The following is a 57671-nucleotide window of genomic DNA, read 5'->3' as shown; positions in this document are numbered from 1 at the left end:
CAATGGTACCTTCAATAAATAGCTGGTTCATATCGCGAGCTGCTTCAGAGCTCAGTGCAAACAGCAATACGCCCGACGTAGGTCTATCGAGCCTATGTACTGGAAATACATGTTGCCCTAGCTGGTCACGCAACATTTGCATAGCAAACTGGGTTTCGTGTTTATCTAAAAACGAGCGATGCACTAATAAACCTGAAGGCTTATTTATAGCCACATAATTTTCATCTTGATACAAAATAGTCAGCTCGCCATATTCAATAGGCGCTGGACGCTCACTCATTTGGTTCTCCTAAAAAGGTATCAAGGGCTGTTAGTAATTCAATTATTTCATCACTCCCTGCTTTATTCACAAGTGTCATTTGCGCCATAGGCGCAATAGCAAAGTTACGTGGCAGTGGTTGTTTGTGCGTTATTAATTGTTGTATTTTATCAATAAATACAAATTGTAACCACTGCTCAAATGCCATTGTATCGTGACAAAAAGGAGTATTTGAAAGCAGTGCATCAGCGTCTATTGGCTCACTTTGCCAAAGCTGATGCTTTTTTAAAAGTGCCGTTAACTGCACTAAATAAGTTTGGGTTTGCTGGTACATAACCACCCTCTTTTATATATGTAATGCAATTATACCCTGTTCCCTCATAGGCGGCTATGGCGTATAATTGATGTAATTTTGCAGTAAAAACAGTTGAGAAAACAATGAGTGATCAAATAGCTACATTAGGTCAGCTTTTAGATGGTGCGGGTACTCAGTGGCGTGCTTTTGATATTGGCAGGCATATTACTAAGCTTGATAAAAAACAATTTTTAGCTATTGAACAAGCTCAAGTGCCTTACCCTTATCCTCTTGCTGGTCATGCTTGGCTAGCTATTCAATTTTGGGATACTAAAGCCAGTAAAGAACCTTATGTATGGTTTTTAAAGTTTCCACTAGACGAGCAAAGTATACTTGTAAGTGCTAGTCGCGATCATTTTGCTGATATGATTATTCAAGCCCTAGGCACTGAAATTACAGGTGAGCAAGCTGATGGAAAGCTTGATAATAACCCTTATGTTTTTACGCCAAACGCAAATAAATTAGCGGCATTTAATGCCCAAGTAAAAGTACTATTAAAACAGCCTGCGTCGCAGTATTACGAGCATGCACAATTATACTTTAGCGGTAAAATTGGTTTTGATAATTGGCAAAGTGTTGCACTGCAGGGTATTGCCGATTTTGCACTACGCTTAGACAGCGATACAAACTTAAGTAATCTTCAAAAAGCATGGGCGCATTTACCCATTGAAGTACTGCAACCACTCAGTGCCATGCTTGAACACGTTGAAATACCAACATCAATGAGTGTGTTACTTGTTAATTACACGCAGGCCGCAATTAGTAACAACGACACAGTGGCTATAACCGCAGCACTAAGATCTGCATCAAAAGGTCAAGCTCAAGGGCTATGCGCTCAATTGGTTGATAATGTATTAAGCTCACCGGTGGGACAAGACTCTGATGTATTATTAACAATAGCTGGACGGTGTTTTAAGCAATTAGAGAACCCTGAACGCTTACATGTATTTATGGATAATTGCGCACATCATCAAAAAATTGAAGAATTGTTTCCAAGTATTTTTGCTGACTTAGTTGCAATACCGACTATTCGCCCGCATTTATTAGGCTTATTACGTAAAGAAAATCGTAGCGAAACCCTCGCGCGTGCAATTGGAAGGTTATTCTCTTAAATGGCAAGTTTATGGACGTTCATACTTATTGGTAGTGTAATTTACTTATTTTGGCTTAACCGAAAGGTTGCTGAAGCGGCGAACGTTCATGCTAAACGTCAAAGTGAGCAACTGCAAGTGCAGTTGATGAGTGTTGCATGCACAAAACGCCGCTTTGGTTTTTTAAAGAACGGCAAGCCAGGCATCAAAAGCGAATTTATATTTGAGTTTTCAAGCGATGGTGAAAATGCTTATCAAGGTGTGTTAATTATGGAAAATGAGTTTTTGAAAAGTGTGGTTGTTCCGCCGCATAAAATATAAAGCTTATACCTTAAAGGAATTTGTTTTGATTTAATAAACTTAATTCAGCACAAAAAACTAAGGCGTAACTAAAGTTACGCCCCAATTGGACTGCATCCTGCTAGATATCCATTATCTTAAATCCGTATTATCATCCCCTGAACGAGTAAACAACCTTGTTTACCCTCACATTGCATCCTGCAATATCCATAGCCACCTTGGCAAACCCACGAAATCTATCGTTTGGCTACATACCGTAGCATCATCCTTGGTAATCCTTTTAAGTAGCTCCTGCCACTTATTGCATCCTGCAATATCCATAGCCATCTTGGCAAACCCACGAAACCTATCGTTTAGCTACATCCCGTAGCATCATCCTGGTAATCCTTTTAAGTAGCTCCTGCCACTTTTTGCATCCTGCAATGTCCACTTGCCATCTTGGCCGTCCTGCGTAAACTAACGCTCCTGCTACTTCCTGTAGCGCCATCCGTGATTATCCTAAAGTAACTCCTAGCTACTAAGTGCTTCATGCACTTCCTTATTCTTCCTTGTATCCGTTTTAGCTTGTCCTTTATGCTTCCTGCTAGCGTCTGCTATGTTGCCTATTCCGTATCCTTGGCAGTTACTCAATCATTGAGCTATGTCGTCTTGACAAAGAGAAGTTTAAAGCAATCAGGGGGGAGAAATAGGACTTAACATTAAATAAATAAACGTCACAAAAATGAAAAATAAAAATAGACTTTAAATAACAATAGCTTGAATGAAAAAAGGCTACTTATTAATAGCCTTTAACTGAGAATGCTCACGACAATGTAAGATATATCTCACGGCCTTATGTCCGTTTGGGCGCATTGGCTTACATTATAATTTTAAATAGTTGGCTCAATTATTGATTTAAATAGTAACTCGCCCTCTACTTGGTTAAAAGTAAGGTGTTTAAATGCTTCAAATTTTTCGGTTTTAAAAAATTCAATGTGTTCTTTGCGCGTTACAAATACAGCCATCCCCGTTGACTCAGTGTTACATTTAACTAAATCATCAAGCCCTCGTAGTAAGTAACGACCAAACCCTTGCCCATGAAAATGCGGATCTACGGCAATAAAAGCTAAAAAGTAGTAATTGCCTTTCTCTTTAAGGGCATCTCTAATTGTTTGTTCTTTATCTATTAATTGATTTGTTTGTAAGTAGCCCGCACTCAGCATTAATTTTAAACGCCAGTGCCAATAACGCTGCGCTTGTAATTGGCTATTAGATTCAAATACACACGCTACTGCTCTTAATTTATCGTTGCGGTATAAACCAATTAATGGCTGCTTTTCTTGCCAAAAACTACTGAGCTCTTCGCGAATTAATGAGCGTAATTTTTTTTCGTAAACTGATTTATTTTCGTCATTGTAGCTAAGCATGTTTAGTAATACAGGATCGTCATGGTAAGCCTGATAAATTAAGCTCGCTGCAGTGCTAATATCTTCTGCGGCTAAATACTGTACGCTGAACGTATCAGCTGGTGTGGTTACACTCATTGTATTTCCTTTATTATTTAGCTATAGACTGTTTAACTTTATACCTAACTATATACCTAAAATTATTAACCGTAAATTCAGCGAGAGTTTAACTAGCTAGGAGTAGAGTTAGTCCTTAGAATAAGTTTTCATTCATTTAAAGGAGCAATATCATGGATACGACTAAACACGACATCAATACACTATTTGCACAACTTGGATTACCTAATTCTGATGAACAAATAGATGCATTTATTGCCTCACATGAATTAGAAGACACAACGCTACTCCAAGAAGCTTCTTTTTGGGATGAAGCACAACAGCACTTTTTAGCTGAATCGCTTGCACAAGACGGTGATTGGTGTGAAGTAATTGACGAGTTAGATGTACGCATTCGTCAAAGTAAGTAACTTTATTTAATGTACCCTCCCTTATTTATTGCTAACATAGCATCTGCGCAGCATTTATATGCTGCGTATTTATTTTATTAAAGAGTTATATATCTAATGAATTCAGTTGTATTTGATGCAATTAAAGCCCTTCTTGATGAAGGCAAAACCCCTACTGTAGCACTAACTAAAAGCCGTTTGGCGCAACCGGTTCCTATGCCGATGATTATTGCAGCAGTAAGCCAATATAAAAACAATCCTGATTCAATTAATAACTTCATGAGAAACCCACAGCAGTCAGATAATACTGAGCTTAAAACAAGTCAATTAGATAGAATTGAGCAAAAACTCGATAAACTTCTTGCACTGCTAGAACAAAAATAATTTGAGACTATAAATGTTCGTTGTTGATTTAACTTTTGATTGCTACCAAGACACCACCTTAGAACAAGCCGAACAGGCAATAAATCGCTTAGTCAATGCACTGCGTTTTAATGGTCAAATAATGGGTGAAGAATTTCCAACCGTTTTAAAAGATGGATTTTTTATTACCCGCGTTATGTGCCCGACCGAAGATGCAATGCACCCGTTAAATAACAGCCCGTTTGTTAAGCACAGTATCGAAAAGTTACATAGTGCAGGGCTACTTGCGCCAAAAGTGAAAGTGATTGGACAAGATATTCATTCCAACGGCGCTGATTGCTGTAAAGAACCATCTAGTTATATTTTATACACAACCTATGTGCATACGTGTAGCCCGCTTTATTGTGGTGATGACTTTTTGCCCGTGCCGCTATTTCGTATTCCGGCAATTGCTAATGGTGATTACAAAACACTTATAAAATGGCAAGAAGATTGGCAAGCCTGCGATCAAATTCAAATTAACGGCGCAACCCGTTGTGAATTTCCGGCACTTGAAGAAATATCGAGTATTAAAAGCGACTTATATAGACGCGGAAAAGACATAACAAAGCGAATTAGTTTTTTAACTAAAAAGCCAACCTATTATTATTTATACCGTGTAGGCGGCGTAGATAAAGCGTCTGAACTTGAACGAAAATGCCCTAGTTGTAATGGCGACTGGAAATTACCTGAATCGTGGTTTGGGTTATTCGACTTTAGGTGTGAGCCATGTGGCTTAGTGTCTAATATATCGTGGGATTTTCAATAACCACTTTAATGAGTGCTTAAAATCAGCTTAGTGATGACACTAAGCTGATTTATTAAACACGTTTTAAACCTCTAATGCCTTTAAAAAAGCATTAATGTTAGGTGCAAGTACATGGTGTGTTTTTTTGCCTACGTGCTCTAAACATACTTCTCCAGTGTGCACCAAAACACTCACTAGTAAATCATCTTGATCTGTTAAACCAATAAATACTGTTTCTGGCTGCTTGAGCTTGCGTTTCATTAAAACGTGACCCGTTATATTTTGCTGTAACAAATTAAAGTCTTCTTCGTTCCATGCTTGTAGTAATTCAACCTGATGCCCATCAATACTTGCTGAAATGCTTCCACCGTACATATTCCCATATAGCTCGCTAAGCTCTTTTGGAAACTCAAGCTCAAGTGCACTGGCTAAATCATTAAGCGAAGCTGCAGGTTGCTGACGCGCGCCCTGCCATTGAATGTTACCTTGCTCGTCAACCTCACCAACTTCACATGGGCTTGGCCATTGATCGTCGTGTGTAATAAGTGGGTACTTTGCAGTGTTTTTAAGGGTATTTTCGCTAAATTTTTGATGAAGTTGTTCTATAAGCAATGCAACAGACATACTGTGAAACTCATTTAAATTAGATATAATGTTCCCATTGTAACTATTTAAGAGCAAACATGACAGATTACAGCAATTCTCCAGACCTTAAAGGTAGCGTATTAGGCCAATCTACTGAGTATGTAGATGTGTACACGCCAAGCTTGCTTTTCCCTATTGCGCGCAAATTAAATCGTGATGCTTTAAATATTGACGAAGCTGAGCTGCCATTTAAAGGCCAAGACATTTGGACAGGTTACGAGCTTTCATGGTTAAACATTAAAGGTAAACCCCAAGTTGCCGTGGCCTTATTTACCTTTGAGTGCCAGAGCAGCCATATTATTGAGTCAAAGTCGTTTAAACTTTATTTGAATAGCTTTAACCAAACCCGATTTGAAAGCATTGATGTAGTAAAACAGCATTTAATTGATGATTTATCAAACGCGGTTAACAGCTCTGTCAAAGTGACTTTATATAATCCTGATGATTACAATTGCTTACCCTGTACGGCGCTGCCAGGTGAATGTATTGATGATTTAGATATTGAAATTAATAATTACGATATTGATGCTAATTCACTTAAAGCAAAAAATGATGAAGTAGTTACTGAAACGCTCTACAGTCATTTACTCAAGTCAAACTGTTTAATTACCTCCCAGCCTGACTGGGCAAGTGTGATTATACGATACACAGGCGAGCAAATATGCCGCGAGTCGTTACTGCGTTATTTAATTTCGTTTAGAACGCATAACGAATTTCATGAGCAGTGTGTTGAGCGTATTTATAGCGATTTAACAACACAACTTAATATTAAAGAGTTAGAGGTTTACGCGCGTTATACTCGTCGCGGCGGGCTTGATATAAACCCGTATCGCTCTACGCACTATAACGATACGCCATTTGCCGTTAAAATTAATCGTCAGTAGGTTATTTTAAACTGGAATATTAGTATTAAAAAAGGAGCCTAGGCTCCTTTTCTATTTGTATATTTAATTAATACCAATTCGCTTAATTAAGTGAGCTATTTTGAGGCTGGGAAAACGTGTTGATAGCTAGGCAAAAAATTCGCTATTTAGTTGTTCTCGGCACTTGCTCCTGCATTGCTCTACCTTCTGCACCCATGCAGTCGTAAATGAGAATTTTTTAGCGCAGGTAACGACATGTTTAGCCCCGCAAAATGATTAAGTATTATTGCGGATTGGTATAACTTCGCGCTTAGTAGGTATGGGCATACCACACACATCAACGTAGTTATGTGCTTTAACAAACCAAGGTTCAACACGGTTTTTACGAGCACTGATTAAGTTTTTAAACACAGCTGAGTTTGTTTTCATCACTTTAAATATACTTTTATCGCTTTGGACATCGCCAAGGACTTGTATATTGGTAATTGGGTTAAATGCTTTTCCTTCAGTTGGTGTACGCGCTAAACGGTTAAAATGTTCTATACCTTCGAGCACTCGACCAAACACCGTAATGTTTTTATCAAGGTAGCGCGGGCCTTGCCCTATCGTTACAAAAAACTCCGTGCTCGCACTATTTATATAGTTATCGCGCGCCATTGCAAACACGCCACTACAATGCACTTGCCATATTTGCGTATGTGCTGAGTTTTGAGCCACTGCAAAGCCGTTTAAAAAGCCAGTAACTGGTGCATATCCGTCGCCATTTAGCTCAGTAATTAAAAGTGGCTTGTTTGTTGTTAAATAAAACTCAGCAGGAACTGTTTTATCCGCTGTTTTAATTAATTTTTTACCCGATCTGTCGCCACCTTGCGCTACAAAACCTTCAACAAACCGATAAACGCTGGTATTTTTATAAAACCCTTCTCGTGCTAACTTTTTAATGTTTTGAACGTGCTTTGGAGCAAGCTGTTCATTGAGCTCAATGTACGCATCGCCCGTTGGCAGCGTTATCTTTAAAATATTTTGAGCGCTCACTACTCGCCAGTCATTGTCTGTTGCACTAGCAATTACTTCACTCGCGCTCAATAAAGGTAGCTCTTGATTAACAACATCATTGCCAAATTGTTGAGCACAACCGCTTAATAAAACACTAAGCAGAGCTGGCAATATAATTTTTTTCATCACTCATATCCTTATAATTATTATAGTTTTGGTTATTCCCAGTCAAACTTATATAGCACATCAACATTTTGGTATAGGCCGCTCGTTATTTCTATGTATAACTGTGAAAGTAACTGATATCGCACAGCCACCTCACTGAGCGAATCAAATACACCCACGCTATATTTAACTTGTAAGCTGGGTGCTACGTAACCTGATATTTCTACTTTGGTGCTATCGCCACTACCAGATGAGCTTAAACTTACATCTGATAACCCAAAGGTTTCACCCACCTTAGAAACAACCCCTTCGCTGCGGCTAACCCCTTGAGAAAGTAATAACTGTGTGAGCATAGCATCGCTTGACGAACTTTCTCCATCGCCTAAAGGTTGGCCATTAAGTAAATATGCGAGTGCTTGAGCTTGATCCATCGCAGGCTCAGAAAATATTTTAAGCGTTGGTTGTTCAACATTACCCGTGAGCGTAACCCCTGCAATGACACCATTTGCAGTCGTATCGGGGTTACGTATTGCTTTAATATTTAAAAATGGTTGTTCAATTGAACCGCTAAAACCGACTTGCCCGGTGCTGATTATTAAATCTTGCCCAAAGGCTAAGTAAGTACCTTCAATTAAGTTAAGCTCACCAGTTGCAATAATGGGCGCACCTTGACTCATTTTTATCGCTAAATCACCCGCAACTTTTGATTCCAAGCCAAACGATTCTACTTTTACATCGTTTTTAACAATCACTTTTAAATCTATGTCGTAATCAAACGGGACTTTTTCGGTAGCTTCAGTTTTTTGATCAACAATAATTTCATCATCGCTAACTTGCACCGCCCCCTCAGGGAGCTCTTCAATCATTATGCGACCGTAAGGCACAACTACCTCACCAACAAGCTTGAGTGCATTATTAGCCAAACCTATTTTTAAGTCTGGCGATACTTTAAAAGTAACTCCCTGCTGCGCGCGAACATAAAACTGCTCGCCAACTACCGCAACATTTACAGCAGGCTGCGCACCTTGCCAATCAACATCACCTGTTAGGTTTATTTTACCGCCCTGATTGTCGTTTAAGTTGCCTTTTATTGTGGCTGTTGTTTTATCAAACAATACGTTTATGTTTGATTTTTGCAGCGCTATAGGTAGTTGCTCGCCCTCTAAACTAATATCGCTAACGTTAAGCTCGCCATTTAATAAAGGATCTTTTAACGTACCTGCTAACGCGACTTTCCCACTAATATCACCTTTTAATTGCTCGAGAGTTTCAAGAAATGGTTGTAAGTCTGAAAGGAGTATTTTATCTATATTAATGGTGCCATTAAGCGCTTGAGTATTTTGTATATCGTCGATATTAATTTGTGTATTTATTTTACCAAGTACACTTGATTCTAAGTTAGCTTCAAGCTTGCCAATTTGAGAATCCGAAAATGCACTGATACTTAACGTTTCGATAGGTAATTTGAAACGATCTTCATCAGAGATTAAAACCGCAGTTAAATCGCTAGAATCGATATTTGCACGTAATGTTTTAAGTGCACCGCCATGCCAATTAAGTGCGACATCGCCAGCAACATTACCGCGAGCCCGAATATTATCAGGCAAAAAGTGCTTGAGCTCTTCAAGTGCTAAGTTACTTAATTTTGCATTTAACTGACCAAGTTCTTTTGTTTGAGCTAGCGTGTCTATACATAATTCACTTTGCTCAGATGCCCAACAATGCGCGCTTACATTAAAGTCGCTGGTTTGAGTATTAACCATAATGGCAATATTTTTAGTGTTACTAAAGCTTAGCTTTTTATCACTAAGTGTTATATTGCTAAGCTCGCCATTCCAAGTGGTATTATTAATTTTGCCATTAACTTCCAGCTCTACACTGCCTTGCTCGGCATCTACTGATGCCGTAAGTTGGTGATCAGTTTTATCGCCGCTGGCATCAATTTTAACGCTATTAATTTTTTGGTCGGCCACAAGCGCCGAACCAACACTTACCGATATATCCGTTTGCCAATCGGCAGCGGTATCTAACTGCCCTTTTACTGATAATTTATTAATGTTTATTTCATCAAAAATAAAGCGATCTAGTATTAACGCTAAATCAACAGAGGGCGTTAATCGCTCACCTCTCACTTTTAAATTTGCGTTGCCATCAGCAGTAAATGGAATATTAGCTTTTTCATCACTTTTTAGCGTTACTTTGCCATCAACCTGCCAAGTATCATCAACTTGTCCGCTTAGTACTAACTTATTGGTGCCGCTACTTAAATAAAAGCTATCAATGTTCGCTTTTAACGTATTGTCGAGCTTAAAGTTTGAAGCAAATTCTAGTGGTACATCGTTAAGTAATCCGCTTAACTTTGTATTATCCATTTGTAGCTGCCACGCATCAGCTGCGGCATTATACGAGCCTTTAAACTGCCCCGAAATATCACTAGTGACAGCGTCAGTTAAGTACTGCGCTTTTAAGTTAGCAAGCGTGCCGTTAAAGCTAGCCTGTATTCCTTTTTGCCAATCAACATTGGCTTTTATAGTTGCACTGCTTTCGTTCGCTTTTATGCTTAGCGCTTGTAATGTTGCTTTGGTGAGACTGCCTTTTAATTGGGTCTTTAAGTCAACAGCTGGGTAAGCGCCTAGTTGGCTATTCGCCTGCAGGCTAAGCTGATAGTCGTCAGTATTACCTTGTGCGTTAAGGTTAACATTTCGTACTTTAAGCTCATTACTTTGTGCATCAATAAGCCACTGCTTAATTTTGCCATTTAACTCAAACGGGTAGTTTTTTTGCTTTAAATTTGCTGTTGCCGTTAAATTAAGTGGATATTGCCCCTGTGTTTCTAAATTTAAGTTTAGGTTTGATAAGTCGCCACCTAGCTCCAAGTTAGCTTGGTGTTCATCACTTTGTAAAACAACACTCCCTTTTAAAGGTAAGTTTCCTGCAAGCTCAGCGTTAAGATGTGTATTGAGCTGCCACTGTTCATACTTTGCTGAGAATGACTCTAAATTAACAGCCGCATCTTCTACATTTAACCGCAGCGCTATATTTTCAATAATATGCTGGGCTTCGCCTTGTTCTATCGTAACTTCAGCTATTTCAAAGTCCTCAACGACTAAATCAAGTGGCGAAGTAAATTCTATATTAGGCAAAGCAGGTAAATGCGTTAAAGGCGCTTGAGCATTTTGCGCAGTTTGTGTTTTCGCGTCTTGTTCTTGCTCTTTTAAAGCAACCAGTATGGTAGGGATATTCAGGCTTTTAACCGTGAGCTTAGAGCCCTCTGCTTTTGCTGAGAGTTTAAAGTTATCCACACTTACGTTTGCGCTTGGATGCTCTAGAGTAAATTTGTTTATCGCAATATTTTTTACAGCAATATTAAAAGGTAAGCTGATTTTTTCAAGCGGCTCTGTCGGGGCTTCTTCTTGTGATTCTGCAGTTTTTGGTAACGTTAAATCTATAGATTTAGCACTTAAGTTATCTATACAAATCCCATCGCATTGCCACCAAAACAAATCAATTTTCAATTGTTGAGCATTAAAATCCAAGCCATTGCTAGTAAAGCGTACATTAAAGGCATCATTATAAATAAAACGGCCATCTTTGATTTCAATATGTAGGCCATCTACGGCTTTGTTTGCACTATAGGCAATAAATTGATTACCGGGTGCGGTAAATAACAAACAAAATAGTGCAACAACTAACGTGACAAAAATAGCACTTACGGCGGCTGTTATCTTTTTTAATACTGACATTAAATTTCTGGCCCTATGGTAATACTTAAACGTGTGCTTTTACTTTCTTTTGTTAATCCCCAAGCGTGATCTATACGCACAGGGCCAACGGGTGTTAAATAACGAAAACCAAAACCAGCGCCTACTTCAAAGTCATCAGAAAAATCATTCGTCGCAGTACCACCGTCAACAAATAAAGCCGCGCGCCAGTTTTGAGCAAACTGATAGTTGTACTCTATTGTACTGGTTAGTAAGTATTTACCACCGATGAGGTCACCATCATCATTTTCTGGCGATATTGATTGGTACGCAAAACCACGAACACTTTGATCGCCACCTGCGTAAAAACGCAGTGAGTAAGGTACGTTTTCAATATCATCAACTAGCATTGCACCTACATTTGCTTTTAAAAACACTAAATGCTTATCTAAATAAGTACGTAACCATGCATGTTGCATTTGCACCCTAATCAAATTAGTACTCGAAAGTACATCATCTAAACCAAACTCAGCAGATATAAGCCACTGCTCTCCCCAATAAGGAGTCGTGCCGCCTTTTGATTTTTTGCGCGCGTAGCTAATGCCGGGCATTAACATTTCGGTGCTTTCTTCAGGCTCATCACCAATGCGATAAGTTTCTTGGTCACGGCGTAAAAATGCAGTACGCACCCACTTATTTTCGGTCAACCATTGTCGCTGAACTTGCCCCGTGAGTATTTCACTGTAAGTGTCGTTTGTTAGTTCATCTTCTAACTTGTAGCCAACAGAGAAACGCCATAAATCATCATTAGGATCATCAACTGGAATTGTATAGGCCATGGAAATATCTTGCTGTTTTTGTGCCACGTTTAGATTAGTTTCGAGGTAATGGCCGTCTTCTGTGATCCACGGTTTACTCCATTTAAAACGCACTTTGGGTCCTAAGTCAGTGCTATAGCCGCCACCAACTTCATAGCTATTAGCGGGCTTAGGGAGTACATCTACTTTAATAGGAACTTGGCTATTTTGACGTGCTGCAATATCAGCATAAACACGCACACTTGCGAAATAAGGGGTGCTTGATAGATCTAAATTATAATCAGCAATATGTGTTGATTTATAAGGTTGGCCCTGCGAGAAAGGCGCTATAGAGCGTATGTATTTTTCAGCGGGTGTATTAGTGGCAATTTGTATATTGCCAAACTGATACCTGACTCCGGTATCAATAACAAAAGTAATAACAGCACTATTTTTTTTAACCGACACTTCTAATTTACGTGCTGGCCACTTAGCATCAAAATAACCAAGTTCTAATAGCATTGATTCTATTTTTTTATGGGTTGAGTCGTATTTACCATGATTTAGAACATCGCCTTGTTTTAAGCTGATGTTGTTAATTAATGCCTGTAATTGGGTATCGCTTTGGCCATCCCCATTTAAAGTAATGTTAATTGCTTCTATACGAGTTGCAGGCCCTCGCTCAACTTTAACGATTAATTCACTGTCGTCTTTATCAAACTCAACTTCAACGGTTGGGCTGTAGTAACCAAGTGCTTTGATACTATTTTGTACTTGCTTTTGAGCATAGCGGCGAAGTGTACGGGTTGGCTTCTCACCAATTAATTGCTTGAGGTAAAGGGCTACGTTACTTTCTAAATCACCATTTAACCCTTTAATTTCGTAATCTTCTATGACTTTTTCTGCCGCATAGCTATTTGTCGCAATTAAAGCGATCACAACACACATGCAACGTAAAAACTTAATAAACAAGTAAATATCCTTACTTTTAATATCTTAAATACACAGTTAACGAATTAAGGGCATATTAGCATAGCCATAATGAGCAACACATTAACTTAATGACAATCTAAGGTGATAAATTATGTATTGTATAAAGGTTGATATAATGAAAATTAGTACGCGTTAGGACAATATTTTAGTTACAATAGTGCCTACGAATACAAAATTAATTTTAAATGAGTTTTTAATGCAATTCCCTGATGATGATAACGGCCAACTTTTAGCCGAAATAGCTGCTGCTGGCATTGATTTAAATAAAATGCACCAAGTCGATTTTTTTATCTTATTTGAACAAGAAGCCGATGCTGAAAAATTTGCTAAAGAAATAGTCTCTGATGCATTAGTTCAAAACACTGAGCTTGGAAAATGTAAAGACACTGGCGTTTGGGAAGTAATCACTCAAGTACAAATGGTGCCAGAGCACACCCTTCTTGGACAAGCCGAGCAATACATTGAAAGCATTGCTAACAGCTTTAATGGATACGGTGACGGTTGGGGATTGATGGATGATGACGAGGCTTGATTGCCTTTTAATCTAATGTACTCGATCAGTTAAGCTTATCGGCTTAACTGATTTGCTTTTCTAAAATTCCCTTTATAGTCAAATAACTTGTCTGCCACTTTCCAACCATACTTTTTACTTTTTCGTGCAATAACAAAATCCGGTGGTACTAATTCAAATTGTGCTTTTACTACTTGCTCTGCAGTTTTAAAGTCTATCGGTGTTTGCCCAAGCCCCACGCGTTGACCAAATTGCTTATTAAATATAAATTGCCCGCCTTTATTTGCCAGGTTATATACCTCATCGCAACTTGCACCATCTTCATCAAAATACGTTATTTTAAAGAGCTCATCTTTAATTTGAGTTACTGATAAACCACTACAACGAAGTACAAGTGCGTCTTTTAGGTTTAAGGCATTACGTAATTTATCATCAGGATCGGCCATTACCGCGCCGCAATCGTGGCATTTACGTGCAGCAATATCATTTTGGGCACCGCACTGCTCACACTCTTTAAACCTAAAACGATAATCGCACTGCTCTTTATGCCCATCATCATCTTCTAACAGCCCTTTACATCGCCTGCCAAAGTGCTCTATTACTTTTCCTGCGGAATCAGTTTTACCCCAAAATATATTTGCAAAACCACAGCCAGGACAAAGTACCTGCACAGGTTCATTATCACTATCGCCTTTTTTATCGCCTACTTCTGGGTGAAATAAATTAAAACCATTGCCGGCATAATCGATTACTAAGCAATCTGTTTTTGATTCAGATAACCTGAGACCTCGCCCCACAATTTGTTGATATAAACTAACTGATTCTGTAGGTCTTAAAATAGCTATAAAATCGACGTGTGGCGCATCAAAGCCGGTCGTTAGTACCGATATATTAACTAGATACTTTAATTGCTTAGCTTTAAATTGCTTAATGATTTTATCGCGCTCAGTGTTTGGCGTATCACCTGTTATAAGTGCGCTTTGATGAGCTGGCAAGTAGCTTAATATTTCCTGAGCATGCATTACCGTGGCGGCAAAAACCATAACACCTTCACGCTCTTCACTGTATTGAATAACTTGCTGTAATATAGCTTTCGTTGCGCGCTCACTGTTTTTTAAAAGCGCATTCATATCATCAGTCTTATATTGCCCAAATGCTTTGCTATCTAAGGACGAAAAATCATAATGGCTAATCGCTGCATCAACTTCGTTTGGCGGCGTTAAATAATTATGTTTGATCATATACCTGAGCGGCAATTCAAAAATACAACTTTTAAACGGACTTTCTTGAGTACCTTTAACAAAGCCATGATAATGATGATGGTATATCCACCCCGTTCCTAGCCGATAAGGTGTTGCTGTTAAACCCAATACTTTTAACTGAGGGTTATATTCTTTTAAACTGTTTATTACTTTACCGTACTGACTTTTTTTATCCCCATTTACCCTATGGCATTCATCAATAATAAGTAACGAATAATGCTCATTTAATTTATTTAAATTACGAGAAAGTGATTGCACACTAGCAAACGTTACTTGATGGTTTAATGACTTTTCTTTTAAACCTGCTGAAAATATACTCGCCTCTAAACCAAAACTTTTATATTTTTGCGAATTTTGCTCTACCAACTCTTTTACATGAGCAAGTACTAATATTTTTTGCTTAGCAATACGGGCAAGTTCAGCAATAACAAGGCTTTTACCTGCACCAGTTGGTAGCACAATAACGGCAGGATCATTACTCTTTCTAAAGTGTAAAACGGTGCGTTCTACGGCTTCTTGCTGGTAAGGTCTTAGTTTATAGCTCATGGGAAAACAAATAGGTTTGAGTAAGGAGATTTTAGCAAATAATAGCTGGGAGTTTTAAACTTAAATTATATTTTATTGAGGGTAAACAAAAAAGAGAAGCCGAAGCTTCTCTTATATTTAGCTTTAGGCTAAAAATTTCTCAAGCTCAACACCTTCAAACGCTTTAGGACGACGGCCACGGCCTGTCCATTCAATAGTCTCACCATTAAGTTCCATACGGTACTTAGGCTTAACTTTAGTACGCTTGTCAGATGCTCCATCTTGTAAATCTTCTAGCGTAAGTCCTTTTTCTTTTAAAAGATCCAAAACTTCCTGTTTCGCTTTTTGCTGCTGGGTATATTTTGAAATTGCATCATTGATAAGCTGTTGAGCTTTTTCAAGATCCGTTAATGATGCTGTTTTAATAAAAGATCGGACTTCTTTCATTTATATCTCGCTAAATTGTGTGATTAGATTTATTTAAATATTCTTTTTTAGTATAAGGGTATTTTTCAAAAATAACTACGACACATAATTTATTAATGTATATAAAATTTATTTATAAAAAAACCGCGATTAAAATCGCGGCTTTTATCATTTTATATAAATAACAATTAGAACTTAGTAGTAAAGCTTAACTGGAAATAACGACCAGTAACATCATAAGCTTCACCAACTGTGTTTATACCTGATGCTCCACTTACTGAACTTTGGTTTGCTACAGGAGGTTGCTTATCAAAAACATTTCGAACTGACAAAGTAACGTCTGTTCCATCAGTGATGTTATAAGTACCTGATAGATCATGATAAATAACAGTCGGAAAGCGATTAAACTTGTCTAAAGGAGCACCAGTTGAGAAATTTTGGTTTCCTTCAATATTACTATCATTTGAACTTGCCCAGTACTTCATGCGCCATGATACTGTAAAGTCATCAACTGCATAGCCTAAATTCAAATTTGCACGATTAGTAGGCGTTAATACTTCACCTCTGTAATCTATCTCTTCACCAGATTCAATTGATGTTTCAGCATACTCATACAAGTGATTCCAAATCAAGTCAGCTGATAATTGCCCGTAAGCAAATTCTTGTTTGTAGCTTAATTCAATATCCAAGCCTTTTGTGCTTAAATCATTTTCATTGCTAGTACCAGAGCTAACTTCTGTCAAAGCACCTCTTGTATCACGTATTGCCCCACCACATGTAGCATCAAAGTCAGATGGATCAACACCGTAGCATCGGTTTAATACAGTTGTTCTAGCAGTGGTAGCAATAGCGTTATCTACAGCAATATCGTAGTAGTCAAGCGTTAATGAAAATTCATCAGTCACTTGCCAAATAGCGCCAACACTAAATGAATCAGATGTTTCTTCTTTTACATCTTCATTACCACCAACATAACCGCCAGTGCTTTGACGTTCAATAGTTGTTAAATTGAATGCGCCTTCAGTGGCAACTCGATTAGCCACTTCAGCGATAGAAAGACAGTTAGCCGCTACATTACCTGTTGATGATGCAGTAATTGCATCACAAGGATCCGCAACACCTGAAAATGTTTCACCTCTACCACCGAATAAATCAGCAATATTTGGAGTTCTAATAGCTCGCGCTGCTGATGCTCTTAATTTTACTGTATCTGTAGGAGAGTATTGTACACCTGCATTCCATGTTGTTTGTCCACCAACAATTTCATGATCTGAATAACGAGCGGCTAAATCTAGTTCAACATTTTCGAGAACTGGTAATACAGTTTCAACAAAAACATCGTTAGTGTAGAAGCTACCATTCGTAGGCTCAGATTTATTTGTACTTGAAGCACCAGTTTGCGCTAAATCACCTGGAGAGTATGAACCTTTTTCAAGACGATGTTCTGCACCAACAGCAAGTCCAACCATACCACCTTCTAGCTCAATTGGTAATTCACCTGAAAGGGTTGTTGAAAAGATAAATTGCTCAACTTGACCTTGAGATTTTGCAGGTGATCTTACATATGCAACAGCTTCATCAGACAAAGTTCCTGCACCGAACAAATCTAAAGGCACACATCCTTGAAGTACTGCTAAATCATTAGAACATTGGACGTTACCTTCTGCGTTAGTGTATACATCCAATGCATTTGCAGCACGTTCAACATTTATTTGACCACCATTTTCTTGGCGTTGGTCAGTTTTACCCCATGAAATATAAGAGTTTAAAAGCCAGTTGTCATTAATTTCCCAATCTATACCTGTCGCAATACGGATAGTATCACGCTCTAAATCTGTTGAACGAGCACCAAACTCAACCATACGGCGAACTAACGTTGGAATATTATCATCCATTGTTAAATCAGGATTATCAGACATTAAATTTTGGCGTAAAAGGTCTGGAACTAAAGGGCTTCCCAGTTTAATCCCACCAACACCACCACGTGAAGGTAGATATACATCATCCGTAGTAAAAGGAGTTGGTTCAATAGTCGAGTTGTATGTTTTAGATGAATTCCAGTTTACTTCCGTGAAAGAGTGGACACTATCTGAAATATCTTGTTTAAAATTAACTGCTGCGTATTTACGTTCAAGCGGAGTCACTAACTGTCTGTAAGAAGCACGATTGAATGAGTTCTCATCACCTACATATGGTGTACCATCTGCATTATATCCGCCAACACGGCCTTGAGGTGGGTATGAAGAGTTTTGAACACCTACATATTCACCACCTTCATCATTCAAAAATATAGCTTCATCATATCTTGAGAAGTCTCGATCGGATGACTTCAGACCCTTATCATCATCATATCCAGCAGCAATTGTTACACTACCTGAATCCCAGCTATTACCAGCAGTAAGGTTTAAAGAATATTTTTCGCGATCAGATTCATCTGAAACACCTGTTTGAGCGTTAACTTCAACACCTTCAAAATCGCTTCGCGTAATTATGTTCACAACACCAGCAACAGCATCTGAACCATAAACTGCTGAAGAAGCACTTTTAAGAATATCAATACGTTCAATCATTGATGCTGGTATTGCATTTAAGTCAACCGCATAACCGCTTGAAGGAGAAACACCTGACACAAAGCGACGACCATTCACTAACACTAAAGTTCTTGAGGAACCTAAGTTGCGTAAAGACGTAGTGTTAAGACCAACGCCTGTAGTACCAAATGCACTATTTGATTGATTTGAACCAGCAATAGTGACCGGAGATTGATTCAAAACATCGGCTACATTCAATGCACCCATTTGAATAATATCACTTCGGCCAATTGATGTGATTGGCACGGTTGTTTCAATATCAGTGCGCTTTATGCGTGAACCCGTTACTTGAATACGCTCTACTTTTTCAACACCTTCGTTTGCAGCGATTGTGTTCATAGAAAAAACAGCTGTAGATGCTGCACCAAAAGCAATCGCTAAGCGAACAGCTTTCGAAACTTGATTATTTAACATTGGATTCTCCCTAGAATACTATTTTAATTATTTTGCCTTCAAAACAGTCTGCATTTAATTGCAGTACCTATTTTGATTCGAATAGTAGTCCTAACTTATACAAAAGGTCAACACTTACGCAATCAAATAAACCCCTTTATTTACAATGATTTAAAGAAACAAAAAACTTACATGATGCCATTTTTGCATTATTGCATCGCTTGCAAAAAACGGATTTTAAATATGTGTAACACTTAGAAGAAATCATACCTAAATATCATATTAGACAAGTTACTAACTTTCCTAGAACGCCAGACCATGTAGATGTAAAAGCATGCAAAGGAATAAAGGATTACTTCACTTTTTTAAAAAGAAAAGTCCATTAATCTGTACGTTTATTGATTTCTAAAACCCTGCATAGATTGCAAACTAACCAAAATAGCTAAGGTATTGTTGTAGCAACGACTGCTTAATATTTGAACGGCAAAGTAAGGTGAACGCTGTTATTACGTGTGATGTAATGTGGGGATACTGATAGCTTTAAAACTCAAAGATACTAAGGCACCACTCCATTAATATAGTAATAGGCGTATCAGATATCATCAAGGTTGAGGGCTGTACTACCCAAGAATATATCCAATCACCACATTTTCAGCTTAAGTAATGAAAAATAATCTTTCGTTGGTATCCATTATGTTTTTTAAACTTCTGAAGAACCTCTAAGTAAATCCAACAATTTCCTGTGTAAAGAAACGTAATATCAACTAGATGTAAAAATTTTTGCCTAGTTATAGCGCAATTTACTTATCGCTAAATAGACCCCATATATGAGCCGGTTGGTATAAACACATTTCAGGACGAGAAAAGGAAAACATAAAAAAAGCCTACTGAAATTTCAGTAGGCTTTAATATTAAACGCTTTCGTTTATAAACTTATTTACTAAAGATATTAGAAACGTAAGTTTAGTCCTAAGTTGAAACGTCTGCCGTATACGTCGAAAAACTCACCATCATCGTATGTGCCAGGATTTCTAGGAGGTGTAATATCAAATAAGTTTGAAACACCTAATCTTACTTCAAGCATTTCGCTAACAGTATAACGACCGTTTATTGACCACTCTGTATAAGAAGGAACATCATTATAGTTGTTATTTTCAGCAGTCCACTCTCTGTCTAATACTGTTGAATGACGGTATTTACCAATCATACCTACGTATAAATCATCGTAAGTATAGCCTACCGTTAGGTTACCCTGCCAACGAGGGTATCTTACTTCACCAACTGTAGGTGTTGGTTCATAGCCTTCGCTAGAAACATCTGTATTAAACTCTCTATGCTCAAGGTAACTTGCTAGTAAACGGAAGTTAAATGAACCGTAGCTCGTTTCATACTTGTATGTACCTTCTAAATCAACACCTTTAAGAGAGTAAGATGCTAAGTTATATGGTCCATTACGAACCTCAGAAATATCAAGAGTCGTAGGATCACGGTCAACTAAGTCACAAGCACTATTATCTAAACTAGACGCTTCGTAACAATCATCAATAACACGCTGTGCACCTAAAGAGTTAATTGCATCTTCAACGTCAAAACTCCAATAATCTGCAATTAACGTGATATTTTCAGTTGGGGTATAAATTACACCAAATAATGTATCGTCAGACGTTTCTTCTTGAAGATTTGCATTACCAGAATTTACACTTGGCGGAGTAACACTACGCCAATCATCAGATGGTCTCCAATCTCCAACTGTAGTACCTGGGTTTGGAATACCTGCTGCTTGACAGTTAGCAATTAAGTTTGCTTTTTTGCTATCACTCGCTGTAGATATATTAGTTTGGTCACATGGATCGCCGTAAGACGCAAATGACTGAGTACCAGCAGAATAAAGTTGAGATAATGATGGAGCACGAACCGACTTAGACTTTGTACCACGGAAACGAAGTTCATCGTTCATTGCGTAGTTAAAACCTACCTTCCAAGCTACATTATCGCCAACTGAAGAGTAATCCATGTAACGAGCGGCTAACTCAAGGCTTAATGAATCAACGAAAGGTGCATCCACTAATAGTGGAACTGACATTTCAACACCAATTTCATCAACTGTAAATTCACCATCCCATGCTTTTACAAAGTTACCAAACACTAGATTATTCTGCATTGCTGCACCAGGTTCATTAGAACCAGTTTCTTTACGATGCTCAGCACTTAAAGCAAAAGAAACACCACCAGCAGGCATATCAAAAGCATAACCTGAAATAACACCACCAATAACTTGCTGCTGTTTAACTTTAGAAATTGATGCTGAGGTAGTTACGTAATCTAAAGCTTCTTGAGACGCACCATTAAGACCAAATAGGCTTAATGCCTGACAACCATCTAACGCACCAACTAAAGAACCATCTGAATCACGGTCAGCACAACGAATTGCTCCGTCAATTTCTACCGCGTCAATAGCCTTATTAAAGTTCTCAGTAAGGAATTCACCGTTCCATGTTGTGTCGTTTTTATTACGGCCGTAACTAAAATATACTTCGTAATCGAACTCTTCTAGTAATAAACCTTGGAAAGAAAGAGTTGTATTAAGTGTTGTGCGATCATCTTCATAGGTACGATTACCAAAACCCGAAGCGAGCTTATAAATTGTAACTGAATCTCTACCAGCTTCATCTAATTGGGCTTTAGCAGCTGGGTCCAAAAATGCATTATCTGAACGAATCGATTCAGCAAGGAAAATTGGGCTACTTTCTGCATAAGCACTTGCTTTTGAGAAAGAAACTTCAAAATTCATTGAATGATCATCAGCATAATTATTTACTATGTTTGTAAAAACATTGAAACGATTAAGTGGTGTTGCAAGATCTTGATGCTCAATAAATTTGTAACCATTAGAGAAGCCGTCACCAAAATATCTAAGTTGATTATTCGGCGCAGGTCTTGTTACACCACCAACTATAACGGGACTAAACTCACCATTATCACCAAATACAACATGGCCATCAGGTAAGAATGCATCACCTGCGCGATCGTAATAACCTAGTGTTTGCAAACCGGCAAATTCACCTGTAGCTAAAATATTCTGTGGAATTCCATCCGTGTCAGAAACGTTATCAGGGTTTAGCATCCCAGAAACTGGGTTACGAAGAAAGTCACGGTCTTGAGCTTCAAGCTGTTCTGTTTCTGAGTAAGATAAGCTCGTAATAAAACTTATTTTATCGCTTTCCCCACCAAACGTGAATGAAAAAGACTCTTCTTCACCACCACTTTGTTCTGTAATAGATTTTTTGTAGTTGAAGTCCATAGTATCTTGAGACTTTTTCAAAATAATATTAACTACACCCGCAATTGCATCTGAACCATATACTGCTGACGCGCCGCCATGAACAATATCCATACGTTCAATCATTTCTGTCGGAATGCCGTTTAAATCTACCGCAGGATTATCTACAGAAGCACCTACGTATCGACGACCGTTTACAAGTACTAAAGTACGACCTTCTCCAAGCTGACGAAGATCTGTAGTATTTATACCCGCACCAAAAATAGTGTTAGTAGTTGTTGTAGGTGCAGAGCCTACGCCAGATGAAGGAAGCTTTTGTAACAAATCTGAGATATTTGTAATGCCGGCATTAGATAACTCTTCGCCAGTGATCGTAGTTACAGGAGTAGGTGAAACCTCTGAAAAACGCTTAATACGTGAGCCTGTAACCTCTATACGTTCTACTTTTTCAACGCCTTCTTCTGCCGCAATTGTATTTGCAGCGAAAACAGCCGTTGATGCTGTACCAAAAGCAATCGCTAAGCGAACTGCCTTTGAAATTTTATTGTTTAACATTTGATTCTCCCTAGAATACTATTTTATTATTTATGCTTAATTTTTAAAATTAATGCGCAATAAAGCCACTTAACAAGACTAAAAATGCCTATATGAAGGTACAGTAGGACTGTATTGTGTGACGGATGATAGTACTAGAGAAACAAAAAGGTCAACACATTATTAACTTTAAACCAGCAAAAATAACAAATGTGCCTTTCACTATTACAATAAAACCAACAGTAAGTAGATGATTTTATTGAAAAAGTAATATATTTATATTTAAAGCTTATATCACCTTAAAATTAAACACTTAAATAACAACAACTTGAGTTTTTGTAAAGATTTGTAACAAAGCATCGCTAAAATATATAAAAATATTCATATTTAGTAGACTTATCTAAAGCTGCAGCTTTAAAAAAGCGTCTTTTTTATTTAAGGTAAAATAAAAAACCTTACTATCAATTAGATAGCCTCACTTTTATACCTTAACAATAAGATGTATATGTGATTACTTTAGTCTTTTCGAGTATATGACTTATAGTATGCTTGTAAAATTTATTATAGGAATTGACCCAATTAATGTGTAAACATACATAATCACTTACTCCTTCCTTATTTTGCAATCTGAGTTGTAAATTTTATGTTTTTGAACTTAGATATGTGGAAAAAACCTTTTGAAGTAATCACTTAAATTTTATCCTGATCTTTTTAGGATAGGCAGATTATAACTAGGCTACCTGTGTGGCTTTTATGTAAATACCTACTACTGCCTGCATTTAATTTGTTTGAAAAATTCAGTTTAGAACTATCGGATACACATGTCAGATTATAAATTTGGTTATATTATTTTGTAATTTGACCTACATCGTGTTTAACCTGATTTATTGAGCTAGCCAGCTGCAAATCATAAATAAACTTTCTTTGATATCTCGTAAAAATGTTCATTATCATTTTTATACTCGAAAAGAACATCGACTAATGAATGTTTGTTTAATGAGGGTAAATTATGAGCTCAATTGTGAAGGTAAGACTTAAACATTCGGTTACTAACTGGCCAATATTATTCATTAATACTTTTTCTCACAATATTGAAACCATCTCTTTAATTACTAATTTTATAACATTCACTTGAGTATCACATCAACCGGTAAATCAAAGTTAAAATATGCAAAATTATCAGATAAGCTACATGTATTTGATACGTCCTAAACTAAAATTTATAATTACTCAGAATAAAAAAGCTATACCTTATAAATAACTTGATACACTTATCATTAAAATCAATCACTTAAACACAAACCAAGAAAGCCATATATAATAATTTTGTAAAATATACGTTATTGAAAAACGAGGAAACACCAACTAAATACAAAGTTACCACGTCAACAAGGTTTGGCAGATAGTCGACATTCGATTAAATAATGTAGCCTGGAGGAGGGGTAAGTTTAATAGCAAATAGTTTACTTAATATAGATAATCTGTCCGCATTATTATTAGTACTAACACATCAAGATTTCAAACATAAGTTAAAGTATTGCAATTAAACTTAGTAGTAAAATTAGTTCCTATCTTGGTAAATATTCCCTCTTTTGTTAATTTCTCTCATTGCCTCTTGGTTTTTTTTGCGTCTTTCTTCTGCCAATTCTTTTGACATGCATGTACGCTTTTTAATATTACTACCTGTCACCGCTATTTTTTCGCATACCATATTTTCATTACTGCTTAGAGAGTCTTCACTCAGTGAACTACAACCAGATAGAAATAGTAAACTTGAAATGATTATTACGATTAGCTTTTTCATTTTATTCCCTTAAAGTAAAAGCGCTAATATTATAAATATTAGCGCTTTATTGTTGTTTTTCTGAACTCTAGAACTTAGCGTTAAGAGTCAAGAATATGTGACGACCAGTTGTATTGTAAGTACGAGGGTCAGTATTATCGTTAAATCCTGTTGCTGCATACGGAGGATCTTCATCAAATACGTTATTAATACCAACAGTAGCTGTGTAGTTATCAAGGAAGTAACTAAAGCGAACATTGTGTATTACTTGTGAGTCAACGGTTCTGATAACATCATAAGAATCAAGAGTACCACCGATATTAACGGCTTCAGTTCTAAATGAAGAGTTAACATCAGCTAAATCATCAGGGTCAATATTTGTAAAGTTTTCTTCAACCTCACCAATGTAACGCAATGCATAAGTTGCAGACCAATTCTCTTGAGCTAACGATACATTGAAGTTAGTTTTCCACTCAGGGAAGTTACCATCACCACTATTTCGGCGGTAGTAGCCAGCATTTTGAAGTGTTGAACCGTCGGCTTGAGTTATTGTGTAGTCGTCATAGTAAGTTGCATCTAAGCTTGCTGATAATGAACCAATTGACGTATCAGTTGTATAAGCAACATTAAAATCGTAACCAGATGACTCTACACCACCAACATTTATGTTTCTGTTATCAATGTCACTTGAGTTACCAGCTAAAATACCTGATGTATAACGAGTTATTTGATCACAGTATGTACCGCTTTCAGCACACTTGTTTAAAATTAACTGCTCGCCTACAGAGCTAATTGCATTTTCCAGCTCGATATCCCAGTAATCGATTGTGAAAGATAAACCATCAACAAACTCAGGGCTATAAACTACACCAACTGTAAATATATCAGCTTCTTCTGGTTGCAACTCTGGGTTACCACCAAGAGTAGAAGATAATTGGTCACCAATAGGTTCAAAACCAGCTGCTGGTACGCCGTCAGCTATACAGAATGATGTAGGGTTAGTAGCACACGGGTCCGAAACTTCAGGGCTATTATCTGATGCGCCAGAGAATAAATCAGAAGTTGAAGGTGCTCTAAATGCAGTAGATGATGTTCCTCGGAACATAAGGCCGTCCATAGGAGACCATTTAATTCCTACTTTATGGTTTGTAGTATCGCCAAAAGTATCATAATCAGAATAACGAATTGCTAAATCTAGCTCTAACACTTTTGCAAAAGGTGCGTCATATAATAATGGTACATTAAACTCAGCATAAGCCTCATCTACAGTGTAGCTGCCTGATGTTTCTTGACGGCTAGATCCAGATGTAATTCCTAATGCTATTAGTGCATCAGGGAAATCACCACCTTTCTCTTCACGATGTTCTAGACCAAATGCCATACCTAAACTACCTGCTGGTAATTCAAATGCACTACCAAATACACTACCACTAATAATTTGCTGTTCGTTTGAACCAAAATCGTGAGCTTCAAACGAAATAAAATCTAACATTTCTTGAGTAACTTGAGTATCAGTTCCTGGGATACCAAATACATTTAATGATGTACAACCAGCGATAGGATCATCTACAGTTCCACATACAATGCTACCGTCAACGTCTTGGAATGAAGGACCTACGGCTTGTGAAACTTTTTCAAAGTTTACGCCGCCAGCTCGTTTAGTTGTAGAATCACTTGAACCAAAGATGTATGAAACTTCATAACCCCAATCGTCATTGATATCGCCTTCAAAACCAACTACTGCGCGAACTGTATCTACGCGAAATTGAGTATCTCGACCGCCAGTTTCAACCATACGACGGCGCCAATCAGAAATTTCAACTGAGTCACCATTTCTGTCTTTAGGACCAAATTGTTGGTTATAGTAGTTATCTGCAGAATAATTTGCATTTGTCACACCAAAGAACGCAAGTGGTGCTAGAGGTAATGGAGCAAGCTTAGTATCTGAAATACGGCGGTTTAAACTAACTTCTGAAAAGAAACGAACATGATCAGAAAACTCATAGTTACTCTGAACAAATACACCATATCGCTCAGCCGGAGTTAAGTGAAAGTTTACAGGAGCAAAGTTGTAAGTATCTTTATCCCAATCCCAACAATCATAACCAGTTGGATTAGAAAAATCGCTTGGATCTGATTGGCCTGGACCATTAGCTGCACCGTGAGTAAAAGAAGAACAATCTTCACCAGCTACTGAACCATCAATACCGTTGTAACGACCCCATGGTGGAGCTGAAGAACCACCTTTAGAAAGCTCACCTGTATGATCCATGTCTAAAGAAAATTTAGACCAGTCTCTATCACCAGAAGACTGAGAACCCTGCTGAACGTAATATGCACTAGCTACCACGCTGCCTTTATCGCTTGTTAAACCTACAGTAAAATCGTAGCTCTTAGTTTCGCCATCACCGCCGTGTGTCGAAGCATCGTAACTTGCTGTAGCTTCAAAACCTTCAAAATCATCACGTGTAATAACGTTAACTACACCGCCAATAGCATCTGAACCGTATATTGCAGAAGCACCGTCTTTTAGAATTTCAACTCGCTTGATAATTGCTGTAGGGATTGTACTTAAATCTACAGAAGAGTTTGCACCACTACCCGACGCAACCATTCTACGGCCGTTTAATAATACTAGCGTTCTTGAAGAACCCAAACCACGTAAAGATACACGCACCGCGCCTGAGCCACCATTATTAACAGAAGCATTAGTACCAGCACCAGCAACTGAAGGAATTTCTTGAAGAATGTCACCTACGTTACCAATACCTGAAGCAATTAGGTCATCGCGTGTTAATATTTGTACTGGATTCGCACCTTCCATATCAGTTCTTTTGATACGTGAACCAGTTACTTCAATTCTTTCCACTTTATCGGCGCCTTCGGCTGCCATTATATTACCTGAAAATGCAGCTGTTGAAGCTGCGCCAAATGCAAGTGCGACACGCACTGCTTTAGCTACTTGATTGTTTAACATTTGATTCTCCCTGGTGTCACTACTTGATAGTAGTAATCATTATTTAATTATTTTAGTTACATAAGATTAACAGCAACTAAGGCAAATAATAAACAAAAAACACCAAGAAGCCAACAAAAAGTTAACAACTCTTTGCAAAAAAAGAAATGTTTGCGAATATAATAATTAAAATTGCAACAAACCAGAATAAATAAGATGTGGACAGTATGAAAACACAGATATGTTGCTATTTGTGGTATTATTAAAAAAGCTCACCCTGATAATTTAACCCAAAACAAACATTGCAGTTCAAAATAAGATCGACCATTTCAATTAGCGGTACAATCTGTTTTTCCACATAAATTGCATAGTCATAGCTATGAAAGCCTTGATACAGCTCAACCCCAGCGGTTGTGTAAACAAATGTAACAAATTCGCCTCTATTAACTGTAAATTCGCTATTTTTTTTCTGGTGTTTTTTAACTGCTTGTACATGAGGGGGAATATTTTTCTTATAATCGATTAAGTTTTGACCTAATCTCTTTTTTAATATGAGTAAATCATCAAACTCACCTTTAAATAACTTTGTTGTATAGTCTTTTACAAGGTCATTTATGTTTAAATTTCCATCAAAAAGACTAGTAAATAAATCGAACTGAAATTGTTGAGCAAGTTTAGTCCAATCACTTCTTACCGTTTCTAATCCTTTAAATACTAGTTTTGATTCGTTTGGTTTAATTAATTTACCTACGTAGCGCTTTTTAGAGCCAACTAACTTCCCTCTTATTGTTGGTAAAAAGAAAGGGCTATAAAGAGATTCAAATTCTATTTCTAAATGACTTGTTAAGTTGTGCGTTTGTTTAATCTCGTTAATCCAATCTATAGTTATCTTTTTAGCTAAAAACACACCAATTTCATTACACTCATCTGGTGTTAGCTCATCATCCAACTTAATAAATGTAGAATCGGTATCACCATAAATAACGCTATAACCAAGATCTTCTATCCACTTTTTAGTTTGTAGCATTATTTCGTGCCCTCTTAACGTAATAGAGCTCGATAACCTGGGATCGTAAAACCTGCACCCTTTTGAGCCTAAAACACCATATAAGCTATTCATTATTATTTTGATTGCTTGAGAGAGCATTTTATCTTGATTGTCTTTGGCAAACTGCCTTTGAGACGCTAAGCTTTTAACGAGTAGAGGCAGGTGGTGTTTGTCTCGCGAGAATACGGCTTCATTAAACCCCTGCACACTATGTTCAGGATTTTGCAGACCTTCTATTAATCCAAGTGGATCAATGTAAAAAGTTTGCATAATACTGGGGTACAAGCTTTTAAAATCTAAAACAATGACATTTTTATAAAGCCCAGGAATAGACTCCATGACATAACCGCCTGGGCTTTCAAATGTAAGTCCATGATCGCCCATATTAGGGGCAACATAACCGCTGCGATGCAGTAATGGTAAATACATATTAATAAAAGCAGCGACAGAGCCGCCCTTTTTTTCAAGCTCTAATCCTGTGAGCTTTGTTCTTATAATAGAAAAATCGAGTAGCTTTAATTTATCAAAAATTTTATTTACCAAAATACAATCTTGTCGATTATATTTTGCTAAAGAAAGTTTATCTTCGTTAAATTGCCTAATAATTTCCTGCAAACTATTAGCCGTGTCGATTAATTTAGACTCACCCAACACTTGATTTGAAACATTAGCTAGAGAAAAACTCTCAAAACTATATGTACCGTTTTTTAATGTGTCTATTCCATCAACCACACATCGCCCGGAAATCGATACTCGAGTAAAGTGTCCTTTTCGAACATATAAAGGTTGTTCTCCCCTACCCAGTAATAACTTAACCCCAAGTGCTTCAGCTCTTTCATGAATAACCGAAAAATCGAACTCAATTACATTCCAGCCAATTATGACATCAGGATCGCTAAGCTTAATAAAATGCTCTACCCCCCTTAACAGCTCAGCCTCATCTACACACCAAATAATATCAAACTCTAGGTTTGCAGCTTCTCTATCTGGCTCGCCAATCATTAAAACACAGTCTAAATTACAGCCCACAAGTCCAACAGAAAACAAAACGCCACTTTCGTTACATTCAATGTCTAACGAGAGTTTATTAAGAGCTGGGGAATACTCATCATTCGCTTTTAATTTAGCGTTGGTTATTAATGTATAGCCATCTTGCTTAAATACATTACCCGTTATCCAAGCACCTCCTTTTATAAAACGCTCCATTAGGTAGCGCTCTATTGGTCGAATATCTTCTTCAAATAATACAACTCCACGCTGCTTTAAAGCTTTAGTAGCGCAATAAAAGTGTTTAAGTGACTTGAAGTAACAGGCCGACATATCTTCTTGCTGAAAGCTTTTTAACTCAAGACTTTTAATATTAAAGGTAAGTGACTCAGCTGCTAATATTTCATTCGCTATTTCAGCATCTTTACTTTTGATAAAAAACAGCGCATTTTCGTTAGTCGACACCGTTTTTATAGGCCCTTTATCACTACAAAACCACGCTTCGTAGCAGATGCCGTTAGCTGTATCATAAGCATGAGAAGAAACAATAAAACCGGCTGTTAAGTACATTATTACTAAACCTTATACATATATATGTAAGTTTTTACTTAATTCAAAATGCTTTAAAGCCATACATTCAACATAAATAAACACTCAGATACTTTATTTGCTAAATTAATCTCATCACTTCTTGTAGTTACACTCTTATAACTCTAAAATCCATAGCACTGTAATTATATACATACTTTAGGTAAATCATCCCATGCTTTCTGACTCACTAAAAAAAACAATTAGGCAAGTACACCAGCATGTGGCTAGAAACCTAAACGATTATCGCCCTCGTAGCAGTCAAAACTACCTTGTAGCCGAAATAGCAAAAACGCTTGCTGGCGAATACCATAAAAAGCAGCGCATTTGCGTAATTGAAGCAGGCACCGGTACAGGTAAGTCTCTTGCCTATTGCTTAGGCGCATTGCCTCTGGCCTTAGCACAAAAAAAGAAGCTAGTTATTTCTACCGCAACCGTTGCACTGCAAGAACAATTAATAGCAAAAGAACTCCCATTTTTTAAAAAGCATTCAGGCCTCGACTTTAAATTTGATTTAGTAAAAGGTCGCCATCGTTATATTTGCGCCCACAAATTACATAATGCTGTAAACGGCGATAGCCAAACACAAATGGACTTTATGCCAACACTTACTTCACCATTGAGCGCAATGGAAACCAAGTGTTTAAATGAGCTATATAACGCCTATGTGAATAAGAAATGGCAAGGCGATAGAGACAGCTGGGCCGATACTGTACCCGATAGAGTCTGGAATTTAATAGCCTGCGATAAACACTCATGCCAGCGCCAAATGAAGGCACACCAAACGTGCCCGTTTCAGCTTGCTCGTAATCAATTAATGCAAATGGACGTACTAGTAATTAATCACTCATTACTACTTGCCGATTTAGACTTAGGCGGTGGTAAAATTTTACCAGAGCCCGACAATACCATTTATGTAATTGATGAAGCGCATCATTTAGCACATATAACACGCGATTTCTCATCGGCTGCAGCAACGATTAAAGGCACAATAGAATGGCTTGATAAGCTCACCAAGTTTAGCGGGAAAATGGCGAAGGTTTTAGTGGGGCAAAGAGCCATTGGTCAAAACTTTAAACTTTGCGACAGTATTAACGATGCGAATAAAGATTTAAAAGTAGTTCGCGATATTCTTGATAATGCCGACTTTGAATACTCAAAAGACGATACTTACCGCTTTGAACACGGTGAAATTCCACAATCGCTGCACAGTAAAGCGAAAGACATAAGCGAAGCCACGCAAGATGCGCTGCGCTGTTTGAACAAAATGCACGACACCCTTACCCAAGATGTGAGCGATGGCGATATAAAACCTTACGTTGCCGACCCCATATTGGGCGAAAGCGGACAATACATAAACAGGTTAGAGCAACTAAACAAACTATGGTTTAGTTACGCAAAAAAAGGCGAAGGTGCTCCTCATGCACGGTGGATAAAACGCCTTGAATACAAAAGCCATCACGATCACCTATTAAGCGACTGCCCTATCGAAGTAGGTTACTACCTAAAAGATAAATTGTGGCGAGAATGCGCGGGCGCTGTTTTATGTTCGGCCACATTAAGCGCGTTGGGTTCGTTTGATCACTTTGCCTACGAAACAGGACTTGCTAAAGAAGAAGGCGTTAAATTTATTAAAGTACCTTCTCCATTTGATTACCCCAAACAAGCCACTTTACGTATTCCGGTATCAAAAGTAGAACCTACCGATAAAGACTTTAGTGATCACTTAGCTAAAACATTACCAGAGTACCTAAATGATAAAAAAGCGAACCTTGTACTATTCGCTTCTTACTGGCAAATGGACCACGTAACAAAGTTTCTTAGAACAAAAGGTTTTAACTTATTAGTACAAGGTGAAATGTCGCGAGAAGCATTGCTTAAATTACACACTAAAAATGTAGACGAAGGCAAATGCAGTATTTTATTTGGAACACAAAGCCTTTCTGAAGGTCTTGATTTGCCTGGAAAATATTTAGAGAACTTAATAATTACTAAAATTCCGTTTGCGGTACCTACTTCGCCAATAGAAGAAGCGCAAGCAGAGTTTGTACAAAGCAAAGGCGGCAACCCGTTTTTAACGATTACCGTACCAGACGCCGCAAAGAAATTGGTGCAAAGCTGTGGTAGACTGCTGCGAAAAGAGAGTGATGAAGGCTGTATTACTATTCTCGATAGACGCTTAGTTACTAAGCGGTACGGTAAAGCCATGCTCGACACCCTACCACCTTTTAAAAGACAAATAGATTATTAATGTTTGAACTCGCACTCGATCCAACAACCTGGGCTGTTTTATGTGCTGTTGCACTTGCCGCAGGTTTTATAGACGCTATCGCCGGTGGCGGTGGCATGTTAACTGTACCCGCTTTATTAACTGCTGGCTTACCTCCACATTTAACATTAGGCACCAATAAATTAGCGGCTAGCTTTGGCTCGTTAACGGCAAGCTATACATACTATAAAAAGAACTTATTTAGTCCTAAGTTTTGGGCAGCCTCCATTATTGCTACCGCAATAGGTGCATTGATAGGTACTGTTATTGTTGATCATTTAAGTATCGATTTTTTAAACAAACTACTCCCCATTATTATTATTTTAGTTGCTGGCTATAGCTTATTTGGTAATTTAAGCACCACCGAAGGCGATGAACTTCCTAAACTAAACAAAGCGATGAAAATAAAACAATGGCTACAAGGTTTAGCATTAGGCTTTTTTGATGGTTTAGCAGGCCCAGGTACGGGTACATTTTGGACTGCTTCTAATGGCATGCTTTACAAAATGAACCTGCTACTCAACTGTGGTTTAGCGCGTTCAATGAATTTTGTGTCTAACTTTATATCTTTAATTACCTTTGTTGCACTCGGCCATGTAAACTTTTTACTTGGCATAACAATGGGCTTTTTTATTATGCTAGGCGCATGGTTTGGGGCGCATTCAGCAATACGTTTTGGTAGCAAATTTATTCGCCCAGTATTTAATACTATGGTTATACTTTTAGCATTAAAACTAATTTACGAGGCTTACTTTTAATATGCATTCAATGGCTTTAGATAAACTACGCCAACAAGTTGCAACGCTAAAACAACAAGCTGAGCAATTTGATAAAGCTAAACTTTTTTCTAAAAATCGTTACATGCAAGCACAACCTAGCTTGTTTGACCGCGCAGTTTTTAGTACCAAAAGCATGAACCTAGTCGATTACGTAATAGAAATAGAAGACGAAGTTTCAAGGTTACCGCCAAGCGAGCATCGCCATGCTTATACCTACGCGCTTGAACGTATTGCAGCTCAAATACAAGCTGTATTCAATGTTATTAAATCAACGCCTATTTGGGTTAAAGAAAACAAAAGCCATTATAAACCACGCCCTAAGCAAACCGTTTATAAGCAAGCTGTGCAAAAAATAATGCAATCATCCCATGAGCTTTACGACGAATTAAAACAAAACCATGAGTTTGAACGCCGTTTAGTGCTCATGATTGAAGAGCGAAAAATGCAAATGGATAAAGCCTCGCCTGCTAAAGCACAAAAGCTTAACCTTGAAATATTAAGCACACACGCTCGATTAGGCCGCTGCAGAAAAGCAATTTCTGCCACCGAAGATAAAATTCAACAAGTAGAAAAACAGCAGCTGCGTTAAGGCGCACTTTACTATGCAGCTTTATTATCATCCATTGTATTCAGACCTTATACTCCCAGAACGTCATCGATTCCCTATTCAAAAGTATAAGTTACTTAAAACAGAAATAGAAAACCTAGGTGTTTCGGCTATTCACTTTCAAGAGCCTAAAAAAGCAACCAAATCTCAACTTTCGCTATGTCATAGCCAACGTTATATAGATGACTTTTTAAATGGGACTCTTAGCAATAAAGCCATAAAAAAAATGGGCTTTCCTTATTCAAATGAATTGGTAGAGCGCACATTACTATCAGTTGGGGCAAGTATCCAAAGTAGTGAACACGCGCTAAAACATGGTTTTTCGGCTAATTTAAGTGGTGGCTATCATCATGCATACAGTGATTACGGCAGCGGTTTTTGTATTTTTAACGATCTAGCTATTGCAGCAGCACATTTAATAAATACAGAGCAAGCCGACACTGTTTTAATTTTTGATTGCGACGTACACCAAGGCGATGGCACAGCACAAATCACTCAAAACCATGACCAAATTATTACCTGCTCAATTCATTGTGAACAAAATTTTCCTCGTAATAAGCAAGAGTCCACCTACGATTTTGCATTGCCCGCTAAAACAACCGACGTTGAGTACCTTGCTACATTAGAGCAAGCACTCGATTTTTGCGTGCGTATTCATAACCCCGATATTATTTTGTATAATGCAGGTGCTGATATTTACACAAAAGACGAGTTAGGCTTGTTTGAAGTATCACTAGATGGCGTATATAAACGCGACTTTTTTACTCTCAACTTTTGTAAGCAACACCAAATCCCACTAATGTGCGGCCTAGGCGGAGGTTATCAGCGTAATTTGAGTTCACTAATTAATGTTCATAAACAACTATTTAAAGCCGCTATCGATTTATAGCAAGCCATAGTATAGACTCAGTTAAACGGATTATTTTAAAGCGGTGGGAATATGCGATTACACGAAGACATACACAACTATTACGAAAAGATTGTAGTCGAGGAAGTTATCAAACTTAAACTTGATGAAAAATATGATGAAGATGTAATGGCTGACTTTTGTTGTACGGTACTAAATCAGCTCCCGCCACGATATATTCGCTACGATGTAGATATGGCGTTTTATTTACCGCAATCAGAACGCATACATATGGAACAACGTGTACAAACAGCAATAAATGTTGCCATTAGCCAAATATCAAAAAAGAAAGAGTTAAATGACAAGTCCACTTGATCAAGCCCCTACACATATGAAACTTGCAGTAGATTTAATTATGATACTAGAGCAACACGATGTTGCTCCAGAAGAAGTACTTAAAGCACTTGAAATAGTTAAAAGCGACTTTGAAAAGAAGCTAGAAAAGTCATAACTCTATTCTATTATTTGTATGTCGTACTCGGTAACGATACCTTCGTGCTTAGTGCAATCAATTTTAACTTCACCAAATGTGCGCCTAGGCGAAGTTGAACGACGACAGGTCATATTTTGTGCTTTAACGCCAAATTGCGTTATATACAACGCAACTGTTTCATCTATTAGTTGTTTTTGCTGTGTACTCGCTGCACTCTAAAATGCATCGTATTGCGCAGTCCAATTTTCAACCCCCGCTTCTTTTGCAACGCCTAGCCAGCCCATCCCTAGTTTAGTAGATTGCTCCAAGTATTGGCCTTTCAAAAACATAAACGCCAACGTGTATTGTGCGCTTTTATAGCCTAGCCCAGCAGGCTCTTTTAAATAATTAAAAGCGGCCTCAAACTGTCCTTTTCGATACGCTTTAATACCATTGTATTCATTCTTTTTCATGGTGGTATCACTGTAAAGGTTGATTGGGCTTGAATTACATCCCCCCAACAAAGTAATAAATACCATAGAAGCTACTGAGAACTTTTTCATTCTTATCCTTAATTTATTATTTTTATATGCCAGTTCCGAATATGGCTTACACTTTTTATAAACCCTGTTATTCTAAAAACCAATCAGCATAATTAAAATACTATCATGACCTTAGCAAGCTTACTGCGATTATTTTTTCTGGCCGCTATTTGGGGCGCTTCTTTTTTATTTATGCGAATGGCCGCTAACAGCTTGGGGCCTGCGGTATTAATTGAGCTTAGAGTAGGCTTTGCTGCAGTTACTTTATTTATTGTTGCTTTGTATTTAAAACGCCGTTTAGCCTTTACTGAACACAAAAAACACTTTTTTATTATAGGCGCGTTTAATTCTGCTCTGCCATTTTTATTTTTTGCTTACGCAGCTCAAACTATAAGCGCTTCTACTTTATCAATTTTAAATTCAACAACCCCTATTTGGGGCGCAGTAGTTGGTATTTTATGGACAAAAACAAAGCCCACCAAAAGTATGGTGCTTGGTTTATTGCTTGGCTTAATAGGTGTTGCAATACTCGTTGGCCAAAATCACTTTGTATTAAATAGCCAATCAATCATAGCTATAGTAGCAGCATTAAGCGCTTCACTTTGCTATGCCATTGCATCGCATTACACTAAAAATGCGCCCAAATTGGCTCCATTCGATAACGCTCATAGCTCAATGTGGGCGTCGAGTTTTATGGTATTGCCACTTATTTTATTTATGCCAATACGTGAAGTTCCAACCACCAACGTTATGCTAGGTGTATTAGTACTGGGCGTAGTATGTACCGCGCTTGCGTATATATTATTTTTTAAACTTATTGACGATATAGGCCCAACTTCAGCACTCACTGTCACCTTTTTAATTCCATTATTTGGCATATTTTGGGGGCATTTATTTTTAGATGAGCAAATAGGGCCAAATACACTATTAGGCGCACTATTTGTAATTGTAGGCACAATGCTGGTTACTGGTTTTTTACCACGAAAGAAGCACTTAGCTAAAACAAGCTAAGTGATTAAAAGTGCATACTACTTCTTGCGTTAAGATTTACTGCTTATTCACTACTTTGGGATTGCCGAATAAGTAACAACAACTCTGCAGTCGCGGTTGCATCGGCAAGTGCCCGGTGATGGCTGGTCAAATTTAAATTAAAGTGCGATGAGAGATTGCCCAGCGAATACGACTTTAAGCCTTTAAACGCTTTGCGCGACTCAACCACGGTGCACATTTTTGGCATTTTAAAAAAGTGCCCTGCCATCTCGCATTCTTTTTTAATAAAGCCGTAGTCGAAGTTAACGTTATGGGCTACAAAAATACTGCCTGCGAGTTTATCTAGCAATGGCTGTGCTATTTCGGCAAATACAGGTGCGTTGTAAACCATACTGTCGCTAATACCAGTTAGTGACGTTATAAATCCAGGTATATGGCGCTCGGGGTTAACTAAGCTTGTCCAAGTATCAATTACTTTACCGTGCTGTACTTTAACTACGCCAATTTCGGTAATACGGTTACCGCCTTTTAAGCCGCCTGTGGTTTCTATATCGACCACACTGTAAATACGGTTAGGATCTACAAACCATTTAACCGCAGCAATGTGTACTGTAAAGCCTACGTTTTTTAAGTTATCAATAGTGGTTAATTGGTTGCGCCTAAGCTTATCGCCTGGGGCTTTTACTTCTTCAAAATGTACTTGGCCATTATTGATAACCATTAAGTCGGGGTAGCCATCTTTTAGCTGTAAATAATGTTTACTCATGGCTGTTAAGTGCGCAATTAACGCCTTAATAGGGCTGTTTAAAATGAGCGCTTCTAGTGGCTCTAATAAATTGCTACGCCATCTAAACAAGCCGTTAGGTTGCTCAAAGTATTGCGCTGCATTTTTGCATACCAAATTAAGTAATGCTTGCGACGTTTGGCACTGCGCTAAGCGCTCATTTATTTGTGTTTGCTGCGCTTCATAAAAATTACCAAGCCTTAATACTTGCGGATAAATATCAAACTCATTGCATGGCGGGTAAGGCGACTCTATAAATAACTCATGCCAAAATACTAAACCAAACAAACTTTGCCAAAGCGTGTTTTCGGTATTAAATACAGCCATACCTTGGCGAGTATAATAATCGTTTACGCCCTGCTCTACTTCACCTCGGTACAGTTCATCTATTTCTAGCACGCACTGAGTGTCGGCAAGCATGGCACTTAAACGCGAGCGTGTTTTTTTATTAAACTTACGCATTAAAAAATCGTCAGCAAAATACAGCAAATCATCAGTAAGTGGATTTTCGATAATGGCTTCTAATCGTGCTTTTACCCACTCTTTATTGCCAAGCCTGTATTGCTCTCTTATTTGAATTTCTTGTGCTTCGCTATCATCCACGCACCCTTCAAGTAAGCTAAAAGCAAGTTCGCTATCAACACCTTTTAATTGCCTATAAAGCCTAACTAATAATTTATTTTTTAATGCAACGGCAATTGCACCATGTGCAGCTTGCACTAAAACCTGCGACGCTAAGGCAACATAGTCGCTCTTATCGGTTATATTTTTAAACGCTAACCGGTAACGGTTTAATAAATAGTTTGATTGCGCTTCGTCTAGTGTTTCAAAGCGCGACAAGCTCTCACTGTGCCCTTCGCGCGTAGCGGTTAAGCCTAAGTCTCGCATTACAAAACGGTTTTGATGATTTACATCGCCACTGCTTAGTCTGCCTGCAAATAAAAACTCAAAATACTCGTAGTAATCACTGCGGTTATTAATTACATACTGGCTATAAAGTGGCGCAAGCTCTTGTGGGCATGCTTTAAAAAACTCACGCGCGATATCCACCAGCGCCCCTTTAGCGGCGCTCTTTTTAAAGCTTATTTGCTCGCCGTAATTACTTAGCAACTCAACCAAAGAAGGTTTGGTTAAGTGCGCTAAAAGCTGCGAATAATACTGCTCGTTTGGCTCAAATAAAATATCGGCTTTTTTAAGCGTATAAATAGCCTGATGTGGCGATGTTATTTCTTCATAATTGAGCGATTGCGCCTGAACCAAATAAGGCTTTCGCGAGTACACACGCGCCAACATGCACAGGCTTTGCTCATCAAGCTGGTTAATTTTACTAATAAATTCACTATGTTTAGGCTCAAGTAAATGCATACATTTACTTGTTACAAACTCAATAAGCTCTCTAAAATGCGCTAAATAGTATTTTGCTGGTAATTCTTTTTTCATAATATCGCCACAGCTGTATATAAAAACAGTATCTAGTATTTATGCTTATTATTCAATCTTAAACTTGTAACTAAAACACGCTATAGTGAGCTTATTAAAACAAATTCATTAAAAATAAAGGACTTACCATGAGCGCGCACCCATACGATGTTTTATCACTCAATAACGGCGCAAATATTATTTTTACGCCTTGCCCTGGTACAAAAACACAAAACCTAGCTGACTCAATCGCCACATTAAAGGCTGCTGGCACTAACATACTGCTTTCACTTATGCCGCAAAAGGAGCTTGAAAAAAACAACGTAGAAACCATTAATAGTGAGTGCAACAAGCACGATATAACCTGGTTTCATTTACCTATAAATGACGACGAAGCACCACAACAGCCTTTTACATCACGCTGGAACACCCACAAAACCGATATATTACAAGCCATATTACAAAAGCAAACCATTGCCATACATTGCAAAGGCGGCACTGGCCGCACAGGGTTGGTCGCTGCACTTATTTTAAATTCGGTAGGTTACACAAAAGAAGAAGTATACGGCCTAGTACAAGGCATTCGCCCAAAAGCACTGACTATAGAGCTACAAAAAGAGTACTTTGAGAACTTTGAGGTGTGAGACAGAGGTTGGGGAGGATTTAGCACTATAAATAGTGCTAATAATTCTATTTATAGCCTGTAATGAATTAGCACTGATAAGATTGATCACTTGTTATGCAACTCATTTAAACTTTGCCAAGAAATCATTTTTAATACATGCCTTAATACAGAAACTACTATAATTGTTAAAACGCATTAATTGCCAGATGACACCTTGTCCAAAGTCCAAATAAACTGGTTTTTTTGCTTTAAACCAAACATATCTAGGCCTTTTCCACTCAAAGAGGAAGTGTCCTACATGCGTGGATTTAATTATTCCATCTATTTTATCTGAGCTATGTATTTCTACTAACTCATTCGGACCTCGATACTCAGAAATAAAAGAATAAACGAAATGAGTTTTATGATTACTTGAATGAATAGATATATCTTCCATTGATTCATGCAGAGGATCAGGAAGCATCGCACGTAATTTTATGTTTTTCGCTAGATTACGACCATTTATTACCCAAATCATATCCCCGTAGAAATCCTCTCTTGATTTCAACTCAGCTTCAGACATTGGGGAGTTTTGAAATTCAATTACAATATTCTGCTCATTAACAACATCTGCAATATGCTTTTCACCACTTTTATCAAAGTATACTATTTCTTGATTATGATCTTCCCAATGATTTTTCCAATCTCGATGCCATTGGGATTCATTATCCCACCAAGGATCACAACTACATTTTACCTTGTGCGCCCAATGCCATCTAATTTTTGAACCACACTTTGCTACGGTTGGGCTACCACAATATATACAAACTCCTTTCATCTTAGGCAGAGGAGCTTGCTTAAATCCGTCAACTAATGAAAATTTCATAAGTACATAACACTCGGTTGTATAATGCCTCAATCAGCCGCTGCTGGATTGGCTTGTTATATTTATTTAACCAACTCAGGAGCGGGTAAAGTTTTTGTAATACTTTTATTTAGCGAATGATTGTCAAATGCTATAGAAACCATTGAAAGTTTCGCCACCAATTTTTCTCCCTTAAATAGAGCTAAATCCGTTCCTAATTCTGCACCATCAAGATCGGAGAGTGGAAAAGTTTTGTCAATTTTTTTCCAGCCAGATAATCCTTTAAGTAGGATTACTTCACTGTCTATTTTGATTTCGTATTGCCGAAAGCTGAGTACCATCCACCAAGCAAAAATAGATGTTGTAACCAAAGCGAGAATTAACGCCAAAAGTTGTTCATTTGGCGATAACGAAGTATTGCTCTCGCTAAGGAATAAAAGAGCGCCAGCATATATTGCAAAGAATCCGATACAGTTAAATGATAGTAAAAAAATTGATTTAAAAATGATTTGAAAAACTGAGCTACGAATTACAGACATGGTATCTCTATAAATATGACAATTTAATCTACGACATTTGACGCTTTATAAACCGACAAACGACCCTATTTTTTAACGTATTTACCTTAACCACCAAATAACCACATGTAAACAATTACTTAATTTCGAACAGATTATGTAATTGCAAAAACACACCAAAAGGGTGAGAGCAGTGATATTGATCCAACAGATACTATCCATACAAAGCATATTATTTACTAAAATTCAGTCTTTTTAAGCTAATGTCTTTAAACTAAAGCCTCTAAAAATGGCTCAATTTATAACCGCCGAACCCTTTATACCCGCACAAGCATATTCAACCATAACGCTTTACGATATTATGCTCTTTTATATTTAATTTAACTTTCAGGGCATATAATGACAACGCACACACCGCCTTCCCATTCAGCCAACACAGCTGAAAATACCTCTCTTGTTTACGTGATTTTTATATCGGCCGTGGCTGCTATTGGTGGCTTTTTATTTGGTTTTGACTCGGGCGTGATTAACGGCACGGTGTCGGCACTTGGTAATGCATTTAATTCAAGCAGTGTGGCTACGGGCTTTAATGTAGCGTCTGTGTTACTTGGCTGTGCCTTAGGTGCACTTGCTGCGGGGCCGCTGGCTGATAAATTTGGCCGCCGTGCAATTATGATCATCACCGCGATTATTTTTGCCATTAGTGCGTTTGGCTCAGGCATTAGCGAAAGCTCTGCGGAGTTTATTTTTTACCGTTTATTTGGTGGCTTAGGTATTGGTGCCGCATCTGTATTAGCGCCAGCCTACATTGCTGAAGTTGCGCCACCAGCACTTCGTGGTCGTTTAGCTACATTGCAACAACTCGCTATTGTACTGGGTTTGTTTGCTGCGTTTTTAAGTAACTATTTAATTGCTGATGCAGCTGGTAGTGCGCAGAATATTTTAATACTTGATACAGCCGCTTGGCGCTGGATGTTTTGGGCTGAGCTTGTGCCTGCAGTATTGTTTTTAGTGGGTGTGTTGTTCATTCCTGAGTCGCCTCGTTATTTAGTGGCACAAGGTAAAGTAGCCGATGCCAAAACGGTATTTAGTAAAATATCGAACGACAATGTTGATGCGCAAATAAGCGATGTTAAAAGCTCCTTGCATAGCGATAAAAAGCCAAGTATTCGTGATTTATTTATTGATGGCAGTAAAAAAGTACACCCAATTGTTTGGGTGGGTGTGGCACTGAGTGTATTTCAGCAATTTGTGGGTATTAATGTGGTGTTTTATTACGGCTCTGAGCTTTGGCAAGCCGCGGGGTTTGATGAGTCGCAATCGTTATTTATAAATGTATTAGCGGGCACCACTAATATTGTATCGACCTTTATTGCCATTGCCCTAGTTGACAAAGTTGGCCGTAAACCACTGCTGCTTGTAGGCAGTATTGGTATGTTTATTAGCTTAAGCGCGCTTACTTATATATTTGGTAGCGCAGGCCTTGATGAAGCAGGCAAACTTGCCCTTAGCGATAACATGGGTACTTTTGCACTTATTATGGCTAACTTATTTGTGGTATTTTTTGGCTTAAGTTGGGGCCCAATTGTATGGGTATTATTAGGCGAAATGTTTAATAACCGCATTCGTGGTGCAGCCCTTGCTGTTGCAGCAAGCGCACAATGGATTGCTAACTTTGCAATTACTATGACCTTCCCTATTATGCTAGCTAACATTGGCCTTGCCGGTGCTTATGGCTTTTATGCGTTATCGGCACTTATAAGCATATTCTTTGTTGTTAAATACATTAAAGAAACCCGCGGTAAAACGCTTGAATCTATGTAATTTTTAAAAGCGGTGCTATTAATCGCCAGCAAAAAAAGTAACGGGTGCTAACTATTTAGCGCCTAATCAACAATTATCAATCGAAATGAAACAAACCGGTTTAGGCGTTTCTATTGTTTGGGAAATTTAAAAATGATAACAGAATTCACCCCAGTATCGGCTGCAATAGGCGGTGCATTAATAGGTATAGCGTGTACGTTATTACTGGTTTTATACGGAAAAATTGCGGGCATATCAGGCATTGTTAAGTCTGTATTTGCTAAAGCAAATTCAGACTCTCGTTGGCAGTTATACTTTATTTTAGGGTTGTTGTTGGCAGGTATAGCAGTAAGAGTATTTGCCCCTTCTTTATTAGAAGGCGAATTGCAATTACCGCCTTGGCTTATTGTTGTTGCGGGACTTTTAGTTGGCGCTGGGACAACTTTAGCTAACGGGTGCACAAGTGGCCATGGCGTGTGCGGCATGTCGCGCTTTTCTGCTCGCTCTTGGGTTGCAACATGTACATTTATGCTTGTTGCCTTCATTACAGCAAACCTTGTAGGATAAATAATGAAAGCAATTATGATGGTTGTTATAGGCTTTATATTTGGCTTAGGGCTTATTATTAGCGGGATGACAAACCCTGCTAAAGTGATTAACTTTCTTACCTATGGAAACCAATGGGATGGAAGCTTAATTATAGTGATGGCTGTTGCCATGCTAATAATGATGCTTACATGGTTATGGGTTGCAAAAAAAGAGAAACCACTTATTTCAGGAACATTTAATTTAAGTAATTTAAAAAATATTGATGCGCGCTTAATTATCGGCTCAGTATTTTTTGGTTTAGGCTGGGGTTTAAGTGGCATTTGCCCAGGCCCTGGCTTGGTTCAATTGGTATCTCTTAAAATGGAATTTTTGTTATTTTTTGCAGCCGTCTTAGGCGGTATGTGGTTAGCCAAAAAAGTATAATATTTGCTGCCGACCAAAACTCGGCAGCTACTTTTCCAAACAAAGGTACATAACTTGCTGCAATATATATAAAACTATATTGAACAGGTTTAAGTTATGCTAAATAAAGCGCTGGAATTTTCCAACAGCACCCCCTGGTTAAGCGCGATTTCATCTCTCATACTTATAGCTATACTACTGTTTTTAATTCGCTTTTTTGTAATGTACTGGCTAAAAAAATGGACTTCAAAAACCAAGTTTATATTCGATACTTTACTAATAGAGTCAATATCTAAACCGCTAACACTGTGCACAATTATTGTGCTACTCACCATTTTAGAGCACGACACCTTCATTATTAGTACTTCTATTTCTCAACAAATTCCTTTTAATAGCATTAATATTGTACTAGCTCTACTGGCACTTATTATGTTTTTAGACCGCTTTATTATTGGCACTATTAATTACTATGGTAAACAATCTGCCGTTGTTTTTAATTCAAAAAGCATAATTAAAGGCGTGATACGCGTTACATTATCATCCGTAGGAATACTAGTATTAATGGGCACGTTAGGTATTTCTATTACACCCATTATTGCCTCGTTAGGTATTACATCACTGGCTGTTGCCCTTGCTTTACAACCTACCCTCGAAAACTTTTTTTCTGGCGTGCAGCTAGTGATAGATAAACCCATAAGAGTGGGCGATTTTATTGAGCTGGAATCAAAAGAACAAGGCTTTGTAGATCACATAGGCTGGCGCTCTACATGGGTTAAAATGCTACCTAATAATATGATTATTATACCTAATAGCCAATTATCTAAATCGCGTATTATTAATTACTTTTATCCTGAAAGAGAGCTAAGCGTCCCTGTAGATATAAGCGTGCATTACGATTCGGATTTAGAATTTGTTGAGCAAGTAACACTTGAAGTGGCTCGTGAAATACTTATTTCACACGAATGGGGCGTTGATGATTACAATACCTTTGTGGTTTTTCATACCTTTGACAGATCAAGTATTAACTTTACGGTTATGCTGCGCGCAAAAGAATACTTTAATCGCTTTTGGGTTAAATCTGCTTTTATAAAAGCCCTGCATAAACGCTATAAAAAAGAAGGCATTGTAATTCCCTTCCCTATTACGGCTATTAACACTACACAAGAATCCGCTAAATTTAATAGTGATAAAAAGGTGCAAGGCGATACTTAAAACAAAGCGCGAGAGACACTCGCGCTAATAAGTATTAAAACTTGTAGGTTATTTGCCCAACAATTTCACGCGGGCTACCCGGAAAGTGACCGTTACGCTGGCTAAATCCGCTTACAGCATATTCCTTATCAAACAGGTTGTTAATATTTACACTTAGTAATACGTCATCAAAGCGACTCGTCCAGCTCATATCAAATACGGTAAACGGTTTTACTTTTTGACCATCGGAGCTTACTTGCTCACTCACATAATTAGCGCCAAACGCAATAGAGGAATTAATCGAATCGAGCCCAAAGCGTGACCATAAACCCGCCTGATGGCGCGGCGCATTAGCAAAGCGCGAGCCATCACCAAATGTATCTGAAAGCGTATCACCCGTTACGCCGTCTACTACTTGCGTATCGTTGTATGCGTAGTTAGCCGTTATTGTCCAATGCTCGGATAAATCGCCTACTAAAGTTGTTTCAAATCCACGGCTTTCAACTTCACCTATATTTAAAAGTGCGGCAATACCATCACCCGCGCCCGTATCGTCAGGGTTGCTCATTACCACGTTTTCTTTATTAATTTGATAAACAGCAAATGTACTCATTATTTTGCCATCAAACCATCGGTTTTTCATGCCCAACTCGGTTTGCTTACCTGTTTCTGGGTCTAAGTTGCCCTCGCCTACCACATCTTCCTGATCGCCCGACGATGTAGGATTAAAGCTTTCAGAGTAGTTTATGTAAACAGAGGTGTTTTCTATTGGCTGGTACGTTACTGCAACGCGAGGTGTAACACCGTTATCAGAATAGCTAAAGCCTGTTTCCTTATTTAATTCTTTAAAGTAATCGTAGCGTAAGCCTGCAATTACGGTCCATTGTTCGCCAATACTTATAACATCTTGAGCGTATACACCAAAGCGGTCGGTATCTACGCCATCACGATCTAAATCGGTTAAATTATAGGTGCTAGGGTCTGTTTCACCGTAATTAAGAGTATAAATATTTAAGTTTGCTACACCATCAGCCTCATATCGGGCACGCAAGTAATCGTACTGCGTTTCTACCACATGGTAATCGCCACCAAATAAAAATTGATGCTCTAAATTACCTTGCTCAACGTTATATACAAAATCAGTTGTTAAGCTTATTTCTTCGTTTGCTCGAAACTGTTTGCGGTATTCTCGTCTTATAGTTTCATCATCTATATTAGCAACGCCATCACCATTTACGTCAACCCAATTTTGCGACTCGTGATACGCTTGGTCGCGCTCATTATCAAGATATCGCACAGTAGAGCTAACAGAGAAGTCATCAGAAAAACTATGATTTAACTCAGCTTGAAGCACCAAAGCTTCCATATCTTGATAGTCAAATGATTCGTTCGCGTTATACGAAGGGTCTACCAGAAAGTTGCCGTTATCATCTACCGGTACTCCACGTAAGCGATTGCCACCTAAGTCTTGTTTTATGTAATCAATACTTGTTGTAAGCGTTGTTGAATCACTCAAATCAAATAACAATCCGCCTGTTAGCTCCGTATTAGCTGAATCGGCGTTGTTACGAAAGCTGTCTTGCTCCTCATAAAAACCACCCAATCTATAAGCCATCGTATCGCTTAAACCACCGGTCATATCGAGTGATGCGCCACGCGTGTTGTAGTTACCTAAGGTGAGCTTTAATTCGCGCTTTTCTAGGTAGCTTGGTTTTTTGGTTACGTAATTAATCATTCCACCAGGTTCGCCACCGCCATATAAAGCTGAGGCTGGGCCTTTTAATACTTCAACACGTTCAACATTAAACAACTGCGGTACACCAAAGCCTGAGTACGGGTCGCCGCGCACACCATCGTAAAATACATTGGCATCATCTCTAAAACCACGAAAAGTTACGCCTGAGTAGCTATATTCACTTACGCCAGCAATTGAGCGGTATAAGTCGGTAATGTCACGAGCCGCTTGGTCAATTATAAGTTGCTCTGTTAAAACCTGAGCCGATTGCGGAAGTTTAATAAGATCTAAATTAGTTTTAGTACCAATTTTACTCTCAGTTTCTAGGTAAAATTGCTGAGCACGGCCTGTTACTTCAATTGTTTCAATTTTGTCGCTTTGCTTGGCAAATGTCATTTGAGAAAAAGCAGATAAAGACACGAAAATACTTAATGCCAAGTAATTAGGGTTAAACATGATAGTTCCTGAGAGAAGTGTAGGTAGTTAACAAGCTAAATGATAACTCTTATCATTACTATAATCAACGGAAATAAAAGTTTAACACTCCTTAATATTAGAATTAAAAGCATCTAAAGCTGGGATTTACTTACGAATTAATCAAGCGGTGGTTAATAAAATAAACAGCATAACTAGAATATTAAATTGATATAATATAACATACCGAAAATTGCAAATTAGTAAGTTCTCTAAATGATAAATAAACTGCCCGTCACAGTGTTATCAGGCTTTTTAGGAGCCGGTAAAACAACCGTACTTAGTCATATCCTTAATAATAGACAAGGTAAAAAAGTTGCCGTTATAGTTAACGATATGAGCGATATAAATATAGATGCTGCAACAATTAAAAGTGGTGTATCGCTAGGTCACAGCGATGAAAAGCTAGTTGAAATGAGTAACGGCTGCATTTGCTGCACCTTACGTGAAGACTTGCTGATTAAAGTAGGAAAACTGGCCAAAAAAGGTCGTTTTGATTATCTCGTTATTGAATCAACGGGTATATCTGAGCCCCTCCCAGTGGCCGAAACATTTACCTTTGCCGATGAAAACGGTAATTCGCTGGGTGATGTTGCCACTCTGATACAATGGTAACAGTGGTTGATGCAGTTAATTTTTTAAACGGCTACGAACAAGCAAACGACTTACAAGAAACCGGCGAATCATTAGGAGAAGACGACGAGCGAAGCGTAGCCGACCTACTTGTTGATCAAGTTGAATTTGCCGACGTAATTTTAATAAGTAAAACTGATTTAATAACATCTGTTCAATTAAATAAACTTACTGCCATTTTAAATACACTTAATACTCAAGCCAAAATAATTCCTATTTCAAACGGCAATATTAATATAAATGAAGTACTCAACACCGGCCTATTTAACTTTGAGCGAGCTCAACAAGCTCCTGGTTGGCTTAAAGAAATGCGCGGTGAACATATCCCCGAAACCGAAGAATACGGAATTAACAGCTTTAATTACACAGCTCGGCGCCCCTTTGATCCTGAAAAGTTTTATAACTTTCTTCACAGTACAGAGCAATTTGGCAAGCTTATCCGCTCAAAAGGCTATTTTTGGCTAGCAACGCGTCCGTTATTTTGCGGGCAATGGAGCCAAGCAGGCGGTATTGCTCACTACGGATTTGCTGGTATGTTTTTTAAGGCCATCCCCCAACAAGAGTGGCCTACCGAGCCCGAACTGCTTGCTGATATTAATAATAAATGGGTAGAGCCTTTTGGTGATATGCGTCAAGAGCTTGTGTTTATTGGTCAATCGTTAGATCAACAAGCCATGATGAACGCGCTTAATAACTGCTTATTATCAGAAGATGCCGTACTCAAGGGTAAGGACTTTTGGAGAACCTATAAAGACCCGTTTCCTATTTGGGAGGAAGAATAATGAACGCACTAGCCCCAATAACTGCGCAAATAAAACCGGCGGAACCTCTTCACCGAAGAGCAGCTAAAGATAATGATGCCAATGTATTGCCACAAATTTATAACCAAGACACTAACATTGTTATTTGGAAAAGAGACCTTGAGCAAACATTAACAAATGCAGTTAATACACTGATTACCACCTGCGCGTTAAGCCAATAGAACTTGCTGTATCGCCCAATGACGCTTTTGATCAGTTAATAACTGCGCTTAAGCCAGAAGATAATAATCGTGATGAAGTTAATACACTTTGTGAAGACATTGTCTTACTTGTTGAAATGTTTTGCTGCCTGTTTGATTTAAAGCGCGCTGGGTTAAGGCTTACCGTATTGGAGCGTCCCATGTGTCCGCGTTTTCATGTAGACAAAATTCCGTGCCGGTTGGTTACTACCTACCAAGGCGTTGCTACGCAGTGGTTAAATCACAGCGATGTAAACCGCTCAAAGCTAGGTACGGGTAATTTAGGTAAACCAGATGAAGAGTCTGGTTTATTTGAAAACTTAAGTAATATTAATCAACTACAACAAGGTGATGTGGCACTGCTTAAAGGAGAATACTGGGATGACAACGAGGGTGCAGGTTTAGTCCATCGCTCGCCACCAGTGGCTGCAAACGAGCAACGCTTATTACTTACCCTGGATTTTATTTAATGCTTTTAAATTAATAATATACCTAATGTAATGGCGTCTCTTTTCAATAATTGGCCAACCCTTTTTAACACTCAAGGCTAATACAAAAAACGCTCCATAAAGGAGCGTTAATCAAAGCATCTATCTATTAACTAAAATAGACCTTAAGCAGATAGCGGCATTGGAATATCTGTTGCGGATATTTTTTTCATGCTGCCTTCTTGCTCTAAGCGAATATGCCAGCTAAACGCTTCTTCAAGTAAATGAGGCGTATGCCCGCCACGCTCACAAGCGCGCTCGTAATAGTCTAACATTGCTTCGCGATAATCTGGGTGCACACAATGCTTAATAACTTGTACAGCACGCTCACGCGGTGCTAAGCCACGTAAATCAGCTAAACCTTGCTCGGTTACTAAAATATCAACATCGTGCTCATTATGATCAACATGGCTCGCCATAGGTACAACGCTTGAAATCGCGCCATTTTTAGCAATTGACTTAGTCACAAATATTGCTAAATGAGCATTACGAGCAAAGTCACCCGAGCCGCCAATACCATTCATCATTCGTGTGCCACACACATGTGTTGAATTTACGTTGCCGTACATATCAAACTCAAGTGCAGTATTAATGGCAATAATACCTAAACGGCGCACTATTTCAGGATGATTAGAAACTTCTTGAGGGCGTAACACTAGTTTATCTTTGTATTGTTCTAAATTATTAAATACTTGCGCATTACAACGCTCCGATAAAACAATTGAGCTGCCTGATGCAAAGCTCATCTTACCTGCGTCAATTAGGTCAAACGTTGAATCATGTAGTACCTCTGAATACATTGTTAAGTCTTTAAAGTCAGAGTCGAGTAGCCCCATCATCACTGCATTAGCAATATTACCAATGCCTGCTTGCAGCGGACCTAAATTAGCTGGCAATTTATTTTGAGCCACTTCGTCTTTAAAAAAGTTAACCAAATGGCGCGCAATTGATGCAGTGTCTTCATCAGGGTCGGTAACGGTCGAAAACGAGTCGCTTTGGTTAGTAAAAACAATACCAACAATTTTTGCAGGATCGATAGGAATAGCAGTGCTACCAATACGGTCATCTACTTTAACTAACGGCATTGGTTGGCGAGTAGGACGATACGAAGGAATGTATATATCATGCAAACCTTCAAGATTAGGGTTATGCAGCATATTAATTTCAACGATGACTTCTTTAGCAAAAATAGCAAAACTCGCTGAATTACCTACCGATGTAGTTGGCACAATATGCCCTTCTTCGGTAATAGCGACTGCTTCAATAACAGCTACATCAGGCATGGTTAATTGATGATTACGTAAATGCTCAACTGTTTCAGATAAATGCTGATCAATAAACATTACTTCGCCGTTATTAATCGCTTTACGCAAGGTGCTATCTACCTGAAAAGGCATACGACGCGCTAAAATGCCTGCTTCGGTAAGTAGTTTATCTAAATCATTACCTAAAGATGCGCCCGTCATTAAATTTATTTTTATTGGATTTTTTTTGACTTGCTCAATTAACGCTCTGGGTACTGCTTTAGCTTCTCCGGCACGAGTGAAGCCACTCATCCCTACAGTCATTCCATCTTTAATAAACAGACTAGCCTGCTCAGCAGACATAACTTTATTGTGTAGATTACTATTGCGAATACGTTCCAAGTTCATTTTGAGCCCCTTTCTAAATTTCACATTATTCTAATCCTAACTTCGTACTAAACAATCTAGACTTAAGTCGCATTTACGAAGTGGGGATAAGCAATATGCTAAAAAGAGAAACAACCTTACGACTTGTTAACATTAATACGTGGTTATTATTAATACTTTCAACAAAAATAAAACAATAACTTGTACTGTAATCCATAAATTAATTGCATTATTTTATGAGATGAAATGTTTTTTGAAGAATTAAGATTATTAATTTAAACACCCAAATGAGGAATTTGGGTGGCAGTCTTACCAGCCACATCTCGGCACACACGTCACAAACTGTGGCTGCTCCCTTCCGGGCCTGACCAGGTTCGCCTGCTAGTGTTGCGAGAGGACCAATAAGACTACCATTGAGGGCCTTGGTTGGCGCGGGAAGGATTATCTCTACTTTTGCTCTGTTATTCAAGGGATAATCTAAAAAGAAAGTGCGATTGCATACTTCATATACAATCGCGGTGCATTTAGCTGTTTTAGTGCGTATTAATTGTTCTCTAACTGCGCTTTTATATTACGAAGTGCTGCTTTTACTTTTTTCATGTTTTCTGGACCCATACGTAAAAGCTGTTTTTGTGCCGCAGGTAATTGCTCCCACTCCGAAAACGCATACTGGTACGTTACTGAATCACGTAGTAACGGCAAATCACCTTCTGGCTCTGGCGTATCAAGTAGTAAATCGATAGCATCCTCCAAGGTTTGATTAAACTCATCATCACCGTAGCCAATTTCACTGTAAGCATTATTTATAAGTGGCTTGTACTCTTCGTACATGCGAACGGCTTGCGCTGCACTCATGCTAGTAAATATTTTTACATACGGTGTGTAACGCTCATAACTATTAGGGTTAATCGTTAGAATATCACCTTCATTTACGCTAAATTTCTCTTCAGGTTGAACAACAGGCGTGTGCTTTTTAGCTACTTTACCTTTAGCTAGGTTATCTACAAATACAACACCACGGCGAATTACATCGTCGGTTACCATTAAGCTCATTACTGAGTCGCTTAGGTACTCGTCCATTTTAGCAACAACAACCGCATCACTTTCGTTAAGCGTTGGTAATGGTTTTACTTCAGGCACCGGCTCACTTGGGCTTTGTGCTGGCACTTCAAGCTCTGCTGGCTTTTCTGGCATAACTGATGGTGCGTCAACTACGGGATCGTTTTCAGGTTTAAGCTCCATCATTGGTTGCTCTTTTGGCGCTTGCTCTACCTCTGTGCGTGTTTGTGGCTCATCACTTGGCTTTAATAGTACAAACGCGGCTGCGCACACAACTATTATTAAAATAATAACGGCGAAAAGAAAATTGTTATTAGGCGGACGTTTTTGAACATCTGACGCTTCTGGTTTATCTGACATACAAACTCCATAAAAATTAAAAGTGCGTTATCACTCAGAGTACTCTGAATGGAAAAAATTCATTATGAGTAGTAACTATAAATACATAACTATTTTAGCTTACAAATATAAACATAAGCTTACTGTACTTACTATTACTCAGTTATCCTTTGATTCTTCTAGCTTAAAGACTTACAGTTAATAAATAAAGTAAAGACGTTGAACAGTTTAAACACCAATATGAAAATCAAGCAAGTCGATCCAGAAAAACCAAAAATTGCCCTATTATTAACGGGCGGTGGCGCACGAGCTGCTTATCAAGTGGGTGTACTTAAAGCGCTCGCTCATAGCATGCCGCGTACAGCTCCATTACCGTTTAGAGTAATAAATGGCACCTCTGCTGGGGCTATTAACTCTGCGGCTTTAGCATGTTACGCCTCTTGTGCACATTTAGCTGTACGAAAACTTGAATCAGTTTGGAAAAACTTTTCGACCTCGATGGTTTATAAAAGTGACTTCTTAAGCGTATTTGGTCATATTGCGCGTAATATTTTAACTAGCTTTCAGTCAGAGCATATTAATCACCCACCAGCGAGTTTGCTAAATAATCGCCCTCTACGTGGTTTGCTCAATGAGATTTTAGACTTACACCGGATAGAGCGTAACTTACACCGTAATTATTTAGATGCGCTGTCTATTACAGCTTCTAGTTATACGACGGGCGACTCTGTTGCGTTTTTTCAATCAAATACGCAAACACCATGGCAACGCGCTAAACGCGAAGGCCAAGCTACGCGTATTAACGTTGAGCATTTAATGGCTTCGAGTGCTATTCCTATGGTGTTTCCAAGTGTAAATATTTATAACCATTACTTTGGTGATGGCTCTATACATCAGCTTTCGCCCTTGAGTCCGTCGATTCATCTAGGTGCTGAAAAAATATTTATTATTGGGGTCGACCAGCCTAAAGAGCTTCACCCACCGGGTTATTCGCCGCATTACCCTGGCTTATCAGCTGTTGCAGGGCATTTACTTGATAGCGTATTTACCGACACTATGCAGTCGGATTTAGAGCGACTGGAACGCGTTAACCGCACTTTAGGATTACTCCCCGCTCGTGATAAACATCAAGAACTTAAGCAAATTGATACCTTTGTTATTAACCCTTCGCAAAACTTTAACGCCATTGCCGCGCAGTATTACGACGATATGCCGTGGGCGATTAAAGTATTACTGCGTACGATCGGTGTTAAAAAACATTCGCAATCGAGTTTGACCAGTTACCTATTGTTTGAAAAACGCTATACCCAACATTTAATGCAAATTGGCTATGAAGATGGCATGGCGCAGCTGCCTAAAATGCGTGAGTTTTTAGAGTTAGATTAAGTCCAAACAAGCACATTATTCTATCCCGTCGAGCAGGTAGTGCTCTACCCGCTCAACACGCCTTGGTTTACCTTGTAGTACTAAAACGTCGTTAGGTAACAAGGTTGTTTGCGCTGATGGCGTGTCTATTTCGGACCCTTCTCTGCGAAGTGCTTTTACGAGTACTCGCCGCTTTTCTAAATTTAGATCTTCAATTGTTTTACTCACCGCATAAGCTTGCTTGGGCAATGCTACAACGTGTAAATATTCTAATCGGTCGGTTGAGGCATCTTCGCTATCTTTAAAATACCCTGCGTAAAAACTTTGCATTAATGGATAACGATTACGTCGCTCTTTACTTACTCGGCGAACAATACGTGTCATGGGTACGCCCGACATAGACAACACATGCGAAACGAGCATTAAGCTCGCCTCTAACGACTCGGGCACCACTTCGGTTACACCTAGCGCTTTTAAATAATCGAGCTGGCTGTCGTCACGAGTCCTAATAAGTATTTTAACGTTAGGTGCTATTTGCTTTATGGCATCAATAACAACTTGCGCGTGATCAAACTCAGTAAAAGTAATAATCACCAACCGAGCTCGCTCTACTCCTGCGCATTTTAAAATATCTTTTTGCTTAACATAACCAAATATTACAGGCTCGCCAGCCGCTTTGCCTTCTTGTACAAGTATTGGGTTACTTTCGATGGCAACGTAGTCTATTGCTTCGGGCTTTAAAAAACGCGCTATAGTTTGTCCAACACGCGAAAAACCACAAATAACAACATGATCGCTATAAAGTGTACTACTTTGTGGCTCACTCTCCAGCGCTAAACTTGGGCGATCGAGTATGCCTAAACGATTTAAAATAAATGGCGTTTTATCAATCAAAAATGGTGTAAATGCCATTGAAAGCACACCCAATGCAATTAAAAATGAAGCTTGCTCTGAGTTTAATAACTGATGCTGGCCAGCAAGTGCGATAAGTACAAAACCAAACTCTCCCATTTGCCACAACATAATGCCACAGGCGAGTGAATCTTGGTTTCGTTCATGCATTAGCCGCGCACTAAGTGCTACTACTGTAATTTTTAATATGAGTAACCCAAGCAATGCGCCAATAATTATTACTATGTGCGCCAGTACAAATAAAATATCTAGCTGCATACCCACAGTTACAAAAAACAGCCCCATTAATATATCGCGAAATGGACGTATATCGGCCTCTAACTGATGCCTATAATGGCTCTCACCTAACATCATTCCCGCTAAAAATGCGCCCAATGCCATAGACAAGCCAAACATATACGTTAAAAAGCCCGCAAATAGCGCTACTAATATAGTGGTAAGTACAAACAATTCATCGGTTCGTACTTGCGCTATTTCTTTAAATACAATGGGCAATACCCATTTACCAATTGCCCAAAGGAGCACACATACAAATGCACCTTTACTTAGGGCAAAGGCTAAAGCCCAGCCAATACTTTGTGAGTCGCTTGATGCAAATAAGGGAAGTATTATTAATAGAGGAACAACAGCAATATCTTGAAAAAGCAGCACACCAACGGCTAATTGTCCTCGGCGCTGATTAAGCTCACCCGTCTCTTTTAATAGCTTAACAACCACCGCAGTTGAAGAAAGCGCCATAATTGTGCCAATAGTAAAGCTGGTGAGTAGAGAAAAGTCTAAACAATATAAGATAATAATGAAGAGTAAACTGGTTATGCCTACTTGCAGAGATCCCAGTCCAAATACTAGGTTTCGCATTGCCATTAACCGCGAGATAGAAAATTCTAACCCCAAACTAAATAACAAAAAGACAATACCAAGCTCTGCTACAAACTCTATTTCATGAGATTGTGCTAACCAACCAATACCATGGCTACCGGCTAAAACCCCAGTTGCTAAGTACGCTAAAATAGGCGGCAAGCCAATGCGTTTAAAAAACCACACAAAAAGCACTGCCGCTACTAATAAGCCAAAAATTTGAGCATTAATACTTTGCAAATGCAGCCTCGCGCTTAAATTAAACTAGTAGCTTGTAAGTAAATATAGCAACCATATGTTTTTCAGGCAATTTTAAAATATGGCACAAAAATAGCTTAGTTATTGCAAAGTAACACCCTCGGGGGAGAATTTAATGGAAAACGTCCATATTTTGACGCAACGTGTGTCAGGTCGCGGTGATTTTTTGCCGTTTTCGGCTGAACATTCACCAACAAACGAAATAACAGAAACACATAAACTCGTTACAGAGCTACAAACAAGCTTAGTGATTGAGGATGTTTTAGCTATATACGCAAAATTTACAAAACAATTGTTAAATTTTTCTGGTTTACAGTTTCAATCAACATTAGGAACTACGCAAACATCAGAAAGTGACACAAATAGTACTCCCTATATTTTTGATTTAGCTATTGGTAATGAACACTTAGGGCAACTAATTTACTTTAGTAAGTTTCCGCTTGGGCAAGCAATTGAGAAAAAATTATATATTTTACATACTGCGCTGGTTTATCCACTTCGCAATGCAATGATGTATAGCAGAGTATTAAAGCTTGCTACAAAAGATGCATTAACCGGTTTAAACAACCGCAGTCAATTTAATGACTTTTTACTGCAAAAACTTGAAAACTGCCGTCGTTATCAGCGTCCATTTAGTTTAATGCTACTTGATCTGGATAACTTTAAACAAGTTAACGATAACTTTGGTCATAAAATTGGTGACGATACACTTAAAGAATTTTCAAAAGTACTGTGTAGCAGCATACGTGGCACTGACTCAGTGTTTAGATTTGGTGGTGATGAGTTTGCTTTACTTATTGAAGACCCTGAGTTTACCACTAATAAAGTGATTGCTGAACGCATAATGTGCTTAGTAAGAAAATCGCCACTAATGTCTAAGTACAAAGTAACAACCAGTATTGGTTTTACTTTAGCTAATAGCCAAGACAGCGAAACTGAAATATTTGCTCGAGCAGATAAAGGCTTATACAAAGCAAAAGCATCTGGCAGAAACTGCGCAAAAGCCTACTAATATTTGCTTAAACTAATTGAATAAAAAAGCCTAGCTTCCCCCGCTAGGCTTTTTTATTGCTAAAATTTCACCCCTAAGGTTTTACACTTACCAATTTATAAATAAACAAAGCAGCACAAAAGCCGAAAAAGAATCCGCTAATTAAATTAAGTAATGCGGTAATTGTAGCAAGCGGTGTAAATAATACTAAAAGCAGTGGCAGGCTCACGCCTAAAATAAAAAACAATCCACCTTTACCTAACCAATAAGCTAATAAAAGTACTGAAGATACAACTCCACCCGCAACTGCATAACCTAACGTAACTATATTTAACTCAAGTAAAACATTAGCGATAATAGCTATTACGGCCGTTATCAGCATACCCATTGGCGCTTTAGTCACTAACGACAAACCAACATGCGGCTGTTTACTCATTTATTTACACTCCCAAAAAATACCATTTTCATCAACATACTTAGCACTTATAAAATAACCAACCACTTGCACTAATTCATCATTATAGAAAATAAGCGGTACGCTGGCGCGAAGCCAAGGTGCTATTTTTGCATCTTTAAACCAATGCTTAACTGTATTACTACCAGGCTTTTTAAGTGGTTTTATACGCGCACTATTGCAATTAAAGCGCACTATTACTTGCTCATTAGCGTGTGGAGGTCTTACACCGCTACCAGCCCTTTTAATTAATAAACGCCCATCAGCAAGTTTTAGTTCTGAATGATTCAGCTCTGTATCTGTTAATACTTCACTTGGTGTTACAAAATACAAATAACCTTGATGCCGGCGTATTTGTCCATCTAGCAAGTCGATACGCATTTGTGCATCGTTTTTTGCGCACATTGCTTGATTAATAATTTGCTCAAGTTGCTTTTGTGATGGCATCACTTGAGTAAATAGAGCAAGCCACGCACGTACTATATTTGCTATGCGCGCTGCGCTGTATTCACTTATTTGGCCAATGCACAGTGCTTGATGCTCGTTAACACACTTATTTAAATCAAGCTGGGTATATTCATCAAGTAGAGTTTGTTGTTGCTGTAGTAGCTCAATGCTTCGTGCAGTGCATTGCTCAAACCCATTAAAGCGCTCAGCTAACACAGGCACTATTTTTGAGCGTAAAAAATTACGATCAAAACTTTCATCTGTATTAGAGTCATCGGTTATGTGGTTAATACCAA

The 57671-nt window shown here is 38.3% G+C and carries 44 protein-coding genes, 1 other RNA gene and 3 pseudogenes (2 of these 48 cut by a window edge); 23 read left to right on the top strand and 25 right to left on the bottom strand.

Annotation, left to right across the window (positions count from 1 at the left end; all coding sequences use genetic code 11):
- Nucleotides 1-280: the beginning of a tRNA pseudouridine(65) synthase TruC gene (gene truC / locus WNY98_RS14475; RefSeq protein WP_024599760.1), read on the bottom strand. It extends 485 nt beyond the left edge of the window; 280 of the gene's 765 nt are visible here — the first part of the coding sequence; the start codon lies at nt 278-280; its stop codon lies off the left edge, out of view.
- On the bottom strand, nt 273-593 hold the full coding sequence (locus tag WNY98_RS14470) for a YqcC family protein (protein WP_342878223.1): 321 nt from the start codon (nt 591-593) through the stop codon (nt 273-275). The genes truC and WNY98_RS14470 overlap by 8 nt, the downstream gene beginning before the upstream one ends.
- A 104-nt stretch (nt 594-697) precedes the next feature.
- Here WNY98_RS14470 and WNY98_RS14465 point away from each other — a divergent pair, with 104 nt between their 5' ends.
- Together WNY98_RS14465 and WNY98_RS14460 are read left to right on the top strand one after the other, a co-directional pair.
- Nucleotides 698-1726: a DUF3549 family protein gene (locus tag WNY98_RS14465; protein ID WP_342878222.1), complete on the top strand. Its 1029-nt coding sequence runs from the start codon at nt 698-700 to the stop codon at nt 1724-1726.
- On the top strand, nt 1727-2026 hold the full coding sequence (locus tag WNY98_RS14460) for a DUF3301 domain-containing protein (RefSeq protein WP_002963032.1): 300 nt from the start codon (nt 1727-1729) through the stop codon (nt 2024-2026).
- An 848-nt stretch (nt 2027-2874) separates the two neighbouring features.
- Here WNY98_RS14460 and WNY98_RS14455 read toward each other — a convergent pair.
- Nucleotides 2875-3528, bottom strand: coding sequence for a GNAT family N-acetyltransferase (locus WNY98_RS14455; RefSeq protein ID WP_342878221.1), 654 nt, complete (start codon nt 3526-3528; stop codon nt 2875-2877).
- Nucleotides 3529-3680: 152 nt separating this feature from the next.
- Here WNY98_RS14455 and WNY98_RS14450 point away from each other — a divergent pair, with 152 nt between their 5' ends.
- The 3 genes from WNY98_RS14450 (at nt 3681) to WNY98_RS14440 (ending at nt 5067) form a co-directional block, all read left to right on the top strand.
- On the top strand, nt 3681-3917 hold the full coding sequence (locus WNY98_RS14450) for a DUF2789 domain-containing protein (RefSeq protein ID WP_024599764.1): 237 nt from the start codon (nt 3681-3683) through the stop codon (nt 3915-3917).
- 96 nt (nt 3918-4013) lie between these two features.
- Nucleotides 4014-4280: a hypothetical protein gene (locus WNY98_RS14445; protein WP_007378199.1), complete on the top strand. Its 267-nt coding sequence runs from the start codon at nt 4014-4016 to the stop codon at nt 4278-4280.
- 13 nt (nt 4281-4293) lie between these two features.
- Nucleotides 4294-5067 carry a Zn-ribbon-containing protein gene (locus WNY98_RS14440; protein WP_024599765.1) on the top strand — a complete coding sequence of 258 codons (774 nt, stop codon included), beginning with the start codon at nt 4294-4296 and terminating at the stop codon, nt 5065-5067.
- A gap of 63 nt (nt 5068-5130) precedes the next feature.
- Here WNY98_RS14440 and syd read toward each other — a convergent pair whose 3' ends face one another.
- Nucleotides 5131-5670 (bottom strand): SecY-interacting protein, encoded by a 540-nt coding sequence (gene syd / locus WNY98_RS14435; RefSeq protein WP_342878220.1) that lies wholly within the window; start codon nt 5668-5670, stop codon nt 5131-5133.
- A gap of 59 nt (nt 5671-5729) precedes the next feature.
- Here syd and queF point away from each other — a divergent pair, with 59 nt between their 5' ends.
- On the top strand, nt 5730-6575 hold the full coding sequence (queF, locus tag WNY98_RS14430) for an NADPH-dependent 7-cyano-7-deazaguanine reductase QueF (protein WP_342876056.1): 846 nt from the start codon (nt 5730-5732) through the stop codon (nt 6573-6575).
- A gap of 255 nt (nt 6576-6830) precedes the next feature.
- On the opposite strand, the gene WNY98_RS14425 is transcribed toward queF, so the two are convergent.
- From WNY98_RS14425 to WNY98_RS14415, 3 genes are read right to left on the bottom strand one after another with little or no spacing between them, the layout of a single operon-like run.
- Complete coding sequence (locus tag WNY98_RS14425) at nt 6831-7736, bottom strand: peptidylprolyl isomerase (protein ID WP_342878219.1); 906 nt, start codon at nt 7734-7736, stop codon at nt 6831-6833.
- 32 nt (nt 7737-7768) lie between these two features.
- Nucleotides 7769-11458: a translocation/assembly module TamB domain-containing protein gene (locus WNY98_RS14420; protein ID WP_342878218.1), complete on the bottom strand. Its 3690-nt coding sequence runs from the start codon at nt 11456-11458 to the stop codon at nt 7769-7771.
- Nucleotides 11458-13185: an autotransporter assembly complex family protein gene (locus tag WNY98_RS14415; RefSeq protein ID WP_024599770.1), complete on the bottom strand. Its 1728-nt coding sequence runs from the start codon at nt 13183-13185 to the stop codon at nt 11458-11460. Before WNY98_RS14415 ends, WNY98_RS14420 begins: the two co-directional genes overlap by 1 nt.
- A 217-nt stretch (nt 13186-13402) precedes the next feature.
- Between WNY98_RS14415 and WNY98_RS14410 the strand changes: the two genes are divergently transcribed.
- Nucleotides 13403-13738 carry a ribonuclease E inhibitor RraB gene (locus WNY98_RS14410; RefSeq protein ID WP_024599771.1) on the top strand — a complete coding sequence of 112 codons (336 nt, stop codon included), beginning with the start codon at nt 13403-13405 and terminating at the stop codon, nt 13736-13738.
- Nucleotides 13739-13773: 35 nt separating this feature from the next.
- On the opposite strand, the gene WNY98_RS14405 is transcribed toward WNY98_RS14410, so the two are convergent.
- The 7 genes from WNY98_RS14405 to WNY98_RS14375 form a co-directional block, all read right to left on the bottom strand.
- Nucleotides 13774-15525, bottom strand: a complete 1752-nt coding sequence (locus tag WNY98_RS14405; protein ID WP_342878217.1) for a DEAD/DEAH box helicase — start codon at nt 15523-15525, stop codon at nt 13774-13776.
- Nucleotides 15526-15648: 123 nt separating this feature from the next.
- Nucleotides 15649-15951 carry an H-NS histone family protein gene (locus WNY98_RS14400; protein WP_007586043.1) on the bottom strand — a complete coding sequence of 101 codons (303 nt, stop codon included), beginning with the start codon at nt 15949-15951 and terminating at the stop codon, nt 15649-15651.
- Between the two features lie 167 nt (nt 15952-16118).
- Nucleotides 16119-18935, bottom strand: coding sequence for a TonB-dependent receptor (locus WNY98_RS14395; RefSeq protein WP_342878216.1), 2817 nt, complete (start codon nt 18933-18935; stop codon nt 16119-16121).
- A 928-nt stretch (nt 18936-19863) separates the two neighbouring features.
- Nucleotides 19864-22749 (bottom strand): TonB-dependent receptor, encoded by a 2886-nt coding sequence (locus tag WNY98_RS14390; protein WP_165721643.1) that lies wholly within the window; start codon nt 22747-22749, stop codon nt 19864-19866.
- Between the two features lie 1540 nt (nt 22750-24289).
- Complete coding sequence (locus WNY98_RS14385; RefSeq protein WP_024593662.1) at nt 24290-24532, bottom strand: hypothetical protein; 243 nt, start codon at nt 24530-24532, stop codon at nt 24290-24292.
- A 67-nt stretch (nt 24533-24599) separates the two neighbouring features.
- Complete coding sequence (locus WNY98_RS14380; protein ID WP_342876061.1) at nt 24600-27488, bottom strand: TonB-dependent receptor; 2889 nt, start codon at nt 27486-27488, stop codon at nt 24600-24602.
- Nucleotides 27489-27729: 241 nt separating this feature from the next.
- On the bottom strand, nt 27730-30072 hold the full coding sequence (locus WNY98_RS14375) for a DNA polymerase II (RefSeq protein ID WP_342878215.1): 2343 nt from the start codon (nt 30070-30072) through the stop codon (nt 27730-27732).
- Nucleotides 30073-30265: 193 nt separating this feature from the next.
- Here WNY98_RS14375 and dinG point away from each other — a divergent pair, with 193 nt between their 5' ends.
- From dinG to WNY98_RS14345, 6 genes are read left to right on the top strand one after another with little or no spacing between them, the layout of a single operon-like run.
- Nucleotides 30266-32341, top strand: a complete 2076-nt coding sequence (gene dinG, locus WNY98_RS14370; RefSeq protein WP_342878214.1) for an ATP-dependent DNA helicase DinG — start codon at nt 30266-30268, stop codon at nt 32339-32341.
- A complete protein-coding gene (locus WNY98_RS14365) occupies nt 32341-33117 on the top strand; it encodes a TSUP family transporter (RefSeq protein WP_002958254.1) in 777 nt (258 codons plus the stop codon). Before dinG ends, WNY98_RS14365 begins: the two co-directional genes overlap by 1 nt.
- A gap of 1 nt (nt 33118) precedes the next feature.
- On the top strand, nt 33119-33727 hold the full coding sequence (locus tag WNY98_RS14360; protein ID WP_002958255.1) for a primosomal replication protein: 609 nt from the start codon (nt 33119-33121) through the stop codon (nt 33725-33727).
- Between the two features lie 13 nt (nt 33728-33740).
- A complete protein-coding gene (locus WNY98_RS14355) occupies nt 33741-34634 on the top strand; it encodes a histone deacetylase (RefSeq protein ID WP_182696021.1) in 894 nt (297 codons plus the stop codon).
- 51 nt (nt 34635-34685) lie between these two features.
- Nucleotides 34686-34967, top strand: coding sequence for a late competence development ComFB family protein (locus tag WNY98_RS14350; RefSeq protein WP_002958257.1), 282 nt, complete (start codon nt 34686-34688; stop codon nt 34965-34967).
- Nucleotides 34951-35103: a DUF2496 domain-containing protein gene (locus tag WNY98_RS14345; protein WP_076914928.1), complete on the top strand. Its 153-nt coding sequence runs from the start codon at nt 34951-34953 to the stop codon at nt 35101-35103. Before WNY98_RS14350 ends, WNY98_RS14345 begins: the two co-directional genes overlap by 17 nt.
- A 2-nt stretch (nt 35104-35105) precedes the next feature.
- Here the strand turns inward: WNY98_RS14345 and WNY98_RS14340 are convergent.
- A pseudogene (locus WNY98_RS14340) lies at nt 35106-35627 on the bottom strand (sel1 repeat family protein).
- Nucleotides 35628-35732: 105 nt separating this feature from the next.
- Between WNY98_RS14340 and WNY98_RS14335 the strand changes: the two are divergent.
- Nucleotides 35733-36617, top strand: a complete 885-nt coding sequence (locus tag WNY98_RS14335) for a DMT family transporter (RefSeq protein WP_342878213.1) — start codon at nt 35733-35735, stop codon at nt 36615-36617.
- Between the two features lie 43 nt (nt 36618-36660).
- Here WNY98_RS14335 and WNY98_RS14330 read toward each other — a convergent pair whose 3' ends face one another.
- Nucleotides 36661-38820 carry an exonuclease domain-containing protein gene (locus WNY98_RS14330; RefSeq protein WP_342878212.1) on the bottom strand — a complete coding sequence of 720 codons (2160 nt, stop codon included), beginning with the start codon at nt 38818-38820 and terminating at the stop codon, nt 36661-36663.
- 128 nt (nt 38821-38948) lie between these two features.
- Here WNY98_RS14330 and WNY98_RS14325 point away from each other — a divergent pair, with 128 nt between their 5' ends.
- A complete protein-coding gene (locus WNY98_RS14325) occupies nt 38949-39443 on the top strand; it encodes a tyrosine-protein phosphatase (RefSeq protein ID WP_342878211.1) in 495 nt (164 codons plus the stop codon).
- Between the two features lie 102 nt (nt 39444-39545).
- Here the strand turns inward: WNY98_RS14325 and WNY98_RS14320 are convergent, their stop codons facing one another.
- The gene (locus WNY98_RS14320; RefSeq protein ID WP_342878210.1) at nt 39546-40289 is read right to left on the bottom strand and encodes a competence protein CoiA family protein; all 744 of its coding nucleotides are present in this window, start codon (nt 40287-40289) and stop codon (nt 39546-39548) included.
- A gap of 62 nt (nt 40290-40351) precedes the next feature.
- Complete coding sequence (locus WNY98_RS14315; RefSeq protein ID WP_076924435.1) at nt 40352-40807, bottom strand: hypothetical protein; 456 nt, start codon at nt 40805-40807, stop codon at nt 40352-40354.
- A 378-nt stretch (nt 40808-41185) separates the two neighbouring features.
- Here WNY98_RS14315 and WNY98_RS14310 point away from each other — a divergent pair, with 378 nt between their 5' ends.
- The 4 genes from WNY98_RS14310 (at nt 41186) to WNY98_RS14295 (ending at nt 44752) form a co-directional block, all read left to right on the top strand.
- Nucleotides 41186-42610 carry a sugar porter family MFS transporter gene (locus WNY98_RS14310; protein ID WP_342878209.1) on the top strand — a complete coding sequence of 475 codons (1425 nt, stop codon included), beginning with the start codon at nt 41186-41188 and terminating at the stop codon, nt 42608-42610.
- Nucleotides 42611-42742: 132 nt separating this feature from the next.
- Nucleotides 42743-43156: a YeeE/YedE thiosulfate transporter family protein gene (locus WNY98_RS14305; protein ID WP_182194073.1), complete on the top strand. Its 414-nt coding sequence runs from the start codon at nt 42743-42745 to the stop codon at nt 43154-43156.
- 3 nt (nt 43157-43159) lie between these two features.
- On the top strand, nt 43160-43561 hold the full coding sequence (locus tag WNY98_RS14300; protein ID WP_165721623.1) for a DUF6691 family protein: 402 nt from the start codon (nt 43160-43162) through the stop codon (nt 43559-43561).
- 96 nt (nt 43562-43657) lie between these two features.
- Nucleotides 43658-44752, top strand: coding sequence for a mechanosensitive ion channel family protein (locus WNY98_RS14295; RefSeq protein ID WP_342878208.1), 1095 nt, complete (start codon nt 43658-43660; stop codon nt 44750-44752).
- Between the two features lie 34 nt (nt 44753-44786).
- Here the strand turns inward: WNY98_RS14295 and WNY98_RS14290 are convergent, their stop codons facing one another.
- Nucleotides 44787-46922, bottom strand: a complete 2136-nt coding sequence (locus WNY98_RS14290) for a TonB-dependent siderophore receptor (RefSeq protein ID WP_342878207.1) — start codon at nt 46920-46922, stop codon at nt 44787-44789.
- Nucleotides 46923-47156: 234 nt separating this feature from the next.
- On the opposite strand from WNY98_RS14290, the pseudogene zigA reads away from it, so the two are divergent.
- Both zigA and WNY98_RS14280 read left to right on the top strand, forming a co-directional pair.
- Nucleotides 47157-48355: pseudogene (gene zigA / locus WNY98_RS14285) on the top strand (zinc metallochaperone GTPase ZigA).
- Nucleotides 48355-49043: pseudogene (locus WNY98_RS14280) on the top strand (DUF1826 domain-containing protein). The pseudogenes zigA and WNY98_RS14280 overlap by 1 nt, the downstream one beginning before the upstream one ends.
- Before the next feature lie 143 nt (nt 49044-49186).
- On the opposite strand, the gene WNY98_RS14275 reads toward WNY98_RS14280, so the two are convergent.
- From WNY98_RS14275 to WNY98_RS14265, 3 genes are all read right to left on the bottom strand, one after another.
- Nucleotides 49187-50713 (bottom strand): acetyl-CoA hydrolase/transferase family protein, encoded by a 1527-nt coding sequence (locus tag WNY98_RS14275; RefSeq protein ID WP_342878206.1) that lies wholly within the window; start codon nt 50711-50713, stop codon nt 49187-49189.
- Nucleotides 50714-50999: 286 nt separating this feature from the next.
- An RNA gene (ffs, locus tag WNY98_RS14270) (signal recognition particle sRNA small type) lies at nt 51000-51096 on the bottom strand.
- 139 nt (nt 51097-51235) lie between these two features.
- Nucleotides 51236-52111, bottom strand: coding sequence for a DUF3014 domain-containing protein (locus WNY98_RS14265; RefSeq protein WP_342878205.1), 876 nt, complete (start codon nt 52109-52111; stop codon nt 51236-51238).
- 219 nt (nt 52112-52330) lie between these two features.
- Here WNY98_RS14265 and WNY98_RS14260 point away from each other — a divergent pair, with 219 nt between their 5' ends.
- The gene (locus tag WNY98_RS14260) at nt 52331-53476 is read left to right on the top strand and encodes a patatin-like phospholipase family protein (protein WP_024599802.1); all 1146 of its coding nucleotides are present in this window, start codon (nt 52331-52333) and stop codon (nt 53474-53476) included.
- 15 nt (nt 53477-53491) lie between these two features.
- Here the strand turns inward: WNY98_RS14260 and WNY98_RS14255 are convergent, their stop codons facing one another.
- Nucleotides 53492-55465: a monovalent cation:proton antiporter-2 (CPA2) family protein gene (locus WNY98_RS14255; RefSeq protein WP_076924444.1), complete on the bottom strand. Its 1974-nt coding sequence runs from the start codon at nt 55463-55465 to the stop codon at nt 53492-53494.
- Between the two features lie 133 nt (nt 55466-55598).
- Between WNY98_RS14255 and WNY98_RS14250 the strand changes: the two genes are divergently transcribed.
- A complete protein-coding gene (locus WNY98_RS14250; RefSeq protein WP_342878204.1) occupies nt 55599-56495 on the top strand; it encodes a GGDEF domain-containing protein in 897 nt (298 codons plus the stop codon).
- 73 nt (nt 56496-56568) lie between these two features.
- On the opposite strand, the gene WNY98_RS14245 is transcribed toward WNY98_RS14250, so the two are convergent.
- Both WNY98_RS14245 and tilS read right to left on the bottom strand, forming a co-directional pair.
- Nucleotides 56569-56910 carry a hypothetical protein gene (locus tag WNY98_RS14245; RefSeq protein WP_294120164.1) on the bottom strand — a complete coding sequence of 114 codons (342 nt, stop codon included), beginning with the start codon at nt 56908-56910 and terminating at the stop codon, nt 56569-56571.
- A protein-coding gene (tilS, locus tag WNY98_RS14240; protein WP_342878203.1) for a tRNA lysidine(34) synthetase TilS crosses the window boundary here: on the bottom strand, nt 56911-57671 show its 3' portion. Its footprint extends 544 nt past the window's final position; 761 of the gene's 1305 nt are visible here — the last part of the coding sequence; its start codon lies beyond the right edge, outside the window; the stop codon is at nt 56911-56913.

Origin of the sequence: Pseudoalteromonas sp. AS71 (genome assembly GCF_038900275.1) — a bacterium.
In the GTDB taxonomy this organism is placed as follows: Bacteria; Pseudomonadota; Gammaproteobacteria; order Enterobacterales; family Alteromonadaceae; genus Pseudoalteromonas.
Note: the sequence above shows the minus strand (reverse complement) of the source record. Positions and strands in the feature narration are given on the sequence as shown.

What these genes read in the sequence shown, in the direction of transcription:
- WNY98_RS14350 (WP_002958257.1), top strand. Translation starts at nt 34,686, where the DNA reads ATGCGATTACACGAAGACATACACAACTATTACGAAAAGATTGTAGTC.
- WNY98_RS14330 (WP_342878212.1), bottom strand. Translation starts at nt 38,820, where the DNA reads ATGAAAAAAGAATTACCAGCAAAATACTATTTAGCGCATTTTAGAGAG.
- WNY98_RS14250 (WP_342878204.1), top strand. Translation starts at nt 55,599, where the DNA reads ATGGAAAACGTCCATATTTTGACGCAACGTGTGTCAGGTCGCGGTGAT.
- WNY98_RS14410 (WP_024599771.1), top strand. Translation starts at nt 13,403, where the DNA reads ATGCAATTCCCTGATGATGATAACGGCCAACTTTTAGCCGAAATAGCT.
- WNY98_RS14345 (WP_076914928.1), top strand. Translation starts at nt 34,951, where the DNA reads ATGACAAGTCCACTTGATCAAGCCCCTACACATATGAAACTTGCAGTA.
- WNY98_RS14335 (WP_342878213.1), top strand. Translation starts at nt 35,733, where the DNA reads ATGACCTTAGCAAGCTTACTGCGATTATTTTTTCTGGCCGCTATTTGG.
- dinG (WP_342878214.1), top strand. Translation starts at nt 30,266, where the DNA reads ATGCTTTCTGACTCACTAAAAAAAACAATTAGGCAAGTACACCAGCAT.
- queF (WP_342876056.1), top strand. Translation starts at nt 5,730, where the DNA reads ATGACAGATTACAGCAATTCTCCAGACCTTAAAGGTAGCGTATTAGGC.
- WNY98_RS14380 (WP_342876061.1), bottom strand. Translation starts at nt 27,488, where the DNA reads ATGTTAAACAATCAAGTAGCTAAAGCAGTGCGTGTCGCACTTGCATTT.
- WNY98_RS14470 (WP_342878223.1), bottom strand. Translation starts at nt 593, where the DNA reads ATGTACCAGCAAACCCAAACTTATTTAGTGCAGTTAACGGCACTTTTA.
- WNY98_RS14360 (WP_002958255.1), top strand. Translation starts at nt 33,119, where the DNA reads ATGCATTCAATGGCTTTAGATAAACTACGCCAACAAGTTGCAACGCTA.
- WNY98_RS14315 (WP_076924435.1), bottom strand. Translation starts at nt 40,807, where the DNA reads ATGTCTGTAATTCGTAGCTCAGTTTTTCAAATCATTTTTAAATCAATT.
- WNY98_RS14465 (WP_342878222.1), top strand. Translation starts at nt 698, where the DNA reads ATGAGTGATCAAATAGCTACATTAGGTCAGCTTTTAGATGGTGCGGGT.
- WNY98_RS14440 (WP_024599765.1), top strand. Translation starts at nt 4,294, where the DNA reads ATGTTCGTTGTTGATTTAACTTTTGATTGCTACCAAGACACCACCTTA.
- WNY98_RS14405 (WP_342878217.1), bottom strand. Translation starts at nt 15,525, where the DNA reads ATGAGCTATAAACTAAGACCTTACCAGCAAGAAGCCGTAGAACGCACC.
- WNY98_RS14295 (WP_342878208.1), top strand. Translation starts at nt 43,658, where the DNA reads ATGCTAAATAAAGCGCTGGAATTTTCCAACAGCACCCCCTGGTTAAGC.
- WNY98_RS14455 (WP_342878221.1), bottom strand. Translation starts at nt 3,528, where the DNA reads ATGAGTGTAACCACACCAGCTGATACGTTCAGCGTACAGTATTTAGCC.
- WNY98_RS14390 (WP_165721643.1), bottom strand. Translation starts at nt 22,749, where the DNA reads ATGTTAAACAATAAAATTTCAAAGGCAGTTCGCTTAGCGATTGCTTTT.
- WNY98_RS14365 (WP_002958254.1), top strand. Translation starts at nt 32,341, where the DNA reads ATGTTTGAACTCGCACTCGATCCAACAACCTGGGCTGTTTTATGTGCT.
- WNY98_RS14450 (WP_024599764.1), top strand. Translation starts at nt 3,681, where the DNA reads ATGGATACGACTAAACACGACATCAATACACTATTTGCACAACTTGGA.
- WNY98_RS14425 (WP_342878219.1), bottom strand. Translation starts at nt 7,736, where the DNA reads ATGAAAAAAATTATATTGCCAGCTCTGCTTAGTGTTTTATTAAGCGGT.
- WNY98_RS14325 (WP_342878211.1), top strand. Translation starts at nt 38,949, where the DNA reads ATGAGCGCGCACCCATACGATGTTTTATCACTCAATAACGGCGCAAAT.
- WNY98_RS14375 (WP_342878215.1), bottom strand. Translation starts at nt 30,072, where the DNA reads ATGTACTTAACAGCCGGTTTTATTGTTTCTTCTCATGCTTATGATACA.
- WNY98_RS14400 (WP_007586043.1), bottom strand. Translation starts at nt 15,951, where the DNA reads ATGAAAGAAGTCCGATCTTTTATTAAAACAGCATCATTAACGGATCTT.
- WNY98_RS14300 (WP_165721623.1), top strand. Translation starts at nt 43,160, where the DNA reads ATGAAAGCAATTATGATGGTTGTTATAGGCTTTATATTTGGCTTAGGG.
- WNY98_RS14290 (WP_342878207.1), bottom strand. Translation starts at nt 46,922, where the DNA reads ATGTTTAACCCTAATTACTTGGCATTAAGTATTTTCGTGTCTTTATCT.
- WNY98_RS14265 (WP_342878205.1), bottom strand. Translation starts at nt 52,111, where the DNA reads ATGTCAGATAAACCAGAAGCGTCAGATGTTCAAAAACGTCCGCCTAAT.
- syd (WP_342878220.1), bottom strand. Translation starts at nt 5,670, where the DNA reads ATGTCTGTTGCATTGCTTATAGAACAACTTCATCAAAAATTTAGCGAA.
- WNY98_RS14305 (WP_182194073.1), top strand. Translation starts at nt 42,743, where the DNA reads ATGATAACAGAATTCACCCCAGTATCGGCTGCAATAGGCGGTGCATTA.
- WNY98_RS14310 (WP_342878209.1), top strand. Translation starts at nt 41,186, where the DNA reads ATGACAACGCACACACCGCCTTCCCATTCAGCCAACACAGCTGAAAAT.
- WNY98_RS14355 (WP_182696021.1), top strand. Translation starts at nt 33,741, where the DNA reads ATGCAGCTTTATTATCATCCATTGTATTCAGACCTTATACTCCCAGAA.
- WNY98_RS14395 (WP_342878216.1), bottom strand. Translation starts at nt 18,935, where the DNA reads ATGTTAAATAATCAAGTTTCGAAAGCTGTTCGCTTAGCGATTGCTTTT.
- WNY98_RS14275 (WP_342878206.1), bottom strand. Translation starts at nt 50,713, where the DNA reads ATGAACTTGGAACGTATTCGCAATAGTAATCTACACAATAAAGTTATG.
- WNY98_RS14460 (WP_002963032.1), top strand. Translation starts at nt 1,727, where the DNA reads ATGGCAAGTTTATGGACGTTCATACTTATTGGTAGTGTAATTTACTTA.
- WNY98_RS14260 (WP_024599802.1), top strand. Translation starts at nt 52,331, where the DNA reads ATGAAAATCAAGCAAGTCGATCCAGAAAAACCAAAAATTGCCCTATTA.
- WNY98_RS14245 (WP_294120164.1), bottom strand. Translation starts at nt 56,910, where the DNA reads ATGAGTAAACAGCCGCATGTTGGTTTGTCGTTAGTGACTAAAGCGCCA.
- WNY98_RS14385 (WP_024593662.1), bottom strand. Translation starts at nt 24,532, where the DNA reads ATGAAAAAGCTAATCGTAATAATCATTTCAAGTTTACTATTTCTATCT.
- WNY98_RS14420 (WP_342878218.1), bottom strand. Translation starts at nt 11,458, where the DNA reads ATGTCAGTATTAAAAAAGATAACAGCCGCCGTAAGTGCTATTTTTGTC.
- WNY98_RS14445 (WP_007378199.1), top strand. Translation starts at nt 4,014, where the DNA reads ATGAATTCAGTTGTATTTGATGCAATTAAAGCCCTTCTTGATGAAGGC.
- WNY98_RS14320 (WP_342878210.1), bottom strand. Translation starts at nt 40,289, where the DNA reads ATGAAATTTTCATTAGTTGACGGATTTAAGCAAGCTCCTCTGCCTAAG.